We start from the raw sequence: 46,905 nt of genomic DNA, 5'->3' as shown, positions 1-46,905 counted from the left end.
CCGGGCCGCCACCGGGCGGGACCGGCTCGCGCGGAGCGCGTGGAAGGGCGGGTGGGTGGGGGAAAATCCGCCCGCGGCGCCCGCGCGCGGCGCTCGTCCGCCGGTCTACGGTCGACGCGCCGTCGACGCGCGGACGACCAGTTCCGTCGCCAACTCGACCCGCGGCGAGTCGATCTCCTCGCCCCGCGCCTGCCGCAGCACCGTCCGCGCCGCCACCTTCCCCATCTCCGCCAGCGGCTGCCGGACCGTCGTCAGCGGCGGCGCCACCCACCGCATCTCCGGCAGGTCGTCGAAGCCCACCACGCTCACGTCCTGCGGCACCCGCAGCCCGCACTGTCGCAGCGCCTCGATCGCCCCCATCGCCATCTGGTCACTCGCCGCGAAGACCGCCGTCGGCGGGTCGGCGAGCTCCATCAGCCGGCGGCAGCCGTGGAAGCCGGACTCGTGGTAGAAGTCGCCCGGCACGGTCAGCTCCTCCTCCACCGGGACACCGGCCGCCTCCAGCGCCGCGCGGTAGCCGTCGTGCCGCGCCCGGCTGCACAGCAGCCGCGGCGGGCCGGCGATGAAGCCGATGCGCCGGTGGCCGAGCTCCAGCAGGTGCTCCGTCGCGGCCATCCCGCCGGCCCAGTTGGTGGCGCCCACCGTCGGCGCGGCGATCGCCGTGCCGCCGGCCGGGTCGACGACCACGATCGGCACCCCGAGCCGGGTCAACTCCTTGTGCAGCAGCGGCTCGAGCACCGACGTCACCATGATCACGCCGTCCGAGGCGCGCGCCCGCAGGTTGGTCATCCACTGCCGGGCGGCCCCGGCCCGGTCGTGGATGGCCGAGACGACCGTGCCGACGCCGGACGCGTGCGCGACCTCCTCGACGCCTCTGATGATCTCCACCGCCCAGGGGCTGTCGAGGTCGTTGAAGACGAGGTCGAGCAGCGCGGCCCGGTCGCCGTGGGGCTGGACCCGCCGCCGGTAGCCGTGGTGCCGCAGCAGCTCCTCGACCTTGGCCCTGGTCTCCGGCGCCACGTCGGACCGGCCGTTGACCACGCGGGAGACGGTGGGCACCGACACGCCCGCCTCCCTCGCGATGGCCGTGATCGTCACCTTGCGTTCGCCTGCCATGAGCACCTCTTCTGTCGCATCCGGGCGCGTCCGGCCACCGGAAGTTTTTCAATGTTATTCCGGAAGGCTTGACGCCCTCCAGGGCGGCCCATAGAACGGACGCGTCAGCCTGCGGGGGCATGACAACGAGAGGGGTATCGCATGCATCCCCTGGTGCGCAGAGCCGCAGTCGTCATCGCGGCCGGGGCTTTTCTGCTCTCCGGCGGCGCGGTGTACGGCAGCGCCCAAGCCCAGGAGTCTCCGTCCGAGGGCCCGGCGGCCTCGGCCGCGACGCTGCGCGAGGCGGCGGCCGCCCAAGGAAGGTTCATCGGCACCGCCATCGCCGACGGCAAGCTGAGCAACACCACCTACACCAACATCGCCCGTACCGAGTTCGACAGCGTCACCGCCGAGAACGTGATGAAGTGGGACACCCTAGAGCCGTCCCGCAACTCGTTCAACTACGCGCCCGGCGACCGGCTGGTGAACTTCGCCCAGGCCAACGACCAGCAGGTCTACGGCCACACCCTGGTCTGGCACAGCCAGCTGCCCGGCTGGGTGTCGAACGGCGGCTTCTCCGCCACCGAGCTCAACTCGATCATGACCAACCACATCACCAACGTGGTCACCCACTACCGCGACTCCGTCGAGTACTGGGACGTGGTCAACGAGGTGTTCAACGAGGACGGCACGCTGCGCGGCTCGGTCTTCCAGAACACCATCGGCCAGGGCTACATCGCCAACGCCTTCCGGGCCGCGCGCGCCGCCGACTCGGACGCCAAGCTCTGCATCAACGACTACAACATCGAGGGCACCAACGCGAAGAGCAACGGCCTGTACAACCTGGTGAGTTCCCTGCTCAACCAGGGGGTGCCGATCGACTGCGTGGGCTTCCAGTCGCACTTCATCCTGGACCAGATCCCGTCCACCCTCCAGGCCAACCTCCAGCGCTTCGCCAACCTCGGCCTCGAGGTCAACATCACGGAGCTCGACATCCGGATGACCACGCCGGCCGACGCCACCAGGCTGGCGCGGCAGGCGACGCAGTACGCGAGCGTGGTGCAGACCTGCCTGGCGATCTCGAACTGCGGCGGCATCACGGTGTGGGGCTTCTCCGACGCCGACTCCTGGATCCCCGGGGTCTTCGAAGGACAGGGCGCGGCCTGCCTCTACGACGCGAACTACGTGGCCAAGCCGGCGTTCAACGCGGTGCTGACGGCGTTCGGCGGGGACCCGGGTGAGGATCCTGGCGGGCCCGGCGAGCCGCCCGTCACCGGCTGCGTCGCCAACTACACGGTCGCCAGCCGCTGGAACACCGGCTCGACGGTCAACGTGAGCGTCACCACGTCCCAGGCGGTCAACGGCTGGACGGTCACCTTCAGCCTGCCGGTCGGCGAGTCCGTCACCAACTCCTGGAACACCGCGCTCAGTCAGAGCGGCACGACGGTCACCGCCCGCAACGCCTCCTACAACGGCTCGGTCGGCGCCGGCGGTTCGTTGAGCTTCGGCTTCCAGACCAACAGCGGCGCCGTCTACAGCGCGCCCGTCCTCTCCCTCAACGGGACGGTCTGCACGGCGTCCTGACGTGCCATCACCCGGCCGGCCCGGCGGCGACGCGCCTCAGCTCGCCGCCGGGCCGAGGCCGGCCTCGGCCGCCAGCCGGCCCACCGCGTGCTCGAAGAACTCGGCGGGCGCGGTGAGGGCGCCGCCGTACTGGTCGAAGACCTCGAAGCCGACGAGGCCCACCAGTTGCGCCCAGGCCGCGAGGGCCGCCGCGAACGCGGCGGGTGGCAGCTCGGGCGCGTACTCGGCGACCAGCGCGGCCACGTCGGCGCGCACCGGTTCGGGCGGCTCGCCCCAGGCCGGCCGCTCCAGCAGGCCGTCCGCGTGCGCCTCGCGAAGGACGGTGAGGAGCGCGAACGGCACCCGGATCCCCGCTCGCTCGGTCTCGCTGGGGGCGGCGTAGCCGGGGATGGGCGTGCCGTGGATCAGGCCGAACTCGTGCGGGCTTGCCACCGCCCAGTCGCGCACGGCGCGGCAGACCCCGACCCAGCGGGCGTGCGGGTCCTGTCGTGGCCCGGCGGCGAGCGCGGCCTCGGCCGCCTCCCCCACCGCGTCGTAGGCGTCGACGATGAGCGCGGTGAGCAGGTCGTCGCGGCTCGGGAAGTAGCGGTAGAGCGCCGAGGAGACCATGCCGAGTTCCCGGGCGACGGCGCGCAGCGACAGCTTGGGCGCGCCCTCGGCGGCCACCCGGCGTCTGGCCTCGTCCTTGATCGCCGCCGTCACCTCGCGCCTGGCCCGCTCTCTGGCCCCCTGGATCGTGCTCATGGCCCCAGTCTGCCATCCTCCGGAACGTCGCTCCATAACGAGAGCGGCGCTCTTGCTTTTGTCCGGCCATGGTGTAACCATTGCTCGCAACCGAGAGCACTGCTCACAAAAGGAAGGGTCACCGGATGTCCACCACCTCGCACGTGAAGAAGCCCGGCTGGTTCACGGTCAACGTCCTGAACCGCCTGGTCGCCTTCCTCGCCCGGCGCGGCGTCAGCATCAAGGGCTCCCGCGTCCTGGCCGTCCGCGGCCGCAAGAGCGGCGACTGGCGCACCACCCCCGTCAACCTGCTCACGGTCGACGGCAACGACTACCTGGTCGCGCCGCGCGGCCATGTCCAGTGGACCCACAACATGCGGGCGGCCGGCGGCGGCGAACTCCGCCTCGGCGGAAAGGTCGAGCCCTTCACCGCCGAGGAGGTGCCCGACGACGAGAAGCCGGCCCTGCTGCGCGCCTACCTCAAGCGTTGGAAGGCCGAGGTCGGGGTGTTCTTCAAGGGCGTCGGCCCCGACTCCCCGGACGCCGACCTGCGCCGCGTCGCGCCCGACCACCCGGTCTTCCGCATCACCCGGTCGTGATCCGCCCGGCCGCCGCTCAGTGCGGGATGGTGTCGATCAACTCGCGCGCGCCCTGGCGCAGCAGCGCCACCGCCACCGAGGTGCCGAGCGTCGCCGGGTCGAGCGGTCCGGCCCACTCGTGGGCGTCGAGCACGGTCTTGCCGTCCGGCGAGAACACCCGCCCCCACAGGCTCAGCCTGCCGTCCCGCTCCGCCTTGGCGTAGCCGGCGATCGGGCTGTTGCAGTGGCCCTGGAGCACGTGCAGGAACATCCGCTCCGCCGTCATCTCCCGCCATGTCCCCGGGTCGCCGAGGCCCGACACCGCGTCGATGACCTCCGCGTCGTCCTCCCGGCACTGCAACGCCAACACCCCCGCCCCTATGGGCGGGCACATCTCGTCGACGCCGAGCACCTGGCTGATCCGGTGCGCCATCCCGATCCGTTCGAGACCCGAGACGGCCAGCAGCAGCGCGTCGGCCTCGCCCGCCGCCAGCTTCTCAAGCCGGCGGTTGGCGTTGCCGCGCATCGGGACGGGCACCAAGTCCGGGTAGGCGGACGTGAGTTGCGCCACTCGGCGGACCGAGGAAGTGCCGATCCTGGTGCCCGGCGGCAGCTGGTCCAACGTGCGCCCGGCCGGGTCGATCAGCGCGTCACGGATGTCGTCCCGCGCCAGGTAGGCGGCGAACACGGTGCCCGCCGGTAGCGGCCGGTCGGCCGGCACGTCCTTGAGGCAGTGCACGGCCAGATCCGCCTCGCCGGTCAGCAGCGCCGCGTCCACCTCCTTGGTGAACGCGCCCTTCCCGCCCAGCTTGGCGAGATCACCCTGCCACCGGTCGCCCGAGGTCGTGACGGGCACCACCTCGGTGCGGATCTCCGGGCGCAGCGCGGCCAATTCGGCGCGAACCCGCTCGACCTGTGCCAACGCCATCGGGGAGGACCGGGAAACGATCCGGATGAGCTCAACGGCCATGCGGGACACGATAGCCTTCCGGCACGGGGACACCTGCCAGACCGAACGCCAGAACGGATACGTAGCCCTCATGGCTGAGGTAGATGACTTCGCCCTGCTGGCCCGCATCGCGAGTGATGAAACGTTGCTGCGCTACTTCGAGTGGCCCTGCGACTTCGATGTGACCCGGCGGGAGCCCGTGGAACACCTGCACCTGTCGTCCGGCGCGCCCCTCGAACCCGTCGCGGGCTGCGGCTCCGGCGGCACCTACTTCCTGATCGGCGAACGGGGCGCCACCCGCCCGGTGATCTACACCAACTCCGAGGGCCAGGGCGGCCTGATCGCCAACAGCCTGCGGGAGGCCCTGGAGTTGATGGCCGGCATCCCCTACTGGATGGAGTGCCTGCACCTCACCCCCGCCGAACTCGCCCGCCCCGAAGTCGACCTGCTGAAGAAGCTGGAACTCGACTTCCACGAGGACCTGCCCGAGTTCGACCCCGCCCACCAGCGCGCCGCGGCGGCCGCCCTCGGCATATCCCCGCCCAGCCCCACCCGACTCCTGCGCCGCCTGCGCGAGCGCGTGGCGCGCACCCGGCCCGACTACATCGTCCACACCAACGAGGGCTGGCCGTACGACAGCTTCTGACTTCTGACGACCGAGTCCTCGAACGCACTGTCAGTGGTGGCCCCTAATGTCGCCGGTATGCCATACGTGACGTTCGTCGACGAGACGACAGCGGGGGAGCGCTCGGCCAGCTGGGCGCTCGACATCACCGGTGAGCGCACCACGCCCCGCGAGCTGATCCGGCGGCGCGTCCGCCACGAGGTCGCCGAGTACAACGCCCGCACCCCCCGCGTCTTCCGCGGCCTCGTCCAGCCGGAGCGCGCCGAGCGGGTGCCCGGCGGCTACGCGATGCCCGCCCCCGGCCACGTCGACGCCGACGCCCAGGTCGAGCGGGCCCTGCGCGCCTTCCAGGGCAACGGCTTTCTGCTGCTGGTCGGCGACCGGCAGCTCACCGAGCTCGACGAGGAGATCGAGCTGACGGCCGACACGGAGGTGACCTTCCTCAAGCTGGTCGCCCTGGTGGGGGGTTGAGGACATGAGCGCACAGCAGCACGCCACCGCCCTGCGGCAGGCCCTGGCGGCCGGCGACACCGCCGCCGCGATCGAGGCGGCCGACGGCATGGTGCGCGCCGCCCTGTCCAGCCGGAAGTGGAACTACGACTTCACGGATGCCTGGTTCCGCTCGCTGTACGAGCTGCCCGCCGAGGTGCGCCGGCCCGTCGCCGAGCGGGTGGCCGCGACCCTCGCCGAACTGCCGGCCGACCGGGAGCTGGTGGAGGTCGGCTTCGACCCCGCCACGGCGCTGACCCTCCTCTCCCACGGCCTGGCGGACGACCGCTTCGAGGCGGCGCGCGACTGGCTGCTGCGCGCCGCGGGACACCACTTCGTCATCGGCCACCTGTGGGGCGTGGAGACCGTCGTCGCCACCGAGACCTCCGCCGGCCGGAGCGTGCCGCCCGAGGCGACGGCCGCCTTCCGCAGGACCGCGCTCAACCGCTCATGGGTCCCCGACGGCACGCGCGCCGTGCTCACACGGCTCACCGACCCCCCGCTGAACGTGGGCGAGGCGTGGGCCGACGCGGCCCTGGCCGCCGTCACCGGGCCCGACGACCCGTGGCTCGCGCTGCTGCGCCACCTCACCACGGCCACCACCGCGAAGCCGTCCGCCGGCTGGGAGGAGACCGCCCGCGCCCTGGCGGACGCGGCCGGCCCCGAGCGGATGCGCGACCTCGTCGTCGCCCTGCTGCGGCAGGTGGGCCGTCCCCGCACCCTCCCGCTCACCGTGGGGGCGTACCGCACCGCCAACGACCTCTTCGACGCGCACAACGCCACGCCACTGCGCGGCCTGGCCTGGCTGGCGTCCCTGCTGCCGCCCGACCGGGACACGGTCAGGGCGCTCGGCGCCCTGGTGGAGACCTCGCTGCGGAAGGTGCCGGGCGTCGGCCCGCGCAGCCCCAAGGTCGCCAACGCCGGCGTGGTCGCGCTCTCCAGGATCGACGGCGAGGCCGCCCTCGCCGAGCTCGCCCGACTGGCCGCCCGCGTCACCTACAAGGCCACCGCCAAGCTGATCGACTCCGTCCTCGGGGACCGCGCCGCCGCGCTCGGCCTCGGCCGCGAGGAGGTCGAGGAACTGGCCGTCCCCACCTACGGGTTGACCTCCGTCGGCGCGGCCACCGGCCAGCTCGGCGAGGCCACCGCCCTGCTCGCGGTCAGCGGCGTCAAGGCCACCCTCAGCTGGCGCACCGCCGCCGGCAAGCAGGTCAAGGGCGTTCCGGCCGCCGTCCGGCGCGACCACCCCGACGAGCTGGCCGAGCTGCGCGCCTCGGTCAAGGACCTCGACAAGATGCTCGCCGCCCAACGCGACCGTCTCGACCGGCAGTTCCTCGCCCGCCGCACCTGGCCGGCCGGGGCCTGGCGGCAGCGCCTCCTCGACCACCCGCTCGTCGGCACGCTCGCCCGCCGCCTGCTGTGGACCGTCGACGGCACGGCCGTCGGCTTCGCCGACGGCGCCCCGCGCACCCTCGACGACACCCCCGTGACGCCGGCCCCGGACGCCGAGGTCACCCTCTGGCACCCGGCCGACCGCGACCCGGCCGAGGTCGCCGCCTGGCGCGACTGGCTCGAACGGCACGCCGTCACCCAGCCGTTCAAGCAGGCCCACCGCGAGGTCTACCTCCTCACCGACACCGAGCGCGCCACCGGCACCTACTCCAACCGCTTCGCCGCCCACATCCTGCGCCAACACCAGTTCCACTCCCTGGCCGCCGTCCGCGGCTGGCGCAACCGACTGCGGCTCGCCGTGGACGACACCCTGCCGCCCGCCGTCCGCGAACTGCCCGAGTGGGGCCTGCGTGCCGAGTACTGGATCCACGGCGACAGCGCCGACCACGGCGCGGACGACATCACGGACTCCGGCAGCTTCCTGCGGCTGCGCACCGACCAGGTGCGGTTCTATCCGCTCGACGCCCCGGAGAACCTGGCGCACTGCGACGGCCGCTGGCCCTACGAGATGTGGCTGCGCGACGGCGCCGAGCCCGTCGAGCCGCTGCCGCTGGCGGAGATACCCCCGTTGGTGCTGAGCGAGGTGCTGCGCGACGTCGACCTCTTCGTCGGCGTGGCCAGCGTCGGCAACGACCCGACCTGGCAGGACGGCGGCCCCGGCGGCCGCCACCGCGAGTACTGGACGTCGTACGGCTTCGGCGAGCTCAACGCGACGGCCAAGACCCGCCGCGCGCTCCTCGAACGCCTCGTCCCCCGCCTCGCCATAGCCGACCGCTGCACCCTGGAGGGCCGCTTCCTGCTCGTGAAGGGCGAGCGCCACACGTACAAGATCCACCTCGGCTCGGGCAACGTGCTCATCTCCCCGAGCGACCGCTACCTCTGCATCGTCCCCACCTCCCGCTCCGCCGCCGAGCAGCCGCCCGGCTACCTGCCCTACGAGGGCGACCACACCCTCGCGGTCATCCTCAGCAAGGCGATGCTGCTGGCCCGAGACACGGAGATCACCGACCGGACGATCCTGAGCCAGCTGTAGCGCCCGCGAAGGCGTCCGCGTGCTCCGCCGCCCACTGGGCGAAGGTGCGGGCCGGGCGGCCGGTGACCTTCTCGACGGTGTCGACGACCGTGCGGCCCACCTCCGGGGTGTTGCCGTACGCCTCCAGCAGGAAGTCGATCACCTCCTCCGGATGGCCCGCCGCCCGCCACCGTGCCACGGCCTGCTCCCGGGTCAGCTCGACCAGACCGATCTCCCGGCCGGTGGCGGCGGCGATCGCCGCCACCTTGTCGCTCACCGTGAGCAGTTCGGGGCCGGTGATCACGTACTCCTCACCCCCGTGGCCCTCCTCGGTGAGCGCCACCGCGGCGACGGCCCCGATGTCGCCCTCGTGGACCATGGCGCTCAGCCGGGAGACGAACGGCTCACGGACCTCCCGCGCGGTCGCGATCGGCTCCGCCCACTCCAGGGCGTTGGCCATGAACTCGACCGGCATGAGCACGGTCCAGTCCACGCCGTCGTCGGCACGCACGGCGTCCTCCAGCGGCGAAGGCCCGCCACCGTGCAACACGGTGACCCGCCGCACCCCGGCCGCGCGGGCCGACTCCAGAATCCGCGGGCCGGTCTCCAACGGGCCGAAGTAGGCCCCGCCGAAGGTGATCAGGTGCAGACCGGTGACACCCTCCAGGGCCGGCACCAGACTCTCGGGCTCGGTCAGGTCCCCCTGCACGACCTCCACCCCGGCCGGAAACACGGCACCCGCCGCGTTCCGCGTGAGCGCCCGCACCTGGTGCCCCCGGGCGAGCAACTCGGCCACGACCTGCCGACCGACGGTTCCGGTGGCGCCGCTGACAAGTATCTTCTGCGTCTTCCGCGTCTTCGTCATGGCACGACCGTAGGGGCCATTGCGGTCACTTCATGTCCGCATTAACCAGGGCGGCGAGGCGGGCCACGGTCTCCTCCGGGGACTCACCGCCGGTGCGGACCGTCTCCGTGGCCAGGGAGCGGGCGAACGGGTCGGTCACCCACTCGGCCAGGAAGTCGTGCCCGTCCTCCGACCGCCACCCGACGCCCCGCTCCCGAAGGCACCGTTCCCGCAACTCCCGTACCGATTTGGTCGGTTCTTCGTACGGCTCCAGGAACCACACGTGCTGACACGTACGCAGCGCCGCGCGCACCCGCTCGCGGCAGGAGGCGTCCGTGTAGTTGCTGTGACCGGCCCCGAGCGCGAGCACCATGCCGGGGAACGCCCCCACCGCCCGCTCCACGGCGTGGGCTCGCGCCGGTTCCCTCTCCCGCTCGGCCGCGACCCGCCCCACGTCCTCGATCCGTCGCCGCACCCGCGCCACGCTCCAGCCGGCCTCGGCGTAGTACGGCCCGGCGATCGCGTCCAGGTCGACGAACTCCCGCCCCAGGGCGGTGGCCACCCCCGCCCCGACGGTCGACTTCCCGGCCCCGGCGGGGCCGATCAGCACCAGCCACGGACCCGTGCGTTGCCGGATCCTGCGCCTCCGCCGGGCGCCTCGCGGCGCGACGCGGTCGATCAGAACGCCCCGGTGATCAGGCCCCGACGCTCGACTCGTGGCGGGGAGTCCGCGCCGAAGCGAAGCGACGCCCCGGGGCCGGTGAGGGCGACGGCGAGTCGGCGGTCCGGGAGTTCGGCGGTGCCCCACGAGGAGAGTGGCTCATGGGTCCAGCCGTCGACCGTCAGATCGGTCACCCCGCTGTACACGACCGACAGCTCGTGCGCCGTGTAGCCTCGCCCGTGCCAGTCCGCGGGTGCGTCCTCCGGCAGGCCGGGACGCCGGCTCGTCACCGTCACCGAATGCTCTCGTTCGTCGATGTGGACCGAGGTGATGTGAGGTTCGTCGAGCGTCACGTCAGAGCCGCCCCCAGTACGCGTGGTCGGTGGTGTCCGGAAGCGAGTCGCCGAGACGGATCTGGTCGACGCGCCCGACATGCCAGAACGTGTCGTCACGGCTGCGGGTCGCCGCGAGGTGCCCGACGGTCAACGACGCGTTGCTCGTGAACGCCAGCACCTGCCCGTCCCCTCCGACCGCCGAGACGGCGATACGGCGCAGGTGGGCCGGCTCCCGACGGCTGACCTCGACGCTCACCGACGCGCCGAACGGCCACCCCACGACCCGCACGTCCGCGACATCCAGGAAACGCACCTGGAACTCGAAGCCGTCGCACCCCGCCGCCACCCACGCCTCGTCGGGCCGGTCCGGCAACCCGGCCAGCCGGAACCGCAACGTGAGCGTGGGCCCGTCACGGTCAAGGTGCAGGGACCCGAGTACCGCACCGTCGAGGATCGGCGGCGTGGTGAAGTACCTGCCCAGCTGCTCCCCGTTGGTCAGGAGATCAGTCCAGGGAAGCGGCACGGGAGTGATCTGTCCGTCCTGCCGGGGCGCTGTCCGTCGTGTCTGCGTCGACAGCTCCCTTCTCTGAGCTGTTGTCGCCGGTTCGAGAAGCAGGTCCCCGCCCTCAGCCGCACAATCTTCTCGGTCAACCCGTGCGGAGCGGGTCACCGTCGGGTCCCCATGTGAACTCGATCCCCTCGGACGTGGCGCACACCCCCGCGCCGCTGGGCGGCAGGTCGAACTCCTCCCGTAGCCAGCCGTCCATCGCCAGGGCGGCCACCTCTGATCGGTAGTCCGCGAGCGGGTAGGAGAGTTCGTGGACCTCGATCAGCATCCCCGAAGGGCATCGTTCCGCCAAGAGCGGCCCGGACAACTCCACTCCCGCCCCGAGCCAGGCCACGTCCCGCCAGTACGTACCGACGGGCACCGTGAGCCACACGTGCCGGTGGACCCGCATCCCACGCTCGACCGGCTGGGGAGGCACGTGTGCCTCGGCTCGCAGATCGGCGGCCAGACCTCCACGGCCGCCCGGGGCGCGAAAGCGGAAGCGATGCGTACGGATCATGCTGCCCTCGAGTACCTAGCTGAATTTCAGGCGGCAGAATACCGCGCTGCTGAAGAAGTGTTCGTTGCCGAAGTTGCTCGTGAATCCGCGGATGTAGTCGCGGTTGTGCGGCACTCCGTCCCCGTAGATCCTGCTGTGGCGATCCATGAATGCCTCCGCGTCGGCCTCCGGCATAGCGGTGATGTCCGCACGGTTCATCGCGGCGAAGTCTGCCTCGGAGACCCTGAAGTGCATGATCTCGACATTGGCCCCTCGACGGTTCCGTAGGAGATCGGCATATGCCTCGGCATCTCCCCGCGTCCCCCAGGAGTAGACGCCGTCACCCCATTGTCCGCGCGTGGCCTCTCCTGGCCAGGGAGTTCCGTCCCCTCGAAGCCGGGCTGCATCCTCCGGGCTCTGTACGGTGAAGAAGTCGAGATAACCCTCCAGGCCCAGCGGATCGGACCAGATATGCGGATTGTGTACATAGGCCACGGGATTGGGTGCCGCGGCTAGGCCGAGTGGGTCCGGGCTGGTGTAGCGGGCGATCTCCGGGTCGTAGTGCCGGTAATAGTTGTAGTGCCAGCCGGTTTCCTCGTCCGCGTACTGGCCCGGGAAACGCAGCGGGGTTTCAGCCTCGTTGTCCTCACGTGTGAGGCGACTACCCCAGAGACTCGTCCTGTTGTGCCAGGCGATTGCCCCGGATTCGTCGAGCATCTCCGTGGGTGCTCCCACGGTGTCGGTGACGATGGCGTAGAACCGAACGTCGATTTCGCTCTGCGGGGCGTCCAGCAGCGAGCGCTGTTCGATCTGGGCGACGGGATGGTTTCCCACGTATTCCCAGGTGGTTGCGTCGATTTCGCTGCCCGTCCCGGCATGGGCGCGGCGCTGCTCGATCACGGTCGCGCCGTCCCAGGAGAAATCGGTTCGCTCGATGACGGAATCGTCCTCGGCTATCCGCATCTTGGCGATTCGCCGGCCCAGCGGGTCATAGAGGTAGCGCCATCGGTCCCCGTCGGGGGTGCGCATCTCCGTGAGTCGGCCCTCTGCGTCCCAGGCGTACCGCCACGTGTCCGGTTTCCGTGACAGCCGCTTCTTCTGCCGCACGATGACGCGTCCCGCGTCATCGTGTTCGTACCGGACACCACCGGCTCGAGTGATTCTGGTGCCGGCATACTCACGGTGGCCGGCCGCCGTGGGACTCTCATGCGCGGCGGGCCATTCGGCGGAGACCTGGTTGCCCGTGGAGTCGTAGACGTAGGACTCGTTGCCTGTAGGACCGTTCACCGCCGTGACCCGCCCACCGGCGTCCACATCGAATCGGACGGCCTGTACCGGCCCGCCCGCTCCTTCCAGGTGGTGGTCGACCGCCGCGAGATAGTGATCGGCCCGGTAGGCGTAAGCACGCTCGCGGATCGATACTCCTCCGCTGAAGATGCTTTGTTTCACCAAGCGCCCAGCAGGGTCCCATGCTCGCCTGAGCAATACGTCGGGACCGAAGCCACGTGTGATCTCGTGTCCCGCCGCGTCGTAGTCGAAGGTCAGGGAACGTTCGATCGCGGTGAGCGAGGCAGGCCGTCCGGCCTCGTCATACGCCCACTCGCTCGTGACGCCACTGGGCGTGGTGCGCCGACGCGGATGGCTGGCGGCATCGTAGGTGTAGGTGACGGTTTCACCATTACAGGTCTCTGCCACCACGCGTCCGACCGGATCACGCTCGATGGTCAACTCGGCATCCGGACCAACGGCCAGTGACAGACGGCCAGCCGGATCGTGCTCATAGCGGGTCAGTCGGCCGTCGGCGTTCTTCAGCACGATGCGCCCCATGCGGTCGCGACTGAACGAGATGACCTGGCCGAGGGCATTGGTACGGGACGTCAGCTGTCCGGCGGCATCCCGCTCGTACCGCACACGGCGGCCGTCGTAGTCGGTCTCCGCGACGAGGCGGCCGGCCGCGTCGTAGCCGTACTCCCACATCAGGCCGGCATCATCCGTCACTCGGGTCAGGTTCAGCTCCGTGTCCCGCTGGAACGTGTGGCGCGTCCCGTCAGGTCGGACCTGGACCAGGGGAAGGTCGAATGCCCCGTACTCGAACTCGGTTCGACCGCCGACTTCGTTCGTGTGGACGAGGCAGTTCCCCTCGCCGTCCCACACCCAGGTCTGTGTGCCACCGAGGGCATCCGTGTGCCGCAGAAGTTTGCCCTCGACGGACCATGCCATCAGCCTGGTGCCCCCGTGAGGCTCGATGACCTCGACCACGCGACCGAAGGCGTCGAGCCGATATCGGGAGGTACCGCCCGTAGCGGCGCTGATGCCGATGAGCTGACCGGCCTCGTCGCGAGCCAGCCTGGTGACCTTGCCAACCGCGTCGGTGACCGCGGTGATCGCACCGGTCGCGTTGCGCGCGTAACGGGTGACAGCTCCGGCGGGGTCGGTGACGGAGATGCGATTGCCCGCCTCGTCATACTCCTGTAGCCAGACGGCGCCATCCGCTTCGTGGATCCGCTCAGGCAATCCCAGGCTGTTGTGCTCAAACCGTACTCGATTACCGTCCGGCCTGGTGACAGCCGCAATGGTGCCGTGGTCGTCGTATTCGTAGGTGGTGGTGCGGCCGAGGGGGTCGGTGATGGTGAGGGGGCGGTCGTAGCGGTCGTATGTGCGGTGGGTGTGGTGGCCGAGGGGGTCGGTCTCGGTGACGAGTTGGTAGCTGTCGTTGAACTGGTAGACGGTGGTGTGGCCGAGGGAGTCGGTGAAGAGGGTGCGGTGGGTGTCGGTGTCGTAGACGATGCGGCTGGCGAGGTAGCCGTCGGTGCCGTCGGTGGCGACGCAGCGGCCTTCGTCGTCATAGGTGTAGCGGTACCAGGTGCCGTTGCGGTCCTCCCAGCCGGTGATGCGTCGCTTCTCGTCGTAGGAGAGTTTCAGCGGTAGGCCGGAGGAGTTGAAGATCTGGGCGAGGTTGCCGCGTTCGTCGTAGCCGTAGCGCAGCAGGGTGGGCTGGTCGGGGTCGTTGAGGAGACGGAGTTCGGTGATGCGACCCTCGTGGGTGGTGATGCCGAGGTGGTAGCCGCCGTGGTGGATGACGTCGGTGGGGGCGCCGGTCTCGTCGTAGCGCAGGTCGACGCGGTTGTCGTTGCGGTCGGTGATGGCGGTGAGGGGGAGTTCGCCGCCGCGTCGGCCGGGGACGGGGGCGAAGTGGAGGGTGTGGCCGGTCTCGCGCTGGTGGATGGTGAGCGGGCCGCCGGGGCCTTCATGCCACGCGAGTCCCCAGCGGGGGCCCTCGACGGGCAGCACCGGCTCGTCGGGTTGGGGGCGGGGGTAGTCGAGGATCATGCCGTCGGCGGTGACCAGCTGCAGTCCGGCGTCGTCGAGGACGAGGCGTTGGTCGAGGGTGGAGGCCCAGGAGGGGCCGAACCAGGTGCCTTCGCGCAGGCTGGTGCGGTGATGGCGGCGGATGATCAGCGGCAGGACGCCGGGGAGTTCGACGTCGACGGCGTCCATGACCATCTCGCCGGTGGCCATGTCGATGGGGTCGGTGCGGCAGACCAGGTTGTCTCCGCCGCGGCCCATCCGGCGGATGGTTTGGCCGAGTCCGCGCATTCCCTGGCGTAGTCCGCGCAGTCCGGTGGTGGCGAGGGAGCGCATGCCTCGGGCGAGGCCGCCGAGGGTGGTGAGGCCTTTCATGCCGGGGATGCAGTCGAGGGCGGCGAAGGCGACGTCCCAGAGGGTGGCGCGGCCGTTGGCGTAGTCGTAGAGGGTGTCGGCGAGGACGACGAGGGCGGCGGCGAGGACGACCCAGGCGAGGGGTCCGCCGATGATCATGACGACGATGCCGAGGACGGCGACGACGACCTTGCAGATCTCGACGATGGTGTCCCAGTTTTCTGAGACCCAGTGGATGGCGTCTTCCCACCAGCGGCGGTTCTGGATGCCGGCGTCGGAGGCGGCGTCGATCTCGGAGGCGCAGGTGCGGGCGGCCTCCTCCCGCATCTCCTTGGCATCCAGGGCCAGTTGGCGGGCGGCGGAGAGGGCTTCCTCGGCGGCGTCGACCCGTGACTGGGCGGAGCTGGCGGCCTCGTTGGCGGCGGTGGCATCGCGAGTGGCGGCGCGTACCTCCGCCTCGGATGGCGGTTCGACGTTCTCGCGTTCGCCCTCGCGTTCCAGGCGTTCGGCCTCGTCACCGGCGCGGGAGACCCAGTCCTGCGCGTCGGTGAGTGCCGCTTGGGCGGTGGAGAGGTCGGCCTGGGCGGATATCGCGCGGTCCAGGGCGCGGTCGGCCATGCCCTGGGCGGTCTCCAGCTTCGGCCAGTACGTCTGGAGGGCCTGGGCGGCCATGTCGTAGGAGGTCTGGAGTTTCTGGAGGTTGGGCGGGACGCCGTCGAACTCGGAGCGGAAGGCTTCGGCGGACAGTCCTGCCCAGTCGAGGACGGCCCGGTCCTCCGCCATGCCGCGGATGCGGCCGAGTGCCTCGCCGACGTCGTCCGCGAAGGTCTGGAGGTCGTCGGCGAGGTCCCGTACCTCGTCCGGGTTCCCGGGTGTCGGGTCCCGGTCCATGTCGACCGGCGACCAGTCAGACGGACGAGCCATGATCTTTCCCCCCGTGGTGATCAAGTAGCGCGCAAAGCCCGACTGTACGGTAAACGGCAGGTCACGTTGGGTTCAACGGCGGTGGTTTCACAGGTGTGTGACAGTTGCCCTTGGCCCGGCGGTCGGCCTCGCTGAGGGCGTTGACCTCGCGGAGGCGGGCTTCGAGCTCCGGGCGGCGGTCCGGGTTGGATGGTTCCGGCGGTGGTTCCTCGATCACCGGGCACACCCCCGCAGCACGGACGCCAGCTTGCGGGCCAGGTCGAGGTTGCAGCGACCGAGGTCGATCAGTGGGCGGGTGGCCTCACCGGCGCAGGACGGCAGGTCGACGCGGAGGGACGGCAGCACGATGCCGGCGGCCTCGAAGGCCTCGCGCACCTCGGCCACCGCCGACTCGGCGTCGGCGATGCGCTGGGAACGGCTCATGGAGCTCATGGCTCACCTTTCGTCACGTGGAGTTCGTGAATGCATCCCCAGCGTGACCGTTCGCGGGCTAGCGTGGCCATGGATTTCCGCCCACATCGGCGGTGAAAGGCAGGGGAGTCACGCTATGGCCACACCTCGGAAACCGATCCACTTCGGGCCCACGCGGGTCGGATGGGAGTTCTTCGGCGCGGAGTTGAAGCGGCGCCGCGAGGACGCGGAGCTGACGCAGGACGATCTGGGGAGGAAGGTGTTCTGCTCCGGCTCGTACATCGGCCAGTTCGAGGCGGCCTTCCGCAAGCCGCAGTTGGAGCACGCGCAGCGGTTCGACGAGATCTTCCAGACAGGGGGCTTGTTTGAGCGGATGTGTGAGGAGTTGATCAACAAGGCGCCGTTCGCCAAGCACTTCCAGTACGCGGCCGAGCTTCAGGCCATGGCCACGGTCATCAACGAGTACGCGCCGCTGTTCATCCCAGGTCTCCTGCAGACCGAGCGCTACGCGCGCGCGGTCTTTAAGGCGGTTGAGCCGTTCGATCCGGCGGAGGAAACTGAGGAGAAGGTGCGAAATCGATTGGAGCGGGGTCGCATCCTCCAGTGTCCAACAGCGCCCGTGTTGTGGACCGTCCTGGGGGAGACGGTGCTGCGTCGACCGGTCGGCGGCCACGCCGTCATGGCCGAGCAACTTCGGCATGTGGCGGCAGCAGCGCGCAAGGGCAGGATTCTCATCCAGGTGCTGCCGTACTCGTCCGGGGCGCAGGGCATGCTGGAGGGCAGCATGACCCTGATGTCCTTCGAGGACGCTCCAGATGTCACGTACGTGGAGGGCCCCTACTGGGGGCAGTTGCTGGATGATCCCGCGCTGGTGGCACGCTGCCAGAGGGCGTTCGACCTGGCGCGCGCGGCGGCGCTGCCTCCCGAGCAGTCCCTGGAACTGATCGAGTCATTGGCGAAGGAATATGAGAGTCATGAGGGTCAAGGATGAGCTGCGCGGTGTCGTGTGGCGCAAGTCCAGCTATAGCGGAGGCACCAACGGCAACTGCCTGGAGGTGGGCGTCGCCTGGCACAAGTCCAGTTATAGCGGGGGCGGAAACGGCAACTGCCTGGAGGTCGGCGGTGGCGTTCCGGGCGTGGTGCCGGTCCGCGACAGCAAGGATCCGCAGCGGGCCGTGGTGAGGTTCTCCGGTGCGGCGTGGGGGGCGTTCGTCCGGCAGGTCAGACGCTGAGGGCGGGGGGCCATCGGCGGCGGCGCTGAGGCCGGCGGACTATGCCAGGGGAATGCGGCGCCGGTCCGCGTGGTCGGGGTGCGCGCCGCCGATGGCGCGTGGACCTGGGGGGATGGGGGGCGTGGGGGGTTGGGCCTCGACGTGACGTTCGTTCTATGCCCCGTGCAAGTTTCGGCGAGTTCCGGTTGCGCGTTCTGGACGGGGGCGCACTTGGTGTGCTTGGCGCCCCTACGACGTCCTGCCGCCCTTGGCTCGGCGGTCGGCCTCGCTCTGGGCGTTGGCCTCACGCAGGCGTTGCTCCAGTTCCGGGCGGCGGTCCGGGCCGGACTGCGGTTGTTGGGTGGTGTTCTGCGACTGGGAGTTCTGAGAGCTCATCGAGCGCACCTCCTCGGCGCCGCCGACGGGCGGGCGGGGGGCGCGGGGACGGGGGTCGTGACGTCGGGCCTTGCCGCCGTCACCTGGTGTTGTCTGGGGAGCAGTAACACGAGCCACCTCTCATCACATGGCGTTGCCGTTGCCAATCTCAGCGTGACGGGCGGCCGGTTCGGGCACATACCGGTTTCGGCCAACAACGGCGGCGCGCGGTGAGGGATGCGCCACTCGGTGGCATGGTGGCGGTCGGCGGTGACGAGTGACGGGGGAGGTGGCGTGGATGTCGGACGCCGGGATCGTCGTCGGGGGCAGGTACCGGTTGCTGAGGCGGGTGGGCGCCGGCGGCATGGGGGTCGTGCACGAGGCGCATGACACGGTGCTGGACCGGAAGGTGGCGGTCAAGGTCTTCCGCTCCGACCACGCCCGGCACCCCGAGGCCGACATGGAGCGTTTCCGGCGCGAGGGCATGGCGTTGGCCCGGATCCGGCACCCCAACGTGGTGGGTGTCTACGACACGGGGATGCACGAGCGCGAGCCGTACCTGGTCACGGAGTTCCTCGACGGCGTCTCGCTCTACCAACTGGTGCGCATGCACGGCGGGTTGCCGGCGCCCGTCGTGCGGCTGATCGGGGCCGGGATGTGTGCCGCCCTCGCGGCGGCGCACCAGGGCGGGGTGCTGCACCGGGACGTGAAGCCGTCCAACGTGGCGATCACCACGGTCGGGCAGGTGGTGTTGCAGGACTTCGGGATCGCCCGGCTGATCGACCAGTCGGCCGTGACCCAGGCGAACGTGCGTCTCGGCACCCCCGCCTTCATGGCCCCCGAGTCGGTGCGGGGGTTGTCGCCGACACCGGCCACCGACCTGTACAGCCTGGGGCTCTGCCTTCACCTGGCCCTCACCGGCGAGGCCCCGTTGGGGGAGTCGGACGACATCGGCCCCATCATCGAGCGCGCGGTGACCGAGGGGGCGCGGCCGCTGCGGGGGCGTGTCGTCGGCGATCCGGAACTGGCGGAGCTGGTGGACGAGTTGTGTCGGCTGGAGCCGGCCGACCGGCCGCAGTCGGCGGTCGAGGTGCTGGAACGACTCGGCCCCGTGCCCGCCGGCTCGCCCCCGGCGCTGACCGAGCTCGTGCGCCGCTGTCTGCGCGCGGAGGCGGTGGGCTACGTCAGAAGCCTGCCGGACGACGAGGCGACGAGCCTGGACGCGCCCGAGTACCTGGACCTCTGGGCACAGGGTGACGCGGCGGCGGCGGTGGAGCCCGCCGTCGTGCCGGTCGCGCGGACCGTTCCCGAGGAGGCGCTGTCGCTGAGCATGGCCACGCTCCAGCTGGTGATGTCCAACATGACGCCGGAGAACGCGGTTTCCCGGCAGCGCGAGGCGGTCAACCTGGTGTTGCGTGGCGAACTACGGGAGGCGGCACGGCTGTTGACGACGCTGAGCCAGTTCTGCCTGGGGCGGCTCGGGCCCGACCATCCGACCACCCTGGCGAGCCAGTACTGGCAGGCTGTCTGTCTGGCCAGACTGGGCGCGAGCGGTGAGGCGTTGGCGCTGTTCTCCCGGGTGAGCGAGCGTGCGGGACCGGGGCGGGACGAAGGGGAGGGGACGGATGTCCGAGGTTGAGGTTCTCGTCGAGGGCGGTGAGGCGGAGGACCGACTGCGCTCGCTCCAGGACTGGTTGCGGGCGGACGAGACGTTGAACGGGGCGGTGCGGGCCCGGTTGGCGGCGTCGGGACCGGCGGAGGCCGGGGCGATGGGGATCGGCTTCGACATGCTGGAGCTGATGATCGGGTCCGGCCTGTCCAGCGGGGCGTTGGCCGTGTCGATCCTCCAGTGGCGGCAGGCGCAGCGCGCGGCGCGGGAGTTGACGTTGCGCCGCGGCGAGGTCGAGGTGCGGATCCCGGTGGCGGCCGCCGCGGCGGACGGGGAGTTGGTGCGGCGGATCGTGGCCCTGCTCGACGGCGAGGACGGGGATGAGCGGCGGTCTGCCTGATCCCGACGCGTCCCGGGCGGTGCTCATCGGCGGTGCGTCCTACCAGCACCTGGAGCAGCTGCCGGCGGTCGCGGCCAACCTGCGCGACCTGGCGGAGACGCTGTGCGACGCCACCCTGTGGGGGCTGCCCGAGCGGCACTGCGTCGTCGTGCCGGACCCGGCGGACGCGCCGTCGCTGATCGGCCCCGTGCGGCGGGCCGGCGACGAGGCGACCGACACGCTGCTGGTCTACTACGCGGGTCACGGGCTGCGGGACGCCGACTCCACCGACCTGTACCTGGCGCTCACCGGTTCGGAGGAGTACGCCGGCTACACGGCCGTGGCGTACCAGCACCTGCGCGCCGTGGTGCGCGCCTCGCGCGCCAGGCGCCGGATCATCATCCTGGACTGCTGCTTCAGCGGCCGCGCCGCCCGCATCCTCACCATGGCCGGCGGGAGCCTGGCGAGCGAGGCATCGGTGGACGGGGCGTACGTGCTGACCGCGTCGCCGCGCGACCGGGCGGCGCTGGCGCCGGAGGGCGAGACGCACACGGCGTTCACCGGCGAGCTCCTCGACGTGCTGCGGCTCGGCGTGCCGCAGGGGCCCGAGCTGATCAGCCTCGACGTGCTGTACCGGACGCTGTACGACCGGCTCCAGGCCAAGAACCGGCCGGCGCCGCAGCGCAGCCAGGAGAACGACGTGGGCCGGCTGCCGCTGGTCCGCAACCGGGCGCTGGGCACCGCGGGTTCGCCGGCCGGGCCGGTGCTGGACAGCGACGTGCGGACGGCGATGGTCGCCTCCGGGCTGCGGCTCGCGCGGCTGCTGCGGGCCGCCGGCCGGCCCGGGGACGCGTTGCCCGTGCTGCGGCTCGCGCTGCGGGAGCGCGGGCCGGTCGCCGGGGACGGCACGTTCGCCGTGCAGCTCGAACTCTCCGAGCTGCTGGCGGACTCGGGCCAGACGCGGGAGGCCATCGAGGTGTTGGAACAGGCCTTCCACCAGACGCACCGCACGCCGGGGCCCGAGGCGGTGCTGGTCTGCCGGCGGCTGGCCGAGCTGCTGCAGGAGTCGGGCAACCACATCCAGGCGTGCGAGGTGCTGAAGCACGCCCTGGACCTGGTGACGGGCCGGGCCCCCGAACCGGCGGGCTGAGCGCCGGACCGGGGGCGGGCGCCGCGGGCCTCAGACCACCAGCCGTGGCCAGTCGGCGAGGTCCCGCAGCAGCTGCCGGTCGTGCGTCGCGACGACGACGGCGGCGCTCGTGGTGCGGAGCGCCTCGGTCAACTCGTCGACCAGTGCCGAGGACAGGTGGTTGGTCGGCTCGTCGAGCAGGATCAGCCCGGGCCGCCCGGCGAGCGCCAACGCCAGGTCGAGACGCCGCCGTTGCCCCTGCGACAGCCGCCCGACCGGGGTGCGCGCGGCGTCGGAGTCCAGCAGGCCGAGCGCCCCGAGCGGGACGGCCTCCGCGTCGGTGAGCAGCCCTCGGGCCACCAGCCGTCCCACGTGGCGGGCGTGCGCCTCGCGGGCGGTGAGTCCGGGGTCCGGTTCCGCGGTCTCCTGGCCCAGCCGCACCACCCGTGCGCCCTGCGCCGTCACGACCCGCCCGCTCGTGGGCTGGAGCGCGCCGGCCAGCACCGCGAGCAGCGTGGACTTTCCGGCACCGTTGGGTCCCGTGACGAGCAGCCGGTCGCCGCCGTCCAGGGTGAGGTCGACCGGTCCTGCCAGCCGCCCCGCCACCGCCACGCCGTGCGCGCGCAGCCGCGGCGCGCCGGGCCGCACGCCGAGGTCGGGCCAGCGCAGCGCCGGCGGCGGCTTCGGCACGTCGATCCGGTGCGCCGCCAGGGCGTCCTGCTGCCGCTTCAGGGCCTGCACCACGCCCGGCGCGCGGGACTGGCGCTGGTGCTTGCCGGTCCCCTTGTCCGGCCGCCAGCCGGTGGAGAGCCGGTCGCGGGCCTTCGACACCTCGTCCTTCAACCGCCGGTGCTCGGCCTGCTGTTCCTCGTGGTCCCGCTCCCAGCGTTCGCGCTCGCGCCGCCGGGCGTCCTGCCAGGCGGCGTAGCCGCCGGCGTACAACCGCGGCCTCCCGTCGCGGGTCGGGTCGAGATCGAGGAACCGGTCCGCGACGTCGCGCAGCAGCGCCCGGTCGTGGCTGACGACGGCGAGGCCGCCGTCGTGCTCGCGCAGCCTGCGGGTCAGGAAGTCGAGGCCGCCGGCGTCGAGGTGGTTGGTCGGCTCGTCGAGCAGCAGGACGTCGTGGCGGGCCCCGAGGAGGCAGGCCAGCCGGGCCCGGTAGCGCTGCCCGACCGACAGCGTCGACAGCGGGCGGTCGCGGTCGGGGCAGGCGCCGAGCGCTTCCAGGGCGACGTCGACGCGGCGTTCCGCGTCCCACGCGTCGAGCCGGGTGGCGGCGTCGAGCGCGGTGGCGTAGCGGTCGTCGGCGGTGGGGTCGTCGCCCCTGGTCATGGCGAGGGTCGCCTCGTCCAGCGCGGCGAGGGCCGCGAGCGAGGCGGCCAGCGCCTCGGACGTCAGGGTGCCGACGGTCGCGCCGTCCCGGGCGGACAGCTCCTGGCGGGCCAGGCCGATCGTGCCGGCCCGGCGCACGGTGCCCGCGTCGGGCGTGACGAGCCCGGCGAGCACGTGGAGGAGCGTCGTCTTGCCGCGGCCGTTCTCGCCGACGACGGCGATCCGGGACCTGGGGGAGACGGTGACCGTCACGTCGGTCAGGACGCGCCGGCCCCCGCGGGTGACGGTGACGCCCTCGGCGCGGACGTGTGCGCTGCCGACCGCGTCGGAAACGGGGGTGGGAGAGAGGTTCAACGGGTGCTCCGCAGCTCGCAGTGGAGCCGGGCAGCGGAAGGCGGCCGCCCGGCGGGAACCGGGACGGCGAGCGCGAATTCGAGAGAGAAGGCGCCGCCGTCAGCGGGCGGAGCGCACCTTCTGCGACCAGAGACCTTCTGCCATACGGGTGATGGTAGCAACGCTGATCGACGAGCGGTGTCCGGTCGGCCCGGTGATCCTGGGGACATGGAGGCCGGTACTTCGCACGACCACCGCACCGACGTGGGGCGCCGGGTCGCGCTGCGGCGGGAGCGGCTCGGGCTCAGCCGCGAGGAGGTCGCCGGGCGGGCCGGCGTCGCCCCGCAGTACCTGCGCTACCTGGAGGAGCACCCCGTGTCGCCCAGCATCGGCTCGCTGACCCGGGTGGCCAGGGCGCTCGACACGACCGTCGCCGAGCTCAGCGGCGCGGAGCCGGCGACGCCGCCGGCCGGTGCCGGTGGTGGCGCGGTCGTCCCGCTCGACCCGGACGAGTGCCAGGAGCTGCTGGCCGCGCACAGCGTGGGCCGGATCATCGTCGGCACGGCGCAGGGCCCGGCCATCGTGCCGGTCGGCTACGCCGTGGTCGAGGGCGCCGTCGTCTTCCACGCCGCCGGCCTCGGGGGCGGGGTGGAGCGGCTGGCCTTCGAGGTGGACAGCATCGACGAGGCCGGGAGCGTCGGCTGGAGCGTCCAGGCGGTGGGGCCGGTCGAGGAGATCACCGACGAGGCCGAGCGGAGACGGCTGGCCGGGGCGGTGCCGGAGGCGGGCCGGCCGCCGGAGGACCACGGCCGATGGCTGCGCCTCACCCCGGCCCGACTGACCGGCCACCGCTTCTCGCCGGGGGGCGGGTAGCGCCCACGGCCCGCGCGCCACCGGCGCCGCGCGGCGGCGCGCGGGCCGGTCGGATTGCGGGGTGGGCCGGGGCGGGGTCCCATGGAAGGGAACGGCCTGGGAGGTGGCGATGCCGGAGTTGTGGGGTTGTCAGGGCGTCGTCTTCGACACCGACGGCGTCATCACCGACTCGGCCCGGGCGCACGCCGCCGCGTGGAAGGAGGCGTTCGACGCCGTGCCGGGCGTCGATCCGCCGTTCGACCTGGTCGACGAGTACCGGCGGCACGTGGACGGCAAGTCGCGGCTCGACGGCGCGGCCGCGTTCCTCGCCGCGCGGGGGCTCGACCTGCCGATGGGCGATCCCGACGACCCGCCGGGGACGGGGACGGTGCACGCCGTCGCGGCCCGCAAGGAGGAGCTGTTCCGGCGGGTGCTGAACGAGGAGGGCGTGGACGTCTACCCCGGCACCGTGCGGCTGCTGCTGGCGCTGCACGGGGCGAACGTGCGGTGCGCCGCCATCTCGTCGTCGCGGCACGCCCGTGACCTGCTGTCCAGGGCCGGGGTGCGGTCGCTGCTGCAGACCGTGGTGGACGGCAACGACGTGGCCCGGCTCGGGCTGCCGGGCAAGCCGGACCCGGCGCTGTTCGTGGAGGCGGCGCGGCGGCTCGTGGTGCCCGTCGAGTCGGCGGCCGTCGTGGAGGACGCGCTGGCCGGCGTGGAGGCGGGGCGGCGCGGCGGTTTCGGGCTCGTGGTGGGCGTGGACCGGATGGACACCCCGACCAGCGCGCACGACCTGCGGGAGCGCGGCGCGGACCTGGTGGTCGGGGATCTCGGCGAGCTGCTCGGCGCCCGGAGGTGAGCGGGCCGTGCCCGACTGGACCTGGGAGTACGAGGGCTACGATCCGCGGGCCGAGCGGCTGCGCGAGGCGCTGTGCACCCTGGGCAACGGCTATTTCGCCACCCGAGGCGCCGCGCCGGAGACCAACGCGGGCCCGGCGCACTACCCGGGCACCTACGCCGCCGGCCTCTACAACCGGCTGCCGACGGTGCTGGCCGGCCGGCTCCTCGAACACGAGGACATGGTCAACCTGCCGAACTGGCTGCCGCTGCGTTTCCGCATGCACCCCGACGAGGGCCCGGACGGCCGCTGGTTCCACCCGGACCAGGACGCCGAGGGGCTGCTGCTGTACCGGCAGGCCCTGGACCTGCGGCGCGGCATCCTGACCCGCTGGATCAGGTTCCGCGACGAGCACGGCCGGCACCTGGGCGTGGAGCAGTCCCGCATCGTGCACATGGGGGACCCGCACCTGGCGGCGCTGCACACGACGTTCACCGCCGAGGACTGGTCGGGGACGGTCGAGGTGGAGTCGGCGATCGACGGCATGGTCGGCAACACCGGGGTCTCCCGCTACCGCGACCTGGCCAGCCACCACCTGACGCGGATGGGCACCGGGACGGGCGGCCCGGCCGAGCCCGGGGTGATGTGGCTGCGCTGCCGCACCACCGCGTCCGACGTGCGGGTGGTGGTGGCGGCCAGGACCCGGGCCGACCCGGACGGCGCGCCGGAGAACGTGCGCAACCGGCAGTCGGACTTCCGGATCGCGCAGCGGCTCACCATGCCCGTCGAGCCGGGCCGCACGGCGAGCGTGGAGAAGGTGGTGGCGCTCTACACCTCGCGGGACGCGGCGATCAGCGGCCCCATGGAGTCGGCGCTGGAGGCCGTGCGGTCGGCGCCCGACTTCGCCCGGCTGCTCGACTCGCACCTCCAGGCGTGGGAACGGCTGTGGCGGCAGGCGGAGTTCGAGGTGCCGGGGGAGTCGGGGCACGTGCTGCGGCTGCACGCCTTCCACCTGTTGCAGACGCTGTCGCCGGCGCACACCGCCGAGTTGGACGTGGGCGTGCCGGCGCGCGGGCTGCACGGCGAGGCGTACCGGGGGCACGTGTTCTGGGACGAGCTGTTCGTGCTGCCGTATCTCAACCTGCACTTCCCCGAGTTGTCGAAGTCGCTGCTGACGTACCGCTATCGGCGGTTGCCGGCGGCCTGCCGGGCGGCGCGGGCCCTGGGCCGGGAGGGCGCGTGCTATCCGTGGCAGTCGGGCAGCGACGGGCGGGAGGAGACGCCCGAGGTGCACCTCAACCCGCGCTCCGGCCGGTGGTTGCCGGACAACTCGCGGCTGCAGCACCACGCCGGCTCGGCCGTCGCCTACAACGTGTGGCGGTACGCGCAGGCCACCGGCGACACGGAGTTCGCGCACACCAGGGGCGCCGAGATGCTGCTGCAGATCGCCAGGTTCTGGGCCTCGACCGCCGAGTTCGACGCGGCGCTCGGCCGCTACCGGATCCGGCGGGTGCTGGGGCCCGACGAGTACCACGACGGCTACCCGGACGCGGCGGACCCCGGTCTTGACGACAACGCGTACACCAATGTGACGGCCGCCTGGGTGCTGGCGCGCGGCCTCGACCTGGCGCGCACGCTGCCGGCCTCGCGCCGGCAGGAGCTGTTCGAGCGGATCGAGCTGCGCGGCGGCGACCTGGAGCACTGGGAGGAGGTGTCGCGGCGGCTTCATGTGCCGTTCCACGAGGGCGTGGTGAGCCAGTTCGAGGGCTACGGGGAGCTGGCGGAGCTGGACTGGGACGGCTACCGGGAGCGGTACGGCGACATCCGGCGGCTGGACCGGATCCTGGAGGCGGAGGGCGACACGGTCAACCGCTACCGGGCGTCCAAGCAGGCCGACGTGCTGATGCTCGGCTACCTGTTCTCGCCCGAGGAACTGCGGGAGATCTTCGGCAGGTTGGGCTACGAGCTGTCGGACGAGGCGTGGCGGCGGACGGTGGACCACTACCTGGCGCGCACCAGTCACGGATCGACGCTCAGCGGGGTGGTGCACGCCTGGGTGCTGGCCCGAGCCCGGCACGGCGAGGCGTGGACGCACCTGCGGGAGGCGCTGGCCAGCGACGTCGCCGACCTTCAGGGCGGCACGACGGCCGAGGGTATCCATCTGGGCGCGATGGCGGGCACGTTGGACCTGGTGCAGCGCGGTCTGACGGGCCTGGAGACCAGGGAGGGGCTGCTGTGGCTCGACCCGGCGCCGCTGCCCGAGCTGTCGGAGTTCGGCCTCCGGATCCGCTACCGGGGCGTCGAGGTGCGGATCAGGATGAAGCCGGGCCAGCTGTGGATCGGCGTGCCGCCGTGGGAGGAGGCCGGGGTGCGGGTGGTCCTCGCCCCGGACCTGGGGATCGAGGTGGCGCCCGGCGACGAGCGGCTGTTGCCGCTGGCCGGCTGATCAGCTCGTTACGGCGCCAGGACGTCCAGCTCCCGCAGCGCGCCCTCGGTGATCTCGCGGGTCAGCCGCTCGGCGCGCTCCGCGTCCCGGGCCCGGATCGCCTCGGCGACCTGGACGTGCAGGGTGACGGCCGCCGGGTCGGGGTCGTGGAACATGACCTGGTGCCGGGTGCGGGCGGAGAGCACCTCGCTCACCACGTCCCCGAGCCGGGCGAACATCTCGTTGCCCGAGGCGCGCAGCACGGTGCGGTGGAACGCGATGTCGTGCACCAGGTACGCCTCCAGCTGGTGGCCGCGGGAGTTGGCGACCATCTCCAGCACGTGCCGGGTGACCTCGGCCTGCTCCTCCGGGGTCGCGTTCCTGGCGGCGAGTCCGGCGGCGACCGGCTCGATGGCGGAGCGCAGGGTGGTCAGCGAGCGCAGCTGGCGCGGCCGGTCGGCGCCGGCCATCCGCCACCTGATGACCTGCGGGTCGAAGACGTTCCACTCCTCGGCGGGCAGCACGGTCACGCCGACCCGGCGGCGCGACTCCACCAGGTGCATCGACTCGAGGACCCGGACCACCTCGCGGACGACGGTGCGGGAGACCCCGAAGCGCTCCTCCAGCTCGCCGGTGCGCAGCACGCTGCCCGGCGGGTAGTCGCCGGCGGTGATGGCCGGCCCGAGGACGGCGAGCAGCTTGGTGTGGAGCCCCTGGTGACCTCTGTCCATGTCGTGGTTCTCCCGCTCCCCCTCGTCCCGGCTCGCCGGGGGTCAGCTTACGGGCCGCCCGCTCATATGACATTTAGGTCACAGGCTCTTGAATAAGTCATACATATGGGGTTGAGTGTCGGCACCATCCAGGTCGAAGGAGACAGTGCGGTGCAACACTCGCAGGACGTCCCGGTCGTGGTCGTCATGGGCGTGGCCGGCTCGGGCAAGACCACCGTCGGGCCGTTGCTCGCCGACCGCCTCGGCGTCACCTACGCCGAGGCCGACGACTTCCACCCGCCGGCGAACATCGCCAAGCAGGCGGCCGGCATCCCGCTGGACGACGACGACCGCGCGCCCTGGCTCGACGCCATAGGGGCCTGGGCCCACGACCACGCGGCCTCCGGCGGCGTCGTCAGCTGCTCGGCGCTCAAGCGCGCCTACCGCGACCGGCTGCGGGCCGCGGCCCCCGGCATCTTCTTCGTGCACCTGGCCGGCAGCCGCGAGCTGATCGGCGACCGGATGGCCGCCCGCACCGACCACTTCATGCCGCTCTCGCTGCTCGACTCGCAGTTCGCCGCCCTCCAGCCGCTGGAGGACGACGAGGCGGGCGTCGCGATCGACATCGCCGCCGGCCCCGAGGACATCGTCCGCCGCGCCGTCGAGGCCGTGCCCGGCGCCGGCCACCCGTAGCCGTCCCGACCCCCCAGTCCCCCCACCCCTGTTCGTGAGGTAACCATGACGCATCTCAACGCGGAGGTGCTGGCAGCCGCTTCGACCCCGGCCGCCGAGCCGATCACGTCCGCCGGGCACGGGCAGCTCGCGCTCGCCGTGCTGCTCGGCATAGCCGTGCTCGTGCTCCTGATCACCCGCTTCAAGCTGCACGCCTTCCTGTCCCTCACCATCGGCACCCTGGTGCTCGGCGCCGTCGCGGGCGCCCCGCTGGACAAGGTGATCAGCAGCTTCAGCGCCGGTCTCGGCTCCACCGTGGCGGGCGTCGGCGTCCTCATCGCGCTCGGCGCGATCCTCGGCAAGCTGCTCGCCGACTCCGGCGGCGCCGACCAGATCGTCGACACCATCCTGGCCAAGGCGTCCAACCGCGCCATGCCGTGGGCCATGGTCCTCATCGCCGGCATCATCGGCCTGCCGCTCTTCTTCGAGGTCGGCATCGTGCTGCTGATCCCCGTCGTGCTGCTGGTCGCCAAGCGCGGCGGCTACTCGCTGATGCGGATCGGCATCCCCGCCCTCGCCGGCCTCTCCGTGATGCACGGCCTGGTGCCGCCGCACCCCGGACCGCTGGCCGCCATCGACTCCGTCGACGCCAACCTCGGCGTCACCCTCGCCCTCGGCGTGCTGATCGCCGTGCCCACCGCGATCATCGCCGGCCCGGTCTTCGCCCGCTACGCCGACCGCTGGGTCGACGTCACCCCGCCCGAGGGCCTGATACCCGAGCGCCCCTCCGAGCAGCTCGACCGGCGTCCCGGCTTCGCCGTCACCGTCGGCACCGTGCTGCTGCCCGTGGTGCTGATGCTGATCAAGGCGCTCGTCGACATCGTGATCGACGACCCGGAGAACACCGTCCAGCGGGTCGCGGACGTCGTCGGCAACCCGATGATGGCGCTGCTCGCCGCCGTGCTCGTCGGCCTGTTCACCCTCGGCGGTGCCGCCGGCTTCGCCCGCGACCGGCTGGCCTCCACCGTGGAGAGCTCGCTCGGCCCGATCGCCGGCATGCTGCTGATCGTCGGCGCCGGCGGCGGCTTCAAGCAGACCCTGATCGACTCGGGCGTCGGCCAGATGATCCTGGACATCTCCCAGGACTGGAACATATCGGCGCTGCTCCTCGGCTGGCTGATAGCCGTCGGCATCCGCCTCGCCACCGGCTCGGCCACGGTCGCCACCATCTCCGCCGCCGGCCTCGTCGCCCCGCTCGCCGCCGACATGTCCACCTCGCACGTGGCGCTGCTCGTGCTGGCCATCGGTGCCGGCTCGCTCTTCCTCAGCCACGTCAACGACGCCGGGTTCTGGCTGGTCAAGGAGTACTTCGGGATGAGCGTCGGCCAGACGCTGCGCACCTGGTCGGTGATGGAGTGCGTGATCTCCGTCGTCTCCCTCGTCTTCATCCTGCTGCTCTCGCTGATCATCTAGGCGGCCGACCGTGCAAGCACCAGATCGTCTCTTCGACATCGCCGGACGCGTCGCCCTGGTCACCGGCTCCAGCCGTGGCATCGGCCACGCGCTGGCCGGCGGCCTGGCCGCCGCCGGCTGCGTGGTCGTGCTCAACGGGCGCGACGAACGGCGGCTCGCCGAGGCCGCGGCCGAGATCACCGAGGCCACCGGCGCGGCCGTGCACACCGCCGCGTTCGACGTGACCGACGGGCCGGCCGTCGCCGCCGGCGTCGCCGACGTCGAGGACCGCGTCGGACCGCTCGACATCCTGGTCAACAACGCCGGGATGCAGCACCGCAAGCCGCTCCTCGACTTCACCGACGCCGACTGGCACCGGATCGTCGACACCAACCTCACCAGCGCCTTCCTGGTCGGCCGCGAGACGGCCCGGCGGATGGTCGGGCGCGGCCGCGGCAAGATCGTCAACATCTGCTCGCTGCAGAGCGAGGTGGTGCGGCCCGGCATCGCGCCGTACGCCGCCACCAAGGGCGCCCTCAAGATGCTCACCAAGGGCATGTGCGCCGACTGGGGGCCGCACGGCCTCCAGGTCAACGGGCTCGGCCCCGGTTACATCGAGACCGAGCTGACCAGGCCGCTGGTCGAGGACCCCGAGTTCACCGCCTGGGTGCGCGGCCGCACCCCGGCCGGCCGGTGGGGCCGCGTCGAGGACCTGGTGGGCGCGCTGCGCTACCTGGTCTCACCCGCGGCCGACTTCGTCAACGGGCAGGTGCTGTACGTCGACGGCGGAATGTCGAGCGTGTTGTGAGGTGGCGGGGACGATGCTGAGCTGTGTGATCCACGGGGCCGGCGACCTGCGGGTCGAGGAGCGGCCCGAGCCGCAGCCGGGACCCGGGCAGGCCCTGGTCGCGATCCGCTACGGCGGCGTCTGCGGCTCCGACCTGCACTACCACCGGCACGGCGGGGTCGGCGACTTCCGGCTGCGCGAGCCGCTGGTGCCGGGCCACGAGGTGGTGGGCACCGTCGTCGGCCACGGCCCCGGCGCGACGGGCCCGGCGGTCGGCACCCCGGTCGCCGTCCACCCGGCGACGCCCTGCGGCCGGTGCCCCGAGTGCGTCTCAGGACGGGCCAACATCTGCCGCGACACCCGCTACCTGGGCAGCGCCGCCCGGATGCCGCACGTGCAGGGCGGCTTCGCCGCCCGGATCGTGGTCCCCGCCGACCAGCTGCGGCCGCTGCCGCCGGGCCTCGACCTGCGGCGTGCCGCCCTCGCCGAGCCGCTGGCCGTCGCCCTGCACGCGGTGCGCCGGGCCGGCCCGGTGGCCGGCCGACACGTGCTGGTCACCGGCGCGGGACCGATCGGCTGCCTGGTCGCGGCGGCCGCCGACGAGGCGGGCGCCGCCTCGGTGACCGTCACCGACCTGCTGCCGCGCGCCCTGGAGTTCGCCCGCACCGCCGGCGCCACGGCGGTGGTCCGCGCCGACGACCAGGACGACCCGGGCTGGCCCGAGCAGGTGGACGTGGCCATCGAGGCGTCCGGAACCGCGCCGGGGCTCGCCGACTGCCTGAACCGGGTGGCCCGCGGCGGCGTCGTCGTCCAACTCGGCCTGCTGCCGCCCGGCAGCACGCCGTTCGCCGGCAACGCGCTGGTCACCCGCGAGATAGAGCTGCGCGGCGCGTTCCGCTTCGCGCCCGAGCTCGACGAGGCGCTGCGGCTGCTCGCGGCGCGCCCCGCGCTCGAAGGGCTGATCAGCGCGGTGCGGCCGGTGCGGGACGCGGCGGACGCGTTCGCGCTGGCCGCCGACCGCGCGACCTCCTGCAAGGTGCTGCTGGACTTCGGCGACCGACTCTAGGGACCGTCCGACAGCTCCTCGTGGAGTCCTTGGAGCGCGACGTGGTCGTCGTCGTTGCCAGTGTGCGGGGCGGCGAACCAGCGCGCGTACTCGGCGATCTCGGAGAGCCGCCAGTCGAGCGCGAACAGCTCCACCATCGCCGGGTCGGGGGCGAGCGCGGCGCCGGCGGCCGTGCCGAGCAGGCTCGCGTAGTCCCGCTCGCGCGGCGCGAGGGCCAGCGACTCCCAGTCGACCAGCCTGAGCCCGCCGGCGACCACGACCTGGTTGGCGTGGTGCGGCTCGCCGTGGGTCGGCACCCAGGAGTCCTGGCGGGAGCGGGCGACGTCCCCCAACTCCAGGTAGCGGGCCGTCCAGCGCCCGATCGCGGCGCCGCGGGCGGCGATCGCCGCCCGCGCCTCCTCCGCCAGCGGCCCCGACGTCCAGGCCGCGGCGGTGCGGGCCCGCAGCTCGTCCGCGAACCCCGGGCCGACCCGGGGCCGCCAGCGCGGCAGTCCTTCCGGTGGTGCCGTTTGGTGCAGGGCGGCGAGCGCGGCGACGACCTCGGCGAGGTGCCGGGGCTCGCGGGCCTCCGCCTCGGTCGGCGACCGGCCGTCCAGCCACGGCGTCACGCTGAGCACGCCGGGCCCGACACCGACGGTGAACCGCCCGGAGGCGGCGGGCAACGGCGCGCACACCACGGCCAGGCCGGCGGCGGCCAGCGCGGCGGCGCCCGCGTAGGCGGCCTCCAGCGACTCCGCGGTGTGCCGGGGCGCGAGCTGGTCCAGGGTCACGAACAGGGCCTCGCCGCCGGCGCCGCGCGCCCGCCAGTGGTGGGCGCCGAACCCCCAGGGCAGGTGCTCGACCCCGGTGATCGCGGGCAGCCAGTGGTCGGCGACCGCGCGGGCGATCGCGTCGTCGTCGATGAAGGAGGGGCGGGAGAACACGAGCCCTGATCGTAGGCCGCGGGTTCGCTGCGCTTGGCGTTGGCCGCCGGCCCGGCAGGGGCCCTGACGGCGGCTTCACCGCGGTGCGGTGCGCGCTGGCGCGCGATGGACTGGCCATCCGGCCCGCGTCGCCGGCGCGGCCGGCCTTGGCGGCTTGGGCCTGTCCTCCCGGATCTTCGCGGGCACGCGACGCGCCCCCAGGCATCCCGGGCGGGTCGCGTTGCGCCACGCCGCGGAGCGGCACATGGACGCTGCGCGCGAGTACGGCCACGTACGAGCTGCGGCGCGGTCGGCGTGCGGCTCCGCCGCGTGCAGCACCTCCCAGCGTTAGCTGGGGGAGCCGTCCGCCGCTCGTTGATCCACGAAGATCCAAGAGCAGGCCCTGGCCGTACGGCGTGTCCCGCCACCGGCGCGTCTGAGGGCGCTGGCACGCGGTGTATCGGCCGTGCCGGCCTGCGGCAGGCGTGGCCGGCTCCCTCTTCGCGCGGCCGGCTTCGCCGGCCTCCGCGGCTAGCCGTACGGTACGACCGCGACCGGGCAGGCCGCGTGGTGCAGTGCCGCGTGCGCCACGCCGCCGATGTGCAGGCTGAGCCGGGGGCGGTGCAGGCGGCGGCCGACGATGAGCAGGGCGGCCCGGTGGGACGTCGCGGCCAGCAGTTCCTCCGAGGCGTTGCCGAAGCGCAGGTGCTCCACGACCGGCACCGCCGGATGGCGCTCCCGCCAGGGGGCGAGCGCCTCGGAGAGCAGCGCGGCCTGCTGGTCCTCCACCGGCTGGTGGCCACGCTGCTGGAGCATGTCGGGCACGTCGGAGCCGAACATCGACGGCGCGCCCCAGACGTGCACCGCTCGCACCGTGGCGCCGCGCACGGCGGCCGAGGTGAAGGCGAAGTCGAGGAGCCGGCCCGAGTCGGGGCCCAGGTCGCGCAGGCCCACGACGACCTCGTCACCCTCGGTGGTCCTGCGGGCCTCGACGGCCCGCACGGAGACCACCGGGCAGTGCGCGTGCGCGATGACCGGCTGGCCCACCGAGCCCACCAGGAAGCCGACGACCGCGCCGTGCCCCCGGGAGCCGAGGACCAGCAGCTCGGCCTCGGACGACTCGTCGACCAGCCCCGACGCGGCCGTGTCGGGCACCAGGCGGGTGCTCACCGTCAGCTCGGGATGACCGGCCGAGACCTCGGCCTCCGCCTGTTCGAGCAGCCGCCTCGCCACGTTCTCGTCCGGCGGCGTCGGCACGAACAGCGACTCCTCCATCCAGGCGTGGGCCAGCCGGAGCGGAACGCCCCGCCGGGTCGCCTCGCGGGCGGCCCACTCCAGGGCGGCCTGGCTCTCCGCGCTGCCGTCGATCCCGACGGAGACGGGGCGGGTGCTGGGGAGGTTCATGGCACATCCTCGGAAAGCGGTCCGTACTCCACTCTCGCGCCGATCCCGCCCGACTGCGACCGCAGGGCCCAGGGACGGCGGGGAACGGGTTATTGACGCGTGCGCGGCAAACGCCTAGAAAGAGGGCGTCAGCCTGCGGGGGCTCGACCGAGAGGGACGCCCTCGATGTTCCATCGTGTACGCGGCGCCGCCGTCGCCGCACTGGCCGCCGCCGCGCTGCTCGCGCCGACCGGCGCCGCGAACGCCGCGGACGCCGCCGAAGACCCCGGCGTCGCCGCCCCGCCGCTGCGGGACCTGGCCGCCGAGAGCGGCCGGTTCTTCGGACTCGGCATCAGCGGCCCGATGCTCGACCAGCCCCGGTACACCGCCATCGCCTCCACCGAGTTCTCCAGCGTCACCCCGGGCAACGAGATGAAGTGGGGCTCCGTCGAGCCCACCCGGGGCAACCTCGACTGGACCGGCGCCGACCGGATCGTGGACTTCGCCGAGGAACACGACCAGGAGGTGCACGGCCACACCCTGGTCTGGCACAGCCAGCTGCCGAACTGGGTGGCGAACGGCGACTTCGCCGACGGCGAGCTGCGCCAGGTCATGACCGACCACGTCACCACCCAGGTCGGCCGCTACGCCGGCCGGATCGCCCGCTGGGACGTGGTCAACGAGCCGCTGAACGAGGACGGCACGCTGCGCGACACCGTCTTCCTGCGCGAGATCGGCCCCGGGTACATCGCCGACGCGCTGCGCGCCGCACGGGCCGCCGACCCCGAGGCCAGGCTCTACATCAACGACTACAACACGGACGGCGTCGGCGCGAAGAGCGACGGCATGTACGAGCTGGTCCGCTCGCTCCTCGACCAGGGCGTGCCGCTGGACGGCGTCGGCTTCCAGTCCCACCTGATTCTCGGCCAGGTGCCGTCCTCGATGCGGGCCAACCTGCAGCGCTTCGCCGACCTCGGCCTCGAGGTGGCGGTGACCGAGCTCGACGTGCGGATGCAACTCCCCGCCGACGCCGCCAAGTTGGAGCAGCAGGCCGCCGACTACGGCGCGGTGGTGGGGGCCTGCGTGGCGGTGACGCGCTGCACCGGCGTCACCATCTGGGGCTTCACCGACGCCGACTCCTGGATCCCGCCGACCTTCCCCGGCCAGGGCGCGGCCCTGCCGTGGGACGAGAACTACCAGCCCAAGCCGGCCTACCACGCCATCGTCGAGGCGCTCGGCGGAGATCCGGCGCCCGAACCGGAACCGGGCGCCTGCGTCGCCGACTACCGGGTCACCAACCGGTGGAACGCCGGCTCCACCGTTGACGTCCGGATCACCACGGACCGGGCGCTGGCCGGCTGGACCGTCACGTTCGACCTTCCGGTCGGGGAGTCCGTGGTCAGCTCGTGGAACACCTCGCTGACCCAGAACGGCACCACCGTCACCGCCCGCAACGCCGCCTGGAACGGCACCGTGGGCGCCGGTGGCACGCTCGGCTTCGGCTTCCAGACCGACAGCGGCGCCGTCTACGGAGCGCCCGTGCCGGCGCTCAACGGCACCGTCTGCACGGGCGCGGCCAACACGTAGCCCTCAGCGGGCGCGCGTGGCGTAGACGGGGACCGTGCGGTCCGGGTCCGGGTCGTCGATGCACCGGCCGGTCGTCAGGTCGAACCGCTGCTTGAGCAGCGGCGAGGCCACGAACGGCCGGCCGGAGGCGCCGCGCGAGCCGACCAGGCCGCGGGAGAGCACATAGGCGCCGCTGAACGGGTCCCGGTTGCCGATGGCGTACGTCCTGCCGTGCCGGTCGAGGAAGAGCGCGGCCTGCTGCCCGTCCGGCAGCAGCACGGCCACGCCGCGCCCCGGGACGAGCTCGGCGAGCCCGCAGACCGGCAGCCAGCCGTCGTCCGTTACCTGGATCTCCACCTTCACGTGGACGAACTCCCTTCGAGTGTGCGGATCGGCAGGGTGGGCCCGGCGAGCAGCGTCAGGTCGGGCTTGTGCTGCTCGCGTTCGGGCACGAAGGCGACGGTCGGGTCTGGCGCGCCCGGCGCGTTGACGAAGGAGACGAAGCGCCGGAGCTTCTCCGGGTCCTCGATGGTCTCGGCCCACTCGTCGCGGTAGTTGGCGACGTGCGCGGCCATCATGGCCTCCAACTCGTCGCATATTCCGAGCGAGTCGTGGACGACGACGTCCCGCACGTGGTCCAGGCCGCCCTCGATCCGCTCCAGCCAGGTGGAGGTGCGCTCCAGGCGGTCGGCGGTGCGGATGTAGAACATCAGGAACCGGTCGATGAGCCGCACCAGTTCGGCGTCGGACAGGTCCTGGGCCAGCAGGTCGGCGTGGCGCGGCGTCGCGCCGCCGTTGCCGCCGACGTAGAGGTTCCAGCCGTTGGGGGTGGCGATGACGCCGAAGTCCTTGCCCATCGCCTCGGCGCACTCGCGGGCGCAGCCGGAGACGGCCGACTTCAGCTTGTGCGGCGACCGCAGGCCCCGGTAGCGCAGCTCCAGGTCGACGGCCATCCGCACGCTGTCCTGCACGCCGTACCGGCACCAGGTCGAGCCCACGCAGGACTTCACGGTGCGCAGCGCCTTGCCGTAGGCGTGCCCGGACTCGAAGCCGGCCTCCACCAACCTGGCCCAGATCATCGGCAGTTGGTCGACGCGGGCGCCGAACATGTCGATCCGCTGGCCGCCGGTGATCTTGGTGTAGAGGTTGAAGTCCCGCGCCACCTCGCCGATCACGATCAGCTTCTCCGGCGAGATCTCCCCGCCCGGCACGCGCGGCACGATCGAGTACGACCCGTTCTTCTGCATGTTGGCGAGGAAGTGGTCGTTGGTGTCCTGCAACGCGGCCTGTTCGCCGTCCAGCACGTAGCCGTTGGCGCCGATGGTGGGCGCGAGCGAGGCGATGATGGAGCCCACCGTCGGCTTGCAGATCTCGCAGCCCTCGCCGCCGCGCGCCTCCTCGCGGCCGTACCGGTCGAGCAGTTCCCGGAAGCCGGTGATCCGCAGCGTGCGGACGATCTCGTACAGCTCCTGGCGGGTGTGGGAGAAGCAGCCGCACAGGCCGGTGTCGACGGCGACGCCGTTGGCCGCCAGCTCGTCGTTGACCAGCTGGCCCAGCACCCGCAGGCAACTCCCGCAGTCCGTACCGGCCTTGGTGCACTTCTTGACGTCGGCCACGCAGGTCGCGCCGCCCTCGGAGACCGCCGCCCTGATGGCGCCCTTGGTCACGCTGTTGCAGTTGCAGATCGTCGCGTCGTCGGGCAGCGCGGACGGGCCGAGCCCGGTGGGCGGCGCGAGCCCGGCCGGCAGCACCAGCTGCTCCGGCGGCGCCGGCGGCACCGAGCCGGTCAGCGCCCGCAGCAGCCCGTAGGAGTCGGCGTCGCCCACCAGGACGCCGCCGAGCAGCGCGCCGTCGGCGCCGACCACCAGCTTCTTGTAGACGCCGGCCCGGGCGTCCGAGTAGACCACGTCGAGGCAGCCCGCCGCGCGGCCGTGCGCGTCGCCGAAGGAGGCGACGTCGACGCCGAGCAGCTTGAGCTTGGTCGAGGTGTCGGCCGAGGTGAACGCGGCGTCCGTGCGCCCGTCGTTGGCGATGGCGTCGGCGGCGGTGGCGGCCATCTCGTAGCCGGGCGCCACCAGTCCGTAGACCATGCCGTCGACCGTCCTGGCGCACTCGCCGATGGCGTACACCGCCGGGTCGGTCTCCGTGCGGCAGCGCTCGTCGACCACCACGCCGCCGCGCTCGCCGACCGCGAGCCCGGCCGCCCTGGCCAGCGCGTCCTGCGGCCGGACGCCGGCGGAGAACACCACCAGGTCGGCCTCGACGGTCGTGCCGTCGGACAGCACCATGCCGGTGACCGCGCCGGCCGCGTCGGCGGTGATCTCCTGCCCGGCCACGCCGGTGTGCACGATCAGGCCCATCTCCTCGACGGTCCTGCGCAGCGCCCGGCCGCCGCCCTCGTCCACCTGGATCGCCATGAGCCGGTCGTTGAACTCCACGACGTGGGTCTGCAGGCCGAGACCGCGCAGCGCCCCAGCCGCCTCCAGGCCGAGCAGCCCGCCGCCGACCACCACGCCGGTGCGGGCGCCGGCCTCGGCGTGCGCGGTGATGGCCGCCACGTCGTCGACGGTCCGGTACACGAAGCAGCCGGTGGCGTCCCGGCCGGGGACGGGCGGGACGAAGGGGTACGAGCCGGTGGCGAGCACGAGCGTGTCGTATGCGACGACGCGCCCGGCGGCCGTGGTCACGGTCCGCGCCTCGCGGTCGATCGCGGCGACCGGGTCGCCGAGGTGGGTCTCGATGCCGTGCTGGGCCATGAACCCCTCGGGGACCATGGACAGCTCTTCCGGGGTGGTGCCGGTGAAGCAGGAGGTGAGGTGGACCCGGTCATAAGCGGGACGCGGCTCCTCGCCCAGCACCACGATGCGGGCACGGTCGGGCACGCCGCGGTCGGCCAGCTCCTCGAGGAAGCGCTGGCCCACCATGCCGTGGCCGATCAGGACGATGGTCTGGGTCATCACGTGTTCGAGAGTGCGACGGCGCTGTTACCCGGCCGCATCACCTCCGTTTCCCTCGGGCAACGCTGACCTCAGCGGGCGGCGACCCGGTGTGTGAGGGGGCGTGCGGATCACTTAACATCCGCGCAGCACGGCCTTATCCGCCGCTTAACGTCCTGTGCGCGGCTGCACGTTCATCCCGTGATCGGGTAATCATGCGAGCGGCGCGAAACCGCCCGACTGCTGCGAGGATGACGCGTATGACCGAGGTGCGCACCGCCCACACCGCCGACCTGGACCCCACCGCGCTCGCCGCCGCGCGCGCCCTGCTCGACGAGGCGTTCGACGGGGACTTCTCCGATCACGACTGGGAACACTCGCTGGGCGGCATGCACGCGATGCTCTGGGACGGCGACGAACTCGTCGGCCACGCCTCCGTCGTCCAACGCCGCCTGCTGCTCGCCGGCCGCGCCGTCCGCACCGGCTACGTCGAGGCCGTCGCCGTCGCCGCCTCCCACCGCCGCAACGGCCACGGCACCCGCCTGATGACCGAGGTCGAGCGCGTGATCCACGGCGGCTACGACCTCGGGGCGCTCTCCACCTCCGACGAGGCCCACGACTTCTACGCCGCCCGCGGCTGGCGCCTGTGGCGCGGCCCGACCTTCGCCGTCACCCCCCTCGGCATAGCCCGCACCGAGGACGAGGACGGCGGCGTCTACGTCCTCCCCGTCTCCGTCACCCCCGACCTCTCCGGCGAGATCACCTGCGACTGGCGCGACGGCGACGTGTGGTGACCGGGCGCGCGGCCCGCCTCCGCCGGCTCAACCGCCGCACGGGCCAGCCGCGTTCGCGGTGCAGCGGCACTCCACCGGCGCGGCGTCGGCCTTGACGACGCGGGCGGTCGCGGCGGCGTAGCCGTCCCGGTGCTTGGCCGGCTCGGTGCCGAGGCTGCACCGACAGCCGTCTATGCGGTCGACCTTGCCATCTGATGAGACGGCCGTCAATATAGACGCATGTCGAATCATGCTGCTCTCCCGGTGCTCGGCCAGGACGCCACCGAGTGCTGCGCGCCGGTGGTCCGCGAACCGCTGGGCGAGGAGGCCGCGGCCGAGCTGGCGCGGATGTTCAAGGCGCTGTCGGACCCCGTCCGGCTGCGGCTGCTGTCCCTGATCGCCTCCCACGAGGGCGGGGAGGCGTGCGTCTGCGACCTGACCGGCCCGTTCGACGTCTCCCAGCCGACGATCTCGCACCACCTGAAGGTCCTGCGGGAGGCCGGCCTGGTCGGCTCGGAACGGCGCGGCACCTGGGTCTACTACTGGGTACTCCCCGCGGCGCTGGCCCGGCTCTCCGCCCTGCTCGCGCCGCCCGCGGCGTCCCCCGCGTGAGCGCCGAGGCGGCCCTACCGCGCCGGGCGGCGGTCGAGGCGCTGGGCACCGCGGCGCTGGTCGCGATCGTCGTCGGCTCCGGCATCCAGGCGGCCGGGCTGACCGACGACGTCGGCCTGCGGCTGCTGGCCAACTCCCTGGCCACCGTCCTCGGTCTCGGCGTGCTGATCGCCCTGCTCGGCCCGGTCTCCGGGGCGCACCTCAACCCGGTCGTGACGCTCGCCGCCCGGTGCGTCGGCCGGCGGACCGGCGACGGCCCCACCCTCCGCGACGTCGCCGCCTACCTCCCCGCCCAGACCGTCGGGGCGATCGGCGGCGCGGTGCTCGCGAACGCGATGTTCGCCGAGCCGCTGGTGCGCTTCTCCGGCCAGGACAGATCGGCCGGACACCTGCTGCTCGGCGAGGTGGTGGCCACCGCGGGACTGGTCTGGCTGGTCCTCGGCCTGACCCGCGCCGGCCGCGCCCACCTCGCGCCGGCCGCGGTCGCCTCCTACATCGGCGCGGCCTACTGGTTCACCTCCTCGACGTCCTTCGCCAACCCGGCGGTCACGCTCGGCCGCGCCTTCACCGACACCTTCGCCGGCATCGCCCCCACCTCCGTCGCGCCGTTCCTCGCCGCGCAGCTCCTCGGCGCGGCCCTCGGCCTCGGCCTGGCCGCCGTCTGCTTCCGCCGCCCCGCGCCCGCCCTGGCCCCGCGCGACGTGCGGCGGCCCGCCCGTCCCCGATCCCCGGAAAGCCCCCTGGCCTCATGAGCGTTCCCGCCGCCGTCCCGTCCGTGCTCTTCGTCTGCGTGCACAACGCCGGCCGTTCCCAGATGGCCGCCGCCTTCCTCACCCACCTCGCCGGGGACAGGGTCCGGGTCCGCTCCGCCGGCTCCGCCCCCGCCGACGCCGTGAACCCCGCGGTGGTCGCGGCCATGGCGGAGGTCGGCGTCGACATCTCCGCCGAGACGCCCAAGGTGCTGACCGAGGCGGCGGTGCGGTCCTCCGACGTCGTGATCACCATGGGCTGCGGCGACGCCTGCCCGGTCTTCCCGGGAAAGCGCTACCTGGACTGGGCGTTGGACGATCCCGCCGGCCGGGGCGTCGCGGCCGTCCGCCCGATCCGGGACGAGATCGAACGCCGGGTCCGCGGCCTGCTCGCCGAGCTCGGCGTCGAGACGGCCGCTTGACCTCACGTTTGGTTGAGCTCCTAGCGTCTGTGGTGACGAGAGGAGTTCACCTGTGACGACACTGGTGACGGGTGCCACCGGGAACACCGGCCGGCACGTGGTGGCGGAGCTGGTCCGCCGAGGAGAGCACGTTCGGGCCCTGACCCGGAACCCGGCCGCGGCGGAGGGCCGCCTCCCGGCCGAGGCGGAGCTGGTGGCCGGCACCCACACGGCGCCGGAGACGCTGGACGCCGCCCTGGACGGCGTCAGCCGGCTGCACATCACCGTGACGGCCGGACTCGCCGACGTCGGCCCCGAGTTGGTGCGACGGGCGGTCGACGCGGGCGTGCGGCGCGTCACCGTGCTGTGGGGCGGCTGGGTGGGCCCGGTCGAGAAGGCCGTGGCGGACTCGGGCGTGGAGTGGACGCGCCTCGAAGCCCAGGAGTTCATGTGCAACGCGCTGACCTGGGCCGAGTCGATCCGCGCCGAGGGCGTCGTGCGCGAGCCGTTCGACCTCCCCAGCGCGGTCGTCCACGAGGCCGACATCGGCGCCGTGGCCGCCGCCGCGCTGCTCGACGACGGCCACGCGGGCAAGGCCTACAACCTCACCGGACCCCAACCGCTGACCACCCGCGAACGGATCGCGATCCTGTCCCGGGCCATCGGCCGCGACATCGACCTCGTTCGTATCACCCACGAACAGGCCGTCGACCGGCTGATCTCCACCGGCGTGTCCCGGGCGGACGCCGAGTACGTCATCGGTTGGCACGCGGCGCCCCCTGCGGAGGCCAGGACGGTGGACGACACCGTGGAGCGGGTGACCGGCCGCCCGGCGCGCACCTTCGCCCAGTGGGCGGCCGAGCACGCGCACCGCTTCTGAAACCAGGTGCCCGGGCGGCCACCGCTCTGCCAGGCTGGCCGGCCATGACCACGTACGAACTGTTGCTCATCGGTGGCGGCGCGGGCGTCGGGAAGACGACCGTCGCGTGGGAGGTGTCCGCGGCGCTGCGGGCCGCCGGAACGGCGCACTGCCTGATCGAGGGGGACTACATGGACCAGATCCACCCCGCCCCCGCCGACGACCCGCACCGCGCGGCGATCACCGAGCGGAACACCGCCGCGATCTGGGCGAACTACGCGGCGCTCGGCCAGCGGCGCCTCATCTACACGAACACGGTGAGCATCCTGGAGGAGCCGATGCTCCGACGGGCGATGGGCGGCGACATGGTCCGGTCGACCTGTGTCCTGCTCACCGCCGAGGAGGCGACCGTACGGGAGCGGCTCGCGGGCCGGGAGATCGGCTCCCAGCTCGACGCCCACATCGAGCGGAGCCTGCGGATGGCCCGCGAGCTGAGCGAACGCGCCCCCGCCGGCACGGTCCGCGTCCCGACCGACGGGCGTGGTGTCGAGGCGATCGCCCTCGACGTGGTGCGGGCGGTTGCTTGGGAAGGCCAAGCAACGGGATGAGGGGGTATGTCGGGCGGTGGCTTGCCCGGACCGGCTCGCGTCAGCTGGGGGAGCACCGCGTCTGACGCCGCGGCCTGATCCGAAAAGATCGCCCGGACAGGACCTAGTCGGATCTCTCGGCACCCCTCCCGAGCCGGCGCCCATACCGTCGGTTCATGAGACCGGAGGGGCATGAACGGCGGCGTTGGGTCGGGAACGGCATCGTGCTCGGCCCGGTCGTGGGGGTGGGCGTCGGCGTGGCGGTTCAGGCGCCCGGTGCGCTTCCGGTCACCCTCGGCGTCGGGCTGCTGCTGCTCGCCGGCCGGGCCTGCTGGGTGTACGGCCTGCTGCCGTCCGTCCGGCTCGGCACCGTCCGGCGGTTCGTCGTCACCACGGTCGTCCTCGGCCTGGCGGCCGGCGGGCTGCTGCTGGTTCCCCTCGTCAACGACCTCGTGCTGGGCGACCGGCCGCGCGACCTGGACGACTTCGGGCGCATGTGTGAGGGCGACGGCGGCGCCGACCCGTTTCCGCGTGCGGCGCCGTACGAGCCGGGCCGGGCCGGTGGCCCGCCGCCGTGGGTGGTTGTCGAGGAGGGGTGGGAGGACTGGTCCTCCACGGGCGGGCGGGAGCAGGACCTGGAGGACGAGCCGTCCCCGGGCGACGTGCAGCTGGTGGCGTGCGCCGAACGGGACGGGCGGGTGCCGGACACCGACATCTCCTGCGGCTACACCGACGGCCCCCTCGGCCTCGGGCCGGTGACCGAGACCGTCGAGTTCTCCCAGGGCCGCTACCGGGTCACCGTCTACGAGGCGCGCACCGGCGAACCGGTGGGCGGCGGCACGCTGCTGGGCGACGCGGAGGTGGAGTGCGCGGACGCGGTCTTCGGGGAGGACCCGGGACCCGAGTACACCGAACCCGACGGGCGGCAGTACGCGGACCTGCTCGCCGAGGTGCACGGCACGGCCGCCGGCGCGAGGTGACGCGACCAGGACGGGGCACCCGAAGGACGACGACGGCTACCGGCCGCCCCGGCTCCCGCACCTGCGCGTCGGTGGGGCGGGACTCACCCGTTAGGGTCCTCACCCGTGACCGAACCCTCCTCCTACCTCCGCGCGACGGCCGACGCCTACGACGCCGTCGCCGTCCTCTACGCCGAGTTCGCGCGCGACGAGCTCGACGGCCAGCCGTTGGACCGCGCGTTCCTCGCCGCGTTCGCCGAACTCGCGCGCACCGGGCCCGTCGTCGAGGTGGGGTGCGGCCCCGGGCGGGTGGTCGCGCACCTGCACCGCCTCGGGCTCGACATCTCCGGTGTCGACCTGTCGCCCGTGATGATCGACCTGGCCCGCGAGACGTACCCGGAGCTGCGGTTCGAGGTCGGCTCGATGGACGCCCTCGACCTGGCCGACGGCTCGCTGCACGGCGTGCTGTCCTGGTACTCGGTCATCCACACCCCGCCGAAGGAACTGCCCCCGTACTTCACCGAGTTCCATCGGGTCCTCGCGCCCGGCGGCCATCTCCTGCTCGGCTTCTTCGAGGCGGAGGGCGAGCAGGTCACCGACTTCGACCACAAGGTCGTGACGGCCTACCGGTGGCCGATCGACGACCTCGCGGCGCTGGCTCGCGCCGCCGGCTTCGTGGAGGTCGGGCGGATGACGCGCGAGCCGCACGAGGGGGAACGGCCGTTCCGCCAGGGCCGGCTGCTGATGCGCCGGGCCGAGTGACGTCGCGCGCCTGGGCCTCGGGACCCCTCCCCACCGGGCGCCCGTAGCGTCGCCGCATGGATGAGTCGCTGCCCGCCGGAAGGCCGCCCGGCCCCGGTGCACCGCCGCCGGTCGTCACCGACCGGGACCACCTTCCCCCGTGGATCTCCCCCCGCGCCGAGCCCGGTCGCGAGACACTCGCCGACTGGGGGGAACGGGTCGGCGCCTACCTGCTCGACGCCCTTCTCGTCCTCGCGCTCCTCGTCGGCGGGGGGCTCGCCCTCTCCCGGGTCGCCCCGGCCGTCATCGGGGTGTGGATCATCACGGTTCTCCTGTGCTACTCCCCACTGTGCACCGCGTGGTGGGGAGGCAGCCCGGGCAAGCTGGCGCAGGGGATGCGGGTGGCGCGCAGCGGTGACGGCCGCCCGCTCACGTACGGGCGGGCCCTGTGCCGGCATGTGGCCCACCTGGTGCTGCACTTCACGCCCCTCCTGGGACAGATCGACTACCTGTGGCCGCTGTGGGACGAGCCGTTCCAGCAGTGCCTGCACGACAAGGTGGTGGGATCGGTCGTGGTGGTGCGCGGCTGACCTCCCGTCAGGCGCGGTAGCCGGCCAGGCCGTCGGCCAACTCGTCCGCGTCGCCGTCGCGTTGGGCGGCGAGTGCCTGTTGGAGCGCGAACGAGCCGTGGATCGTGGCCACTCGGGCGGCGACGGCGGGGGAGGGGCGTAGGGCGGTGAGCAACTCCGGGCCGTAGGAGGCGGACAGGGCCGCCAGGTCCTCGGCCTGGTCGCCGAGCGCGACCTCGTCCCAGTCGATGACGCCGGCGAGGACCGGCAGCCCGGCGTGCCACTCCCACAGCAGGTTCTCGGCGCCGAGGTCGCCGTGGACGACGGCGGTGTCCAGGGCGGGCAGGGCGCGCAGCGCGGCCAGTTCGGCGTCGGCCCTGGCGCGGCCGGCCGGGGACATCGACGGGTACAGCTCGGCGGTCACGGCGTCGGCGAACTCGCGCCAGTGGGTGGCGGGTTGGCGCGGCAAACCGGCGGCGGGCGCGGCGGCCAGCCGGGCGAGGAGGGCGGCGAGCTGCTCGGCGGCCGAGGCGAGGACGGCGGGGGAGGTGAGGGCCTCGGGCGGCAGCGGCTCGCCCGGGACCCGGCTGAGGACGAGGCGCGGCGGGTCGGCGAGTTCGGCGATCGGCTCCGGGGTGCGGACGCCGAGGTCGAGCGCGGCGACGGCGCGCAGCAGGGCGGCCCGGCGGGGAAGCCGGGCGGCGGCCGCCTGGGTGCGGGGGTGGCAGACCACGCGGTCGGCGTGCACCTCGACCCGGTGGAACTGGCCCTCGTACACGGCGGGTTGGCTCAGGATGTCACTCATCGACGATCCGGTCCTCCCGGTGGGCGCCGAAGTATTCGGCCTGGCGGGCCATGATCTCCCGCATCGACGTGGCGCGCGGGACGCCGTAGACGGTGCCGGGGAAGTCCAGGGGCCGCTGCGTCTCCCACAACTCCTCGGCCTGGTCGGGGGAGAAGAGCCGGGCCGGGTCGCCGGCGGCGATCCAGCCGATGGGGACGACGGTGCCGGGCGCGAGCCGGGAGTTGACGTGCAGCACGCTGTTGACCCGCAGCTCGGACCCGGCTCCGGCGACCGCGCCGGGGAAGACCGAGACGCCGGTGGCGACGAACACCTCGTCCTCGACGGTCGCGCCGTTGAGGTGGGCGTGCGGGCCGACCAGCACCGCGTCGCCGAGGACGGCCGCGTGCCGTGCCCTGCCGCGCACCAGCGCCTGCTCCATGACCACCACGTCGGCGCCGGTCCGCACCTCGCCGTCCTCGGCCGTCAGCACGGCGCCGTGCAGCACCCGCGCTCGCTCGCCCAGGGTGACGGCCCCGCACAGCACGGCCGTCGGCGCCACGTAGGCGGAGTCCGGCACGACCGGCCGGGCGCCGCGATGTTCGATCAGCATGGGGTCGAGACTAAGGCGGCTGAACGAACCCGCGGCGCCGCCGGGTCAGACCCGGAGGCCGAGGTGGAGGCCGCCGCTGGCGTCGAGGACCTGGCCGGTGATCCAGCGGGCGTCGTCGGAGGCGAGGAAGGCGACGGCGTCGGCCACGTCCTCGGCGCGGCCGAGGCGGTCCAGGGCGGTCTGGCCGGTGATGAACTCCGCCAGCCCCGGCTGCTCGAAGACGGCGGCGTTGTCCTCGGTCCTGGTGGCGCCGGGGGCGATGGCGTGGACGGTGATCCCGCGGGTGCCCAGCGCGCCGGCCAGGGTCAGCGTCATCGTCTCCAGGGCGCCCTTGCCCATGGCGAAGGCGGTCTGTCCCGGGTTGGCCACCCGGGTGGCGACCGAGGTCAGGGAGATGATCCGGCCGCCGTCGCGGAGCAGCGGGAGCGCCCGCTGGACGATGAAGTACGGCGCCCTGACGTTCACCGCGAAGAGGCGGTCGAACCGCTCGGGGGTGTCCGTCTCGACGGGTCCGGTCGGGGCGGCCGCCGCGTTGTTGACCAGGATGTCCAGCGGCCGGCCGGCCAACCCTCGCTCCAAACCGGCGAACAGGGTGTCCACGTCCCCGTCGGTGCCCAGTTCGGCGTGGACGGCGAAGGCGCGGCCGCCGGCCCGCTCGATCCCGGCGACCGTCTCGCGCGCCGCGGCCTCGCCGGAGCCGTAGTGCACGGCGACCTCCGCGCCGTCGGCGGCGAGGCGCCGGGCGATGGCCCGCCCGATGCCGCGCGAGGCCCCGGTCACCACGGCGGTCCTGCCGATCAGTCTGCCCATTCCGTCCACCTCTTCGTGTTAGTCGACCACAACTTGTGAGCGACTAACAGTACGGTAGCGTGTCACGCATGAGTGGTGAAGGGCCGAGTCTGCGCGAACGCCGGCG

Annotated in this window: 49 protein-coding genes (1 of these 49 cut by a window edge); 28 read left to right on the top strand and 21 right to left on the bottom strand. The window is 72.9% G+C overall.

Annotated features, from left to right (window positions below):
- Positions 1–105 precede the first annotated feature (105 nt).
- Positions 106–1,116, bottom strand: a complete 1,011-nt coding sequence (locus tag RNC47_RS16355; protein WP_311599474.1) for a LacI family DNA-binding transcriptional regulator — start codon at positions 1,114–1,116, stop codon at positions 106–108.
- Between the two features lie 153 nt (positions 1,117–1,269).
- Here RNC47_RS16355 and RNC47_RS16350 point away from each other — a divergent pair, with 153 nt between their 5' ends.
- On the top strand, positions 1,270–2,679 hold the full coding sequence (locus RNC47_RS16350; RefSeq protein WP_311599472.1) for an endo-1,4-beta-xylanase: 1,410 nt from the start codon (positions 1,270–1,272) through the stop codon (positions 2,677–2,679).
- Positions 2,680–2,715: 36 nt separating this feature from the next.
- Here RNC47_RS16350 and RNC47_RS16345 read toward each other — a convergent pair whose 3' ends face one another.
- Entirely contained in the window at positions 2,716–3,423 is a 708-nt protein-coding gene (locus RNC47_RS16345) for a TetR/AcrR family transcriptional regulator (RefSeq protein WP_311599471.1), read from the bottom strand.
- Positions 3,424–3,548: 125 nt separating this feature from the next.
- On the opposite strand from RNC47_RS16345, the gene RNC47_RS16340 reads away from it, so the two are divergent.
- The gene (locus RNC47_RS16340; RefSeq protein ID WP_311599469.1) at positions 3,549–4,001 is read left to right on the top strand and encodes a nitroreductase family deazaflavin-dependent oxidoreductase; all 453 of its coding nucleotides are present in this window, start codon (positions 3,549–3,551) and stop codon (positions 3,999–4,001) included.
- A 16-nt stretch (positions 4,002–4,017) separates the two neighbouring features.
- On the opposite strand, the gene hemC is transcribed toward RNC47_RS16340, so the two are convergent.
- Positions 4,018–4,950: a hydroxymethylbilane synthase gene (gene hemC / locus RNC47_RS16335; protein WP_311599468.1), complete on the bottom strand. Its 933-nt coding sequence runs from the start codon at positions 4,948–4,950 to the stop codon at positions 4,018–4,020.
- Between the two features lie 70 nt (positions 4,951–5,020).
- On the opposite strand from hemC, the gene RNC47_RS16330 reads away from it, so the two are divergent.
- The 3 genes from RNC47_RS16330 to RNC47_RS16320 are packed head-to-tail and all read left to right on the top strand — an operon-like array spanning position 5,021 to position 8,528.
- Positions 5,021–5,575, top strand: coding sequence for a hypothetical protein (locus RNC47_RS16330; protein ID WP_311599466.1), 555 nt, complete (start codon positions 5,021–5,023; stop codon positions 5,573–5,575).
- 57 nt (positions 5,576–5,632) lie between these two features.
- A complete protein-coding gene (locus RNC47_RS16325; RefSeq protein WP_311599464.1) occupies positions 5,633–6,025 on the top strand; it encodes a hypothetical protein in 393 nt (130 codons plus the stop codon).
- Between the two features lie 4 nt (positions 6,026–6,029).
- Positions 6,030–8,528, top strand: coding sequence for a DUF4132 domain-containing protein (locus RNC47_RS16320; protein ID WP_311599462.1), 2,499 nt, complete (start codon positions 6,030–6,032; stop codon positions 8,526–8,528).
- On the opposite strand, the gene RNC47_RS16315 is transcribed toward RNC47_RS16320, so the two are convergent.
- From RNC47_RS16315 to RNC47_RS16285, 7 genes are all read right to left on the bottom strand, one after another.
- Positions 8,497–9,372 carry an NmrA family NAD(P)-binding protein gene (locus RNC47_RS16315; protein WP_311599460.1) on the bottom strand — a complete coding sequence of 292 codons (876 nt, stop codon included), beginning with the start codon at positions 9,370–9,372 and terminating at the stop codon, positions 8,497–8,499. The two genes, RNC47_RS16320 and RNC47_RS16315, sit on opposite strands and share 32 nt — an antisense overlap.
- A 25-nt stretch (positions 9,373–9,397) precedes the next feature.
- A complete protein-coding gene (locus tag RNC47_RS16310; protein WP_311599458.1) occupies positions 9,398–9,961 on the bottom strand; it encodes a shikimate kinase in 564 nt (187 codons plus the stop codon).
- A gap of 68 nt (positions 9,962–10,029) precedes the next feature.
- Positions 10,030–10,308: a hypothetical protein gene (locus RNC47_RS16305; RefSeq protein WP_311599457.1), complete on the bottom strand. Its 279-nt coding sequence runs from the start codon at positions 10,306–10,308 to the stop codon at positions 10,030–10,032.
- Positions 10,309–10,366: 58 nt separating this feature from the next.
- A complete protein-coding gene (locus RNC47_RS16300) occupies positions 10,367–10,870 on the bottom strand; it encodes an Imm50 family immunity protein (RefSeq protein WP_311599456.1) in 504 nt (167 codons plus the stop codon).
- Positions 10,871–10,994: 124 nt separating this feature from the next.
- Positions 10,995–11,183 (bottom strand): hypothetical protein, encoded by a 189-nt coding sequence (locus RNC47_RS16295; RefSeq protein ID WP_311599454.1) that lies wholly within the window; start codon positions 11,181–11,183, stop codon positions 10,995–10,997.
- Positions 11,184–11,429: 246 nt separating this feature from the next.
- Positions 11,430–15,977 (bottom strand): DUF6531 domain-containing protein, encoded by a 4,548-nt coding sequence (locus RNC47_RS16290; protein WP_311599452.1) that lies wholly within the window; start codon positions 15,975–15,977, stop codon positions 11,430–11,432.
- Positions 15,978–16,190: 213 nt separating this feature from the next.
- Entirely contained in the window at positions 16,191–16,409 is a 219-nt protein-coding gene (locus RNC47_RS16285; RefSeq protein ID WP_311599451.1) for a hypothetical protein, read from the bottom strand.
- 115 nt (positions 16,410–16,524) lie between these two features.
- Here RNC47_RS16285 and RNC47_RS16280 point away from each other — a divergent pair, with 115 nt between their 5' ends.
- Positions 16,525–17,379 carry a helix-turn-helix domain-containing protein gene (locus RNC47_RS16280; RefSeq protein ID WP_311599449.1) on the top strand — a complete coding sequence of 285 codons (855 nt, stop codon included), beginning with the start codon at positions 16,525–16,527 and terminating at the stop codon, positions 17,377–17,379.
- Positions 17,363–17,620: a DUF397 domain-containing protein gene (locus RNC47_RS16275; protein WP_311599448.1), complete on the top strand. Its 258-nt coding sequence runs from the start codon at positions 17,363–17,365 to the stop codon at positions 17,618–17,620. Before RNC47_RS16280 ends, RNC47_RS16275 begins: the two co-directional genes overlap by 17 nt.
- A gap of 228 nt (positions 17,621–17,848) precedes the next feature.
- Here the strand turns inward: RNC47_RS16275 and RNC47_RS16270 are convergent, their stop codons facing one another.
- Positions 17,849–17,995 (bottom strand): hypothetical protein, encoded by a 147-nt coding sequence (locus RNC47_RS16270; protein WP_311599446.1) that lies wholly within the window; start codon positions 17,993–17,995, stop codon positions 17,849–17,851.
- Between the two features lie 277 nt (positions 17,996–18,272).
- On the opposite strand from RNC47_RS16270, the gene RNC47_RS16265 reads away from it, so the two are divergent.
- From RNC47_RS16265 to RNC47_RS16255, 3 genes are read left to right on the top strand one after another with little or no spacing between them, the layout of a single operon-like run.
- Positions 18,273–19,613, top strand: coding sequence for a serine/threonine-protein kinase (locus RNC47_RS16265; RefSeq protein ID WP_311599445.1), 1,341 nt, complete (start codon positions 18,273–18,275; stop codon positions 19,611–19,613).
- Positions 19,600–19,983: an effector-associated constant component EACC1 gene (locus RNC47_RS16260; protein ID WP_311599443.1), complete on the top strand. Its 384-nt coding sequence runs from the start codon at positions 19,600–19,602 to the stop codon at positions 19,981–19,983. Before RNC47_RS16265 ends, RNC47_RS16260 begins: the two co-directional genes overlap by 14 nt.
- Positions 19,964–21,112, top strand: a complete 1,149-nt coding sequence (locus RNC47_RS16255) for a tetratricopeptide repeat protein (protein WP_311599442.1) — start codon at positions 19,964–19,966, stop codon at positions 21,110–21,112. The genes RNC47_RS16260 and RNC47_RS16255 overlap by 20 nt, the downstream gene beginning before the upstream one ends.
- A gap of 30 nt (positions 21,113–21,142) precedes the next feature.
- Here the strand turns inward: RNC47_RS16255 and RNC47_RS16250 are convergent, their stop codons facing one another.
- Positions 21,143–22,777: an ABC-F family ATP-binding cassette domain-containing protein gene (locus tag RNC47_RS16250; protein WP_311599441.1), complete on the bottom strand. Its 1,635-nt coding sequence runs from the start codon at positions 22,775–22,777 to the stop codon at positions 21,143–21,145.
- Between the two features lie 207 nt (positions 22,778–22,984).
- Between RNC47_RS16250 and RNC47_RS16245 the strand changes: the two genes are divergently transcribed.
- From RNC47_RS16245 to RNC47_RS16235, 3 genes are all read left to right on the top strand, one after another.
- The gene (locus RNC47_RS16245; protein ID WP_311599440.1) at positions 22,985–23,629 is read left to right on the top strand and encodes a helix-turn-helix domain-containing protein; all 645 of its coding nucleotides are present in this window, start codon (positions 22,985–22,987) and stop codon (positions 23,627–23,629) included.
- A 109-nt stretch (positions 23,630–23,738) separates the two neighbouring features.
- A complete protein-coding gene (locus RNC47_RS16240) occupies positions 23,739–24,467 on the top strand; it encodes an HAD family hydrolase (RefSeq protein WP_311599438.1) in 729 nt (242 codons plus the stop codon).
- A gap of 7 nt (positions 24,468–24,474) precedes the next feature.
- On the top strand, positions 24,475–26,892 hold the full coding sequence (locus tag RNC47_RS16235; protein WP_311599436.1) for a glycoside hydrolase family 65 protein: 2,418 nt from the start codon (positions 24,475–24,477) through the stop codon (positions 26,890–26,892).
- 8 nt (positions 26,893–26,900) lie between these two features.
- Here RNC47_RS16235 and RNC47_RS16230 read toward each other — a convergent pair whose 3' ends face one another.
- Positions 26,901–27,602, bottom strand: a complete 702-nt coding sequence (locus tag RNC47_RS16230; RefSeq protein ID WP_311599434.1) for a FadR/GntR family transcriptional regulator — start codon at positions 27,600–27,602, stop codon at positions 26,901–26,903.
- A 186-nt stretch (positions 27,603–27,788) separates the two neighbouring features.
- On the opposite strand from RNC47_RS16230, the gene RNC47_RS16225 reads away from it, so the two are divergent.
- From RNC47_RS16225 to RNC47_RS16210, 4 genes are read left to right on the top strand one after another with little or no spacing between them, the layout of a single operon-like run.
- Positions 27,789–28,274 (top strand): gluconokinase, encoded by a 486-nt coding sequence (locus RNC47_RS16225; protein ID WP_311599482.1) that lies wholly within the window; start codon positions 27,789–27,791, stop codon positions 28,272–28,274.
- Positions 28,275–28,319: 45 nt separating this feature from the next.
- Positions 28,320–29,726: a GntT/GntP/DsdX family permease gene (locus tag RNC47_RS16220; RefSeq protein ID WP_311599432.1), complete on the top strand. Its 1,407-nt coding sequence runs from the start codon at positions 28,320–28,322 to the stop codon at positions 29,724–29,726.
- 10 nt (positions 29,727–29,736) lie between these two features.
- Positions 29,737–30,513, top strand: a complete 777-nt coding sequence (locus tag RNC47_RS16215) for an SDR family oxidoreductase (RefSeq protein ID WP_311599431.1) — start codon at positions 29,737–29,739, stop codon at positions 30,511–30,513.
- Positions 30,514–30,526: 13 nt separating this feature from the next.
- Positions 30,527–31,558 (top strand): L-idonate 5-dehydrogenase, encoded by a 1,032-nt coding sequence (locus RNC47_RS16210; protein ID WP_311599430.1) that lies wholly within the window; start codon positions 30,527–30,529, stop codon positions 31,556–31,558.
- Here the strand turns inward: RNC47_RS16210 and RNC47_RS16205 are convergent.
- Positions 31,555–32,481, bottom strand: a complete 927-nt coding sequence (locus tag RNC47_RS16205) for a phosphotransferase family protein (RefSeq protein WP_311599428.1) — start codon at positions 32,479–32,481, stop codon at positions 31,555–31,557. The two genes, RNC47_RS16210 and RNC47_RS16205, sit on opposite strands and share 4 nt — an antisense overlap.
- A 510-nt stretch (positions 32,482–32,991) precedes the next feature.
- Entirely contained in the window at positions 32,992–33,864 is an 873-nt protein-coding gene (locus RNC47_RS16200) for a universal stress protein (protein ID WP_311599426.1), read from the bottom strand.
- Positions 33,865–34,029: 165 nt separating this feature from the next.
- Here RNC47_RS16200 and RNC47_RS16195 point away from each other — a divergent pair, with 165 nt between their 5' ends.
- Positions 34,030–35,430 (top strand): endo-1,4-beta-xylanase, encoded by a 1,401-nt coding sequence (locus RNC47_RS16195; RefSeq protein ID WP_311599424.1) that lies wholly within the window; start codon positions 34,030–34,032, stop codon positions 35,428–35,430.
- A 3-nt stretch (positions 35,431–35,433) separates the two neighbouring features.
- Here RNC47_RS16195 and RNC47_RS16190 read toward each other — a convergent pair whose 3' ends face one another.
- On the bottom strand, positions 35,434–35,772 hold the full coding sequence (locus RNC47_RS16190; RefSeq protein ID WP_311599422.1) for a nitrite reductase (NAD(P)H) small subunit: 339 nt from the start codon (positions 35,770–35,772) through the stop codon (positions 35,434–35,436).
- Positions 35,769–38,366 carry a nitrite reductase large subunit NirB gene (gene nirB, locus RNC47_RS16185; RefSeq protein ID WP_311599420.1) on the bottom strand — a complete coding sequence of 866 codons (2,598 nt, stop codon included), beginning with the start codon at positions 38,364–38,366 and terminating at the stop codon, positions 35,769–35,771. The genes RNC47_RS16190 and nirB overlap by 4 nt, the downstream gene beginning before the upstream one ends.
- A gap of 230 nt (positions 38,367–38,596) precedes the next feature.
- Between nirB and RNC47_RS16180 the strand changes: the two genes are divergently transcribed.
- Positions 38,597–39,139: a GNAT family N-acetyltransferase gene (locus RNC47_RS16180; protein WP_394814795.1), complete on the top strand. Its 543-nt coding sequence runs from the start codon at positions 38,597–38,599 to the stop codon at positions 39,137–39,139.
- 27 nt (positions 39,140–39,166) lie between these two features.
- Here the strand turns inward: RNC47_RS16180 and RNC47_RS16175 are convergent, their stop codons facing one another.
- Positions 39,167–39,370, bottom strand: a complete 204-nt coding sequence (locus RNC47_RS16175; RefSeq protein WP_311599416.1) for a hypothetical protein — start codon at positions 39,368–39,370, stop codon at positions 39,167–39,169.
- Here RNC47_RS16175 and RNC47_RS16170 point away from each other — a divergent pair.
- From RNC47_RS16170 to RNC47_RS16135, 8 genes are all read left to right on the top strand, one after another.
- The gene (locus RNC47_RS16170; RefSeq protein WP_311599414.1) at positions 39,359–39,730 is read left to right on the top strand and encodes an ArsR/SmtB family transcription factor; all 372 of its coding nucleotides are present in this window, start codon (positions 39,359–39,361) and stop codon (positions 39,728–39,730) included. The two genes, RNC47_RS16175 and RNC47_RS16170, sit on opposite strands and share 12 nt — an antisense overlap.
- Complete coding sequence (locus tag RNC47_RS16165; RefSeq protein ID WP_311599412.1) at positions 39,727–40,482, top strand: MIP/aquaporin family protein; 756 nt, start codon at positions 39,727–39,729, stop codon at positions 40,480–40,482. Before RNC47_RS16170 ends, RNC47_RS16165 begins: the two co-directional genes overlap by 4 nt.
- Complete coding sequence (locus RNC47_RS16160) at positions 40,479–40,901, top strand: arsenate reductase ArsC (protein WP_311599410.1); 423 nt, start codon at positions 40,479–40,481, stop codon at positions 40,899–40,901. Before RNC47_RS16165 ends, RNC47_RS16160 begins: the two co-directional genes overlap by 4 nt.
- Positions 40,902–40,953: 52 nt before the next feature.
- A complete protein-coding gene (locus RNC47_RS16155; RefSeq protein ID WP_311599408.1) occupies positions 40,954–41,760 on the top strand; it encodes an NmrA family NAD(P)-binding protein in 807 nt (268 codons plus the stop codon).
- A 44-nt stretch (positions 41,761–41,804) separates the two neighbouring features.
- Complete coding sequence (locus tag RNC47_RS16150; protein ID WP_311599407.1) at positions 41,805–42,347, top strand: AAA family ATPase; 543 nt, start codon at positions 41,805–41,807, stop codon at positions 42,345–42,347.
- A gap of 155 nt (positions 42,348–42,502) precedes the next feature.
- Positions 42,503–43,306: a hypothetical protein gene (locus tag RNC47_RS16145; protein WP_311599405.1), complete on the top strand. Its 804-nt coding sequence runs from the start codon at positions 42,503–42,505 to the stop codon at positions 43,304–43,306.
- Between the two features lie 105 nt (positions 43,307–43,411).
- Positions 43,412–44,047, top strand: a complete 636-nt coding sequence (locus tag RNC47_RS16140; RefSeq protein ID WP_311599403.1) for a class I SAM-dependent methyltransferase — start codon at positions 43,412–43,414, stop codon at positions 44,045–44,047.
- Between the two features lie 56 nt (positions 44,048–44,103).
- Complete coding sequence (locus tag RNC47_RS16135) at positions 44,104–44,616, top strand: RDD family protein (RefSeq protein WP_311599401.1); 513 nt, start codon at positions 44,104–44,106, stop codon at positions 44,614–44,616.
- Positions 44,617–44,623: 7 nt separating this feature from the next.
- Here RNC47_RS16135 and RNC47_RS16130 read toward each other — a convergent pair whose 3' ends face one another.
- The 3 genes from RNC47_RS16130 to RNC47_RS16120 are packed head-to-tail and all read right to left on the bottom strand — an operon-like array spanning position 44,624 to position 46,799.
- Positions 44,624–45,400 (bottom strand): phosphotransferase, encoded by a 777-nt coding sequence (locus tag RNC47_RS16130; protein ID WP_394814794.1) that lies wholly within the window; start codon positions 45,398–45,400, stop codon positions 44,624–44,626.
- Positions 45,393–45,989: a gamma carbonic anhydrase family protein gene (locus RNC47_RS16125; protein WP_311599400.1), complete on the bottom strand. Its 597-nt coding sequence runs from the start codon at positions 45,987–45,989 to the stop codon at positions 45,393–45,395. Before RNC47_RS16125 ends, RNC47_RS16130 begins: the two co-directional genes overlap by 8 nt.
- A gap of 45 nt (positions 45,990–46,034) precedes the next feature.
- The gene (locus RNC47_RS16120; protein WP_311599399.1) at positions 46,035–46,799 is read right to left on the bottom strand and encodes an SDR family oxidoreductase; all 765 of its coding nucleotides are present in this window, start codon (positions 46,797–46,799) and stop codon (positions 46,035–46,037) included.
- Between the two features lie 68 nt (positions 46,800–46,867).
- On the opposite strand from RNC47_RS16120, the gene RNC47_RS16115 reads away from it, so the two are divergent.
- On the top strand, positions 46,868–46,905 hold the 5' portion of the coding sequence (locus tag RNC47_RS16115) for a TetR/AcrR family transcriptional regulator (protein ID WP_311599398.1). It continues 571 nt past the right edge of the window; only the first 38 of its 609 coding nucleotides appear in the window; it begins with the start codon at positions 46,868–46,870; its stop codon lies beyond the right edge, outside the window.

The organism is Streptomyces millisiae (genome assembly GCF_031845425.1).
In the GTDB taxonomy this organism is placed as follows: Bacteria; Actinomycetota; Actinomycetes; order Streptomycetales; family Streptomycetaceae; genus Streptomyces; species Streptomyces millisiae.
This window is presented reverse-complemented; position numbering and strand designations above follow the sequence as displayed.

What these genes read in the sequence shown, in the direction of transcription:
- RNC47_RS16160 (WP_311599410.1), top strand. Translation starts at nt 40,479, where the DNA reads ATGAGCGTTCCCGCCGCCGTCCCGTCCGTGCTCTTCGTCTGCGTGCAC.
- RNC47_RS16240 (WP_311599438.1), top strand. Translation starts at nt 23,739, where the DNA reads ATGCCGGAGTTGTGGGGTTGTCAGGGCGTCGTCTTCGACACCGACGGC.
- RNC47_RS16175 (WP_311599416.1), bottom strand. Translation starts at nt 39,370, where the DNA reads ATGATTCGACATGCGTCTATATTGACGGCCGTCTCATCAGATGGCAAG.
- RNC47_RS16245 (WP_311599440.1), top strand. Translation starts at nt 22,985, where the DNA reads ATGGAGGCCGGTACTTCGCACGACCACCGCACCGACGTGGGGCGCCGG.
- hemC (WP_311599468.1), bottom strand. Translation starts at nt 4,950, where the DNA reads ATGGCCGTTGAGCTCATCCGGATCGTTTCCCGGTCCTCCCCGATGGCG.
- RNC47_RS16345 (WP_311599471.1), bottom strand. Translation starts at nt 3,423, where the DNA reads ATGAGCACGATCCAGGGGGCCAGAGAGCGGGCCAGGCGCGAGGTGACG.
- RNC47_RS16285 (WP_311599451.1), bottom strand. Translation starts at nt 16,409, where the DNA reads ATGAGCTCCATGAGCCGTTCCCAGCGCATCGCCGACGCCGAGTCGGCG.
- RNC47_RS16150 (WP_311599407.1), top strand. Translation starts at nt 41,805, where the DNA reads ATGACCACGTACGAACTGTTGCTCATCGGTGGCGGCGCGGGCGTCGGG.
- RNC47_RS16255 (WP_311599442.1), top strand. Translation starts at nt 19,964, where the DNA reads ATGAGCGGCGGTCTGCCTGATCCCGACGCGTCCCGGGCGGTGCTCATC.
- nirB (WP_311599420.1), bottom strand. Translation starts at nt 38,366, where the DNA reads ATGACCCAGACCATCGTCCTGATCGGCCACGGCATGGTGGGCCAGCGC.
- RNC47_RS16125 (WP_311599400.1), bottom strand. Translation starts at nt 45,989, where the DNA reads ATGCTGATCGAACATCGCGGCGCCCGGCCGGTCGTGCCGGACTCCGCC.
- RNC47_RS16180 (WP_394814795.1), top strand. Translation starts at nt 38,597, where the DNA reads ATGACGCGTATGACCGAGGTGCGCACCGCCCACACCGCCGACCTGGAC.
- RNC47_RS16295 (WP_311599454.1), bottom strand. Translation starts at nt 11,183, where the DNA reads ATGCTGATCGAGGTCCACGAACTCTCCTACCCGCTCGCGGACTACCGA.
- RNC47_RS16230 (WP_311599434.1), bottom strand. Translation starts at nt 27,602, where the DNA reads ATGGACAGAGGTCACCAGGGGCTCCACACCAAGCTGCTCGCCGTCCTC.
- RNC47_RS16320 (WP_311599462.1), top strand. Translation starts at nt 6,030, where the DNA reads ATGAGCGCACAGCAGCACGCCACCGCCCTGCGGCAGGCCCTGGCGGCC.
- RNC47_RS16325 (WP_311599464.1), top strand. Translation starts at nt 5,633, where the DNA reads ATGCCATACGTGACGTTCGTCGACGAGACGACAGCGGGGGAGCGCTCG.
- RNC47_RS16290 (WP_311599452.1), bottom strand. Translation starts at nt 15,977, where the DNA reads ATGGCTCGTCCGTCTGACTGGTCGCCGGTCGACATGGACCGGGACCCG.
- RNC47_RS16220 (WP_311599432.1), top strand. Translation starts at nt 28,320, where the DNA reads ATGACGCATCTCAACGCGGAGGTGCTGGCAGCCGCTTCGACCCCGGCC.
- RNC47_RS16260 (WP_311599443.1), top strand. Translation starts at nt 19,600, where the DNA reads ATGTCCGAGGTTGAGGTTCTCGTCGAGGGCGGTGAGGCGGAGGACCGA.
- RNC47_RS16195 (WP_311599424.1), top strand. Translation starts at nt 34,030, where the DNA reads ATGTTCCATCGTGTACGCGGCGCCGCCGTCGCCGCACTGGCCGCCGCC.
- RNC47_RS16275 (WP_311599448.1), top strand. Translation starts at nt 17,363, where the DNA reads ATGAGGGTCAAGGATGAGCTGCGCGGTGTCGTGTGGCGCAAGTCCAGC.
- RNC47_RS16120 (WP_311599399.1), bottom strand. Translation starts at nt 46,799, where the DNA reads ATGGGCAGACTGATCGGCAGGACCGCCGTGGTGACCGGGGCCTCGCGC.
- RNC47_RS16200 (WP_311599426.1), bottom strand. Translation starts at nt 33,864, where the DNA reads ATGAACCTCCCCAGCACCCGCCCCGTCTCCGTCGGGATCGACGGCAGC.
- RNC47_RS16225 (WP_311599482.1), top strand. Translation starts at nt 27,789, where the DNA reads ATGGGCGTGGCCGGCTCGGGCAAGACCACCGTCGGGCCGTTGCTCGCC.
- RNC47_RS16355 (WP_311599474.1), bottom strand. Translation starts at nt 1,116, where the DNA reads ATGGCAGGCGAACGCAAGGTGACGATCACGGCCATCGCGAGGGAGGCG.
- RNC47_RS16145 (WP_311599405.1), top strand. Translation starts at nt 42,503, where the DNA reads ATGAGACCGGAGGGGCATGAACGGCGGCGTTGGGTCGGGAACGGCATC.
- RNC47_RS16210 (WP_311599430.1), top strand. Translation starts at nt 30,527, where the DNA reads ATGCTGAGCTGTGTGATCCACGGGGCCGGCGACCTGCGGGTCGAGGAG.
- RNC47_RS16315 (WP_311599460.1), bottom strand. Translation starts at nt 9,372, where the DNA reads ATGACGAAGACGCGGAAGACGCAGAAGATACTTGTCAGCGGCGCCACC.
- RNC47_RS16135 (WP_311599401.1), top strand. Translation starts at nt 44,104, where the DNA reads ATGGATGAGTCGCTGCCCGCCGGAAGGCCGCCCGGCCCCGGTGCACCG.
- RNC47_RS16340 (WP_311599469.1), top strand. Translation starts at nt 3,549, where the DNA reads ATGTCCACCACCTCGCACGTGAAGAAGCCCGGCTGGTTCACGGTCAAC.
- RNC47_RS16330 (WP_311599466.1), top strand. Translation starts at nt 5,021, where the DNA reads ATGGCTGAGGTAGATGACTTCGCCCTGCTGGCCCGCATCGCGAGTGAT.
- RNC47_RS16270 (WP_311599446.1), bottom strand. Translation starts at nt 17,995, where the DNA reads ATGAGCTCTCAGAACTCCCAGTCGCAGAACACCACCCAACAACCGCAG.
- RNC47_RS16170 (WP_311599414.1), top strand. Translation starts at nt 39,359, where the DNA reads ATGTCGAATCATGCTGCTCTCCCGGTGCTCGGCCAGGACGCCACCGAG.
- RNC47_RS16130 (WP_394814794.1), bottom strand. Translation starts at nt 45,400, where the DNA reads ATGAGTGACATCCTGAGCCAACCCGCCGTGTACGAGGGCCAGTTCCAC.
- RNC47_RS16265 (WP_311599445.1), top strand. Translation starts at nt 18,273, where the DNA reads ATGTCGGACGCCGGGATCGTCGTCGGGGGCAGGTACCGGTTGCTGAGG.
- RNC47_RS16280 (WP_311599449.1), top strand. Translation starts at nt 16,525, where the DNA reads ATGGCCACACCTCGGAAACCGATCCACTTCGGGCCCACGCGGGTCGGA.